This window comes from Dyella humicola, from assembly GCF_026283945.1.
GTDB classification, from domain to species: Bacteria; Pseudomonadota; Gammaproteobacteria; order Xanthomonadales; family Rhodanobacteraceae; genus Dyella; species Dyella humicola.
The window spans coordinates 1-47843 of the sequence record NZ_JAPDPC010000006.1; the positions used below are offsets into that span (position 1 = coordinate 1).

The following is a 47843-nucleotide window of genomic DNA, read 5'->3' on the forward strand; positions in this document are numbered from 1 at the left end:
CCTCAACCGGTCGATGCAACACACTAACGACTGCGCAAGCAGCAGGAGTGTTGCATCGACCGGTTGAGGCCGCCGTCGGAAGCGGACATTACCGCGAGTCCCCCACCTTGATTCAAGGTTCTGGCCTTTGTGACAACCAGAGCATGTCGCGCGCTTTGCGGCGCAGTACGTTCACGACAATCACACCCGTGGATGGACCGATGAGGAGCGGTAGCAGCTGCGCCCAATGAGGAGCATGCCAAATCAGCCCCATCGCAAGATACAGGGCGACGCTGACCGCAACACACACGAGATACACCAAAGCCAAGCCGATATTGCGAACGCCCATTTTCATCGCGTATTACCTCAAACCTGTTGGCATGATGTCCGCTTCGGATCGAATGCCGACATTCCAAGAATGTCCGCGCAATCAACCCGTCCGCAATGTTGCCTTGGGCAATTAGCGACCATACCGTTCTAGCGTACATAAAAGAGATAGAAGTGATCCCCTGTAGTTCGATGGCTATGGGTGCCGCTTCGGGCTCCACGCTTTGTGCACGAACTCAATACGGTTTCCATCGAAGTCGGCGACGTTGGCTGCGTAGTAGCCTCGGGCAAAGTAAGTACGATCGGCTGGTTTACCTTCGTCGGTGCCACCGGCTTCGATTGCAGCCGCGTAGGCGGCGTCGACCAATTCATTGGTATCGCAGACGATTCCGATGTAGAGCCCGGTCTCGCCGGGCTTGCGTTGCCGTAGCCAGACGCTTGATCCGACCGCCTTCCCGCTGAGATACGCATCATCAGCAATGCCGTAAAGATCCGGGACGCTCTCAGGACCTGAAGCAGCGTCGTAGTTGCCGAACAGGCGCCAGCCGAGCGGCTTCAGGGCTTCAGAGTAGAACGCCAGCGACTTGTCGATGTCGGTGACGGAGATGTAGACGTGGTCGATCATTTTTCCCTTTTCTTGTTGCTTCAAAGCCAATGCGGAAAACGTCTGCTTCGGGTCGGAAGCGGACGCTAGTGTAAGAAGAATTTATGCAGCCCTAAAGCGGCGGCTGCCGCAAGCGACAGCCAGCGCATGATGCCGAGCACAGGCTTGTAACCTTCGAATGCTTCTCGAAGTTGTTGCAGCGGAGCGCTGGGGCCTATCGGCGTGGCCGAAATGTGAAAACGACTGTTGTCGCCGAAAGGCTCCCAGAGTTCGAAATGCATGTCCCCGAGGGTGAATCTGCAGAAGACGTCTTCGCGACCGAACAAGGCCCAGCTAGGCCGCGACAGGATCGATGCACCTGGAAGGTGGGACACCACCTTGCAAGCAGCATGGCGCGACAGGAAAACGTTAGGAACTTCAAAGTAAACAAGTTCCCCTTCAGAGTTCAGTCCTTCATAGACCTTCACAACGTCTGGCTCCTCGATTGGAACGTCAGCGTCCGCTCTGGGTCGGAAGCGGACCTTACAGAATTTGGTTTGCTCTTGCTCGGGTGGCTTGCCCTCGCATCAGGGTAGACCTGGATATGCGTTAAGGGGTAAACCTCGCGCTGCCAGGCTGATTCCATCTTCCTTTGGGTCTTGCAGGCAGACTCCGGTCAGATTGTTGGCGATGATCACATCAACGAAGGACTGTGTTACGAAGACCAGAGAACTACCCCGTGTTTTGAATATGGGCGGTAGCGACTCTGGCAAATCATCTTTGAACACATGCGACCGGTAGTTGTAGCGGATGCCATCTTGGGTGATCGAGCTTACGGATCGCGCGTCATCGAGATAGTCCTCGACGCGCAGAACGTTCATGGCGTAGTAGGGCTTGCCACGCAAGTCATGAAAGCGAAGGAACTGCACGCCGCCATCTACCACAGGCTTAAGTAACTCCATGGCTCGCTGGGAAACCACGGGAACCCAAAACATCCATCCGACGAAGTCCGGGAGCTTTTTGCTCTTACCCAAGACTTTCAGGGGTGGAAGCGACCAGGGCTCGCTCATCGGCTGGCCAATAAAGTGGGATCTCCAGTATTCCGAACTGTCTCCTGCATAGCCGACTAGGCTCATGTACCTGTTACTTTGAGTTTGAAGTATCCAGATCCTTACCATCCGGGAAACTCCAACGCGTTTTCGAGATGCACTTGCAGTGCCTCCGACGTTGCCACGCAAGAAAGATCCAAAACTACCAAGTCCCGTCTTTGTTTTGACTCAGTCAACGTAGTGGCTCCTGTCGGTATCAGGCATGTCGAAAAAGGTCCGGTTCGGGTCGGAAGCGGACTCTACCCATCTGGCGAAGCCATGATGTCAATCATCGAATGACGAGCACAACCAGAGTCCGTTTTGACGCTCGGCCATAGACCCGCGACTCAGCCCCACAACGTCGTTTAGGCTGGGTTGTCGCCAAAGTAGATGTTCGAAACCGACAACCTCAAAGTCGTTGCAATCGGCAGGGTGATCCGTTTCACCGCAGACCAATTGCCAGGTCGAGTCCTTGTGATGAAGGACAAGACGAACCTCTCTCTCCGCAAGAAGGACGTGTCTGCAAACGATCGCGGTAGTTTCAGCCATAGGCCCTTGGCACCTTCCCCTCGATCAGTGAAGAACGTCCGCTCCGAGTCGAATGCGGACCTAAGAAAGTTATCTAAACTCCCTACTTAGGAGCCCCATTCTTGCCGCCTTTAAGGGGGATACCTCCCTGCAAGACGATCAACGCCACGATCCCCAGGGGCCAGTATGAGAACAGGCCATCCCACTGGGAGTACGCCTTAAAATCCTGCTCTGTATGCGACTGCCCTTGCTTACCGCAGTATCCGTGCTCGGGGCATGGACGTATTGGATTGTCTGGAAAACGAACCATCCCATACACGAAAAAGCCAGCCATGGCCGCTCCGAGTAACCAAGCAACTACAGTTCTAAGCGTTCTCATACATTCCTCAATTCGTGTCCGCTATGGGTCGGAAGCTGACCTTTCAGAAAATAGCCGGTAGCGGACCCTACCGCCGTCAAGCTGGATTCTTGCCGCCTAAGGCACAGGTGTTTTGAGACCGAGGCCTTGTTTGGTTCGATTAGAAAGATTCAGAGGTCGGGGCGGTAGCCATGGAAACCGGATGCCCTGTTATTGGTGGAGGGCCGTGTCTGGTTCGCTTTTGTGGGCATCTGCCACCCCAGCTCCAGCGATAACGAACGTCGTTACCGAATCTTCGGGAAGGCTGGCCGTCAGGATGCCATTCGATAGGACGAGGCCCGATACGGGAGCCAGACTCTCGGTGGCCGAAGTGCGAAAGGCCGTGACACTTGTTCCCGCGGGCGATAGGCGCGAAAGGTCGTAACGGACATGCCTGGTGTGACTGGAAGCGTTCGTGCTCACCACAATCAAGCGTCCGTCCTTGGCATTCAGCGCAGCCAAGCTCCGTTCGTCGTCGGTTTCGAGAAATATCGCGCCGGGCCGGATAAACCGACTGTAATTCGCCATGACCCAGTATTTTCTGCCCCGTTGCGGCGGCGAGGGTTTGCCGTCCATGGTGTTGGTGAGCAAACCCCATTCCGGTCCGTCGACCGCCTGCCAGTAGATCCATGCTGCGGGATGCATCTGCCGCAAGTCAGCCAGGATGGTCTCGGACAGCGTCATGCCCGTTGGGTCACCATCGCCATATTCGGATTGCCATAGCCGCTTGCCCGCCGCGGCGACGCTATCGGCCAGTGCCTTGCGCTTGCTGCCGTTGTAGCTGTGGGTGTTGACCTGGCTCAGGGAAGACCGCGCGTCGTGGTCAAAGCTGCGGAAAGTCGCAAGGGCTTCGTCGATGTCGTTTTCATCGGATGCGCTGACCGTGGTCGTGAGCCCCAGAGACGCCAGCGCCCGGCTCGTATCCAGCACGAGGCGGGACTGCGCTTGACGATCGACATGGCATCCCTCCTGGTTATGGCCATACCACCACCAGATCGAACTGGGTTCATTCAGCGGTTCCAGGGTTCGAAACACGATGCCGTCCTGCCGTTCGATGTGCGCCACGACGGTCGCCAGATACTGGGCGAAGTCATCCTCATGCGTGCGCGCAAGATTGTTCAATCGATCAGGCGCTATGACAGCCCATGCACACGAGCCCGCCACCCGCCAACTACATCTGGCACCGCTGACACTGCCACTGACCGTCATCCAATAGGGAGGAGAATTGGCGAACGCCTCGAAAAGCGTGGCGCCATGTGCCTTCGCCTGGCGTAACACCCAGCGCTGCCCCGCATCGGCGCTCCAGTTCCAGTGGCCGGGTGCGGGTTCGAACCCTTCCATGTCGGCGCGGAAGGGCAGCATGTGCAGAGTGGGATTTTCACCGCCACCGATGTTATAACGAACAACGGTAAGGCCGAGCCCCTTCTCCGGATCGAAGATCTTTTCGATGTAGTCGTTTCGATAGACGTCCGGAAAATTGCCTACGACCTTGGCCCACCAGGCCAGCGAGACTCCCCATCCTTCGAACGGAAGCGATCGCTGCGACGGATCGATCCGGACAAGATCATCCGCAGAGGCGCCAACACTGCCGACGATGAGCAAAGCGAAAACCAAAATACGCAGCATGACGCCCTGACCAAACTTCATGGCCGATTTACACCGCTCGTTGTCGGGCGCAGGTCAGCATGGACATTACCCATCCTCATCGGCTGGGTGCATCGGCGGCCGTCTTGAGATCCGCCGAATACTGTTTCAGCATCGACGCGCTCAGTCCGTTGGCATGGGCGATCTCGCCATAGAGCGCGGCGGAGGGGCGTGGGGTGCGGTGGAAGTCGTGCTCGTAATCCACCGCGAACAAACCGAATTTCGCGTCGAACGCCTCATTCCATTCGAAATTGTCCATCAGCGACCAGTGGACATAAGAGCGGATATCAACGCCGTCCCGGCGCGCGAGCCAGGCTTCGCGGATATGCGCGACCAGATAGCGTTGTCTTTCCTTATCGTCGGCGGCGCCATCGGCCGTCCCGTTCTCGAGGATCATCACCGGCTTTGCATAGCGCTTTCCGACCTTGGTCAGCATCGCGTAGAAGCCGTGCGGATAAGAGGGCCAGCCCAGGTCGTTGCGCTCCTCGCCAGGCAGGTCGGGCGCTACGTTGCCGACCTCGGGAGCGAAGGGATGTCGCCAATCGCCGCGCACATAGTTTCGGCTGTAGTAATTGACCCCGACATAGTCCTCGGTCCCGGCCAAGCCCTCGATCGGGCGGTCGATGCCGGTCGTGGTGATGCGCATGCGGCCGCTGGCAACCGCGTCCAGGAAATCCCAGTTCCAGCTCTTGTCGACAACCCAGGCGAGCGCCCGGTCGAGGGGCGAGTAGCGGTCATAGGGTTCGAAGACCTCGAGATTCTGGGTCAACCCGACTGAAACCGAGGTGCCGCGCGCGCTGGCGACGTGGTGCAGGACCCGATAAGCATCGACATGCGCCTGCAGCAGCGCGGCGTAGACGTCCTGGGCGGCGGCGAAGTCGCCGCGCTTCTCGCCCGGCGGGTAAGAGCCGAGGACATAGCCGTCATAGAGATAGACCATCGGTTCGTTGAGCGTGCACCAGATCCGCACCTCGGGAATGAAATTCTGCGCTACGGCTTCGACATAGGCATGCCAGAGCGTCATTGCATCGGCGCGCTCCCATCCGTGCTTGCCGTTCGCGTCCGCGTCGAAGAACCAAGCCGGCGAGACATAGTGGAACAGGGTCACCACCGGCTCGATGCCGCGGCTGCGCATCGCCGCGAAGAGCTTGTGGTAATACGCGATCGCCTCGGGGTCGGGCTGGGTCATGCCGGCGCGCGGAAACAGGCGGGCCCATTCGATCGAGACGCGGAACGCGTTGAGACCGAGATGCGCTGCGGCCTCGATGTCCTGGTCGTAAAGGAGGTCGAATCCCGCTTTGTGGATGCGTACCTGCTCGGGCCATCGGCCGAAATCGCGGAGATTGCCGGGCGAGGTGGCGCCGAGTTTGTCGCCGTCGGCAAACCGATGGTCGCGAAACACCTCGGCCTCGAATGCCGTCCAGTCGCTGGCCGGCACGCTTTCCGTCTGTTGTCCGGCGATCGCCACGCCCCACAGGAAGCCCTTGGGGAAATGCATCGCTTGCAAGGGAGCGGGAGTGTTGCGCGGCTCGCCGCGCCCCGGAAGGGCAAGGCTTAGCGCCATGCTGCCGAGAACGAGTAGCGCGACTACGCCGATGGCCACGCCCTTCCATGTGCGCCCGGTCATAAGCCGCCCCATGTCATCCCATCTCTCCCAGATGGAACGGAACACTCCACCGGAGCGGAGCCTTCCAAGCGAGAAAATCGCAAAGCAACCGTGATCAGCATTGACTCCCCCTGAGCCATCAAAGCTTGACCAAACTGTTATCGATTATGTCCGCTTCGAGTGGCGGGACGGACACTGCTTGCACGCGTTGCTCCCTCGCGTCCTCGAGGCGCTACTGCGAGGAGGTGACGTGGCGGCATTTCGATCATGCGTGGTGATTGTTATTTATTCAAGCAAATGATTTAGTATCACAAAGGCTGTCCCATCGACTCTCTCTGGCGAGGCGAGCATCGCGTGAGCACGGATCAGGAACTCCCCATCGGGCAGCGCGTTCAAGTGCTGTGGATTACCACGCATCGCGAACATGGCGGCCATGCCGTCCAGTGCTCGGCTAATGATTTCACGGCCCTGGACCAGCGGGCCTTTGACGGGACGGGCCGCTGAGATGCGCAAGGACTCCGTCTCCATTGGCGGCGCCAGCGGTTTCTGGGGTGACAGCGTCACCGGGCCGATGCAACTGGTCGCGTCGGGTCGTATCGACTTTCTGGTGTTCGATTACCTCGCCGAGCTGACCATGTCGCTGCTGGCCACGGCTCGCATGAAAGACCCGTCATTGGGCTACGCCACGGATTTCGTTGGTGTGGCGATGCGCGCCGTACTCAAGGATGCGTTGGCGCAGAACATTCGCATCATCGCCAATGCGGGCGGCGTCAATCCGCGCGGTTGCGCCGCGGCACTGCAGGCGCTGGCAGACGAATGGGGGCTGCAAGTGCGCATCGCCGTGGTGGAAGGCGACGATGTGATGTCGTTGCTGCCCGCGTTGCGCGACGAGGGCGTGCGCGAATGGCAGAGCGATAGCCCGCTAGCGGCCAAGGTGTTGAGCGCCAATGCCTACCTGGGCGCGTTGCCAATCAAGGCGGCCTTGGATGCAGGCGCGCAGGTGGTCATTACCGGCCGCTGCGTCGACAGCGCAGTCACGCTTGGCGCACTGATGCATGCCTTTGACTGGGCAAGCGATGACTACGCTCGCCTTGCGGCCGGTAGCCTCGCGGGACACATCATCGAATGTGGCTGCCAGGGCGTCGGTGGCCTGCACACCGATTGGGAGTCCGTACCCGACTGGGCATACAGCGGCTACCCCATCGTGGAATGCCGCGCCGACGGCAGCTTCACCGTCACCAAGCCCGAGGGCAGCGGTGGCTTGGTGACGCCGGCGACGGTGGGCGAGCAGCTGCTCTACGAGATTGGTGACCCTGCGCGCTATGTGCTGCCTGACGTGATATGCGATTTCACGCAGGCCACCATGACGCAGACCGGCGAGCATCGCGTGGACGTGAATGGTGCACGCGGTCGCGCGCCGACGTCGGATTACAAAGTGAGCGCCACCTATGCCGACGGTTACCGCGCGACGGGCCAGCTCACCGTGGTCGGCTTCGATGCGGACCGCAAGGCTCGGCGTACGGCCGACGCCATCCTGGAACGCACGCGTGAACTGTTCCGCAAGCTGGGTCTCCCGGATTACAGCGATACGCATGTCGAAACGCTGGGTTCTGCCTATCTGTTCGGGCCGCACCAGCCACAGGTGCCGCGTTTCGAATCGGTCATGTGGCTGGCAGTCGCCCACACGGAAAAGTCGGCGCTGGAATTGTTTGCGCGGGAAATCGCACCCGCTGCCACGTCATGGGCACCGGGCACGACGGGCGCCGGCGGGCGCCCCAGCGTGACGCCCGCGATCAAGCAATTCGCTTTCCTGCTCGACAAGGCGAGGGTTCGTCCGCAGGTGACGCTGCTGGGTGGCGAGAGTTTGGACGTGAGCGTGCCGACGGGCGGCGTCCGGCTTGAAGCACCACCCGTCGCTGCCGCTCGCACATCGCCTGCGCCACTCGTCAACCCTGGTCGAAAAGTTCCTCTTATCGAGCTCGCCTACGCACGCAGTGGCGACAAGGGTGACACCGTCAATATCGGCGTGATGGCGCGCCGCCCCGAGGACCTCCCGTTGCTGCGCGCGCAGTTGACCGAAGACGCCGTGGCCGCCTACCTCGCGCATGTGGTGAAGGGGCGCGTCACACGTTATGAGTTGCCGGGCATCCATGCGCTCAACTTCGTCTGCGAGCAGGCACTGGGTGGCGGCGGCATGGCCTCGTTGCGACATGACGCGCTGGGCAAGGGCATGGCACAGGTACTGCTGGCGATGCCGGTGCGTATTCCGGCCAATCATGCATGAGTAGCGAGATGATCATGTTGCTGGATGGGCTGCCGTTGTCCCGCGACGACGCCGAGCATCCTGACTTTGGCGGGGCTACGCGCCGCCTGACTAGCACGTGGCCAATGCCGCGCATGGAGGCCACCGATGCCCACGCTTGAGTCCCGCATCATTCCGCAGAGCGAAACCTTCCGGCAAAACCACGCCGCGCTCAGCCACCTCATCGCGCGATTGCGCGCCCTGGAAGCGCGCACGCGCGAAAAGTCCGAGGCATCGCGCGAACGTTTCGAGCGGCGCGGCCAATTGCTGCCAGGCGACCGGCTCGGCCGCCTGCTCGATGCCGGCGCACCCTTCCTTGAACTGTCCACACTGGCCGGCTTCTGTCTGGACCACGCCGATCCGGAACGTTCCGTTGCCGGTGGCGGCTTGATCGTGGGCATCGGCTGGGTGAGCGGCGTGCGCGCGATGATCGTGGTCGACGATGCAGGCATCGATGCGGGTGCGGTGCAGCCAATGGGCATCGAGAAATTCCAGCGCGCACAGCGCATCGCGCTCGAACAAAAACTGCCGTTCATCCACCTGGTCGAGTCGGCTGGTGCCAACCTGCTGGCGTATCGGGTGGAGACCTTTATTCATGGAGGTAGCGCGTTTTACTGGCTTGCGCGGCTCTCGGCGGCGGGCATACCGGTGATCAGCGTGGTGCACGGCTCCAGTACGGCAGGTGGCGCGTACATGCCTGGCCTGTCGGACTACGTGGTGATGGTGCGTGATCGCGCGCGCGCGTTCCTGGCCGGCCCTCCCCTGCTCAAGGCGGCCACCGGCGAAGTGGCCACGGAGGAAGAGCTGGGTGGCGCCGAGATGCACGCCAGCTTGTCGGGTCAGGCCGAATATCTCGCCGAAGACGATGCGGATGCGCTGCGCATCACGCGGGAGCTGCTCGCCGCACTGGACTGGAATCGCGACCTTCCGCCCATCGATCGGCCGTATCAGGCGCCGCGTTTCGATGCGGAAACCTTGCTAGGCATTGCGCTGACCGACCACCGCAAGCCCTTGGATATGCGCGAAGTGATTGCGCGCATCGTTGATGGTTCGGACTTCCTCGAATTCAAGCCGGACTACGGGCCGGCCACCGTCACCGGACACGCGGCTATCTGTGGCATGCGGCTCGGCATCATCACCAACAACGGGCCGCTCGATCCGGCGGGCGCCAACAAGGCCACGCATTTCATCCAGGCCTGCTGCCAGTCCGATCTGCCGCTGCTGTACCTGCAGAACACCACCGGCTTCATCGTCGGCAAGGCGTCCGAGCAGGGCGGCATGATCAAGCACGGCGCGAAGATGATCCAGGCCATGTCCAACGCAACGGTGCCGCGCATCACCGTGCATTGCGGCGCTTCGTTTGGCGCTGGCAACTACGGCATGTCCGGGCGCGGTTTCTTTCCGGACTTCTGCTTCAGCTGGCCCAATGCCAAGACCGCCGTGATGGGCGCCGAGCAAGCGGCCGACACCATGGCGACGGTCATGGCCGCCGGCATGCAGCGCAAGGCGCAGGCGGTCGATCACGCGGCCATCGAGTCGATGCGCGCCAAGGTCATGGATACCTTCGAGCGGCAATCGGATGCGTTCACCCTGTCGGGACGCCTGTTGGATGACGGCGTGATCGATCCCCGCGACACCCGCAAGGTGCTGGCCTGCGTGCTTGCCGTATGCGACGAGGCGCGCCGGCGCAAGCTGCATCCCATCCAGTTCGCCGTCGCTCGACCGTAGCCACGCCATCCATCTACCCGTCCAGGATCACCGGAGCGAGACAGCATGCAGTTCACCCATGAGCACCAGGAGCTGCAACGCAGCCTCAAGCGCTTCATCGACAGCGAGATCAACCCGCATGTCGACGACTGGGAGACGGCAGAGATGTTTCCCGCCAAGGAGCTGTTCAAGAAGATGGGCACGCTGGGCTTCCTCGGCATCGCCAAGCCCACCCAGTTTGGCGGCCTGGGCCTGGACTATTCCTACGCGATGGCGATGGCCGAAACGCTGGGCCACATCCACTGCGCCGGCGTGCCGATGGCGATCGGCGTGCAAACCGACATGGCGACGCCCGCGTTGGCACGTTTCGGCTCCGACGAACTACGCGCCCAGTTCCTGGCGCCCGCGATCAGCGGCGACGCGGTGGCATGCATCGGCGTGTCGGAGCAAGGCGCCGGTTCGGATGTGGCAGCCATCAAGACGTACGCGCGCAAGGATGGCGACGACTACGTCATCAACGGCAGCAAGATGTGGATCACCAACAGCCTGCAGGCCGACTGGATGTGCCTGCTGGCCAATACGTCCGATGACGCCGCGCACCGCAACAAGTCGCTGATCATCGTGCCAATGGATGCCAAGGGCGTGTCGGTTGGAAAGAAGATCCGCAAGATCGGCATGAACGCCTCGGATACCGGCCTGATCTACTTCGACGACGTGCGCGTGCCGCAGCGCTACCGCATTGGCGATGAGGGCAAAGGTTTTACCTACCAGATGCTGCAGTTCCAGGAAGAGCGCATGTGGGCAGCCGCCAGCAACCTGCAAATGTTGATGGCATGCATCGACAGCACGATCGACTACGCCCGCGAGCGCAAGCTGTTTGGCGCCAGCCTGCTCGATAACCAGTGGATCCATTTCAAGCTGGCGGAACTCAAGACCGAAGTGGAGGCACTGCGCGCGCTGACCCATCGAGCGTGCGAGCTGTACATCAACGGACAGGACGTGACGGAACTGGCTTCCATGGCCAAGCTCAAGGCGGGACGCCTCGCGCGTGCCGTGCCAGATACCTGCCTGCAGTTCTGGGGCGGCATGGGCTACACCTGGGAAAATCCGGTCTCGCGCTTCTACCGTGACGGACGCCTGGCGTCGATTGGTGGCGGCGCGGATGAGGTGATGCTCAGCATCATCTGCAAATACATGAACACCCTGCCCGACAGGAAAGCCTGATGCCCAACCAGCATGCAGGGTTCCGCTCGGTGCTGATCGCCAACCGCGGCGAGATCGCGCTACGCATCCAGCGCACCGCCCGGCGTCTTGGCATGCTCACCATTGCCGTGTATGCCGAAGCGGATCGCGATGCGCCGCACTGTCGGGCGGCGGACATGGCGCTGCCGATCGGGGCGTCAGAGCCACAAGCCTCGTACCTCAACATCACCGCCATCCTCGATGCAGCACGTCGGTCCGGCGCGGAGGCGGTGCATCCCGGTTATGGCTTCCTCGCCGAGAGTGCCGCATTTGCGCAAAGCTGCATCGACGCCGGCCTGGTCTTCGTCGGCCCGCCGGCAGCTGCCATTCGTGCCATGGGCAACAAGGCTGGCGCCAAGCATTTGATGGAGGCCGCTGGCGTGCCCTGCGTGCCGGGCTATCAAGGTGAGGATCAAACGGGCGAGCGCATGGCGCGGGAAACCGCCCGCATCGGCTACCCGGTGATGATCAAGGCGGCGGCGGGTGGCGGCGGGCGAGGCATGCGGCGCGTTGACCATCCGGAACAGTTTGCCGCCGCACTGCAGTCGGCACGTTCGGAGGCCGAGAACGCCTTCGCTTCCGGCGAGCTGATACTGGAAAGAGCCATCATCGAACCACGCCATATCGAGGTGCAGGTATTCGCCGATGCGCATGGCAACGTCGTCCACCTGGGCGAGCGTGACTGTTCGGTGCAGCGCCGCCACCAAAAGCTCATCGAGGAATCGCCATCGCCTGCGGTGTCGCCTCAGCTGCGCGAGCGCATGGGGGCGGTGTCGGTGGCCGCGACGCGGGCTATTGGCTACGTGGGTGCGGGCACGCTGGAATTCCTGCTCGCGCCAGACGGCAGCTTCTACTTCATGGAGATGAACACGCGTCTGCAAGTCGAGCACGCGGTGACCGAGGCGGTGCTCGGCATCGATCTCGTTGAATGGCAATTGCGCGTGGCGCTGGGCGAGGTGCTGCCGCTGGGTCAGGACGAGATCGATGCGCGCCGCGCAAACGGCGGCCATGCCATCGAAGTGCGTTTGTGCGCCGAAGATCCGCAGCAGGATTTTCTGCCGCAGAGCGGAACGATCACGCGTTGGCGCGCCCCACGCGAGGTGCGTACCGATCACGCGCTCGCCGATGGCGCTGTCGTCTCGCCGCATTACGATTCGATGCTTGCCAAGATCGTTGCGCACGGCAACGACCGTGCCGACGCCTGCCGGCGCCTCGCCAACGCGCTGGGGGATTGCCTGTTGCTCGGCCTGCCGAGCAATCGTGCGTTTCTGCAACAGTGTGTGACCCATCCTGCCTTCCTGGCCGGCGATGTGTCGACGGCTTTCATCGACCTGCACTTTCCCTTATCGACACGACAGCGGCAGGCACCGAGTGTGCTTGCATGCCAAGCGGCAGCCGTGTTGCTCACGCACCGGCGGCAGACCGCCGCGCGACGCTATCCTGCTGAACTACAGGGCTGGGCCAGCAGTCACGCGCACGCCACGTCATGCCGATTCACGCTGGATGGCGTGGACATCGAGGTTCGGCTTCGCGCACTGGCAGAGCGGCGCTGGGCACTGGCATGGAACGAAGGCTCAGCCGAGGTGGAGGTTGCATCCGACTCAGAGGGGCGCGTGACCTTGGCCATGGGCGACATGACCCACCAGCTGGACGTCGCCTTCACCGAGACGTGCTGCCAGTTCACGCTGGAGGGCGTCGAGCACAGCGCCGTCGATACCACCTACGCCAGGTCGGCTCGACAAGGTGCACAAGCGGGCAACGGCCGCATCAGCTCGCCGATGAACGGCCGCGTCGTTGCACTGCATGTTGCCGAAGGCGAGACCGTCGCCGCCGGCCAGGCCTTGCTGGTGGTCGAGGCGATGAAGATGGAACACAGCATCGCGGCGCCATTTGCCGGCGCGGTCAAGGGCTTGTTTATCGAGGTCGGGGCGCAAGTGGCGCCTGGGGGCGTGCTATTGGAAATCACCGCAGCCTGATCGGCGGCTCGCGCCATTGTGCCGCTGCTGCGTTGCGCTCACGGCACCGCACGCAAGATGAAACGCACCGCCTGATCGGCGAGCGCATCGATGCTGATGCCAGCGCCCGCCTGATACCACTGGGCCGTCCAGTTGAGCGCACCGAACATCAGCAGTCTGTCGACGGGTGTCGGTTGCGCCCACTCGCCCGATGCATGCAGGCGCTCGATGACACGCGTCCAGATGGACTCGTAGCGATCCTTGAGCGCAATGATGTGTTCCTGTGCGGAGGCATCCAGTGAGCGCCATTCGTACAGCATCACCGGAATGAAGTCCTGGTTCGGCGCGAGCAGCGTGTAAAGGTGCGCTCGCACCAGCTGTCGCATCGCTTCGCGGGGAGGCAGGCCATCCACGTCGATGGCTTCGATGTCGGCCAACGCCACCGTCAGCCCATGCTCGATCACGGCCTGCAGAATGTCCTGCTTGGTTTTGAAGTGATAAAACCAGCTTCCCGCATGCACGCCCGCCGCGGCGGAGATATCGCGTACCGTGGTATTGCCGTAGCCCTTCTCCCGAAACAACCGCGCAGACTGCTCGATAAGCTCCCTGCGCAAGCCTTCGTTGGCGTCCTGCGCCGGACGGCCGCGCTTGCGAGGCGGCGACGCATCAGCGCCAGGGGTAGATCTGGGTGAAGCGGATTGGGGGGATTTGGGCATGCCAAGACCGAAAGGAAAGGCTTCGACGCATCTTAGCGGCGCTGCAGTACCACGCGCACCTGTGCACGCCTTCCAGAGAAAGAATGACGTCGAAGGCGCGGTTGGGCTTACTTGATGCCTCCAACCCCTGGCAGAGTCGGTGTCGTCGAAGGCAGAACGGCATACCTACTATGGGTCGGAAGCAAACCATAAAGAACTACCGACATCTGCCAAAGGTTACCCTCAAGTCCCAGCCCCTCACGCAAGAGGACTTCACGAAGGCTAGGATTCCTGACGAGCTCTTGGACGACGACGGCTCTGTCACATGGACGGATAGGCCGCAACGGCATTCCCTGACAGGCGGCGAACCCGGCCTTTGCTACTTTCGGACTGTCACTCGCGGCGTTCTTTCGTATGGGGCTACGCGAGTGACCATGGCAGCAATGTCATGAGGCGCGGGCCGCAGGTGCTACTAACACCCACGACCCGCTAACCATCACCAACTACCTGAGAGTTGATCATGGCTGTCCACGATCATACGGCACCCGCACGCCTGTCTTTTCCCTCCTTGGGTGACCCGTTCGCCACCTCGCCCGCCGCCGATCCACTGGCGCACGGCCCACAGACACACTCGTCACGCTGCATGACCTTCGACGACGTTGCGCTAGCGCACTACGCGCTTTCGCGACTGTGGTTTGAGGACGAGCGGTATCGAAGGGCTACCGCAATTCACCCCAGCGCCAAGCCCTTGATAGGGCCACTCCCAACGCCTTTCAGGGACGGAGTGGCCATGGCGATCCAGTGCCTTGAGCAGTACGCCACGCAGCTCAGCGACGAGCGAGCGATGAACGGGTAAGCGCGTCCTTATGATCGTTTCCGCGGTGCATCGGCTGGTTGGGCGATGCACCGCACCTTGGTGACGACTTACCTTAAAAAAGGGCTTTGCCCTACACGGATAGCCGCCAGCGCTTATCCGTCGATCAGCCGTGTCCTACGCAGATGCGTCTGCAACCACCAGCATCCTCAACGGAGTTGATCATGGCTCAATCCAATCACCGTCCCAGTGCTCACGACGCCGAGCCCATGGACGACAAACACCTCAATCCTCTGGGCCGGGTTCACTGGATGATCACCGAAAGCCGCGGCGCCAGGGCACGCGCGGAGGCGACGCTGGCCATGCACTGCACCGGCATCCACGCACTGGCGCGCCTGCTCGCAAACAGCGAAGCGTTTCGCGATGTGCAGGCCAACAGCCAAAGCGTGGAGCCGGGCCATTGGCCGCTGAACGGCCACATCACCGACGGCCTGTTTACCGCTCTGCTGGCGCTGAGCGAACGTGCCGAACAGCTAAGCCAGTCTTTGCCGGGCGTACCGGGCGGAGGCCAATCGGGCAAAACGGGCGTCAACGTCGACATTTAACCATTGAGGAAAGTGCACTCTGACCCCTGTTGTTGCCCAGTCATGCCCCGGGACCGAGCGCATTCGGCATGAGGGCTATAGTGCGTGTTGACCCGGCTGTGATCTTGCCCATGACCGACACACCTTCCGCCATCAGCGCCGGTCTGAGCGCCGCTGATACGCCCTACATCGACGCCACCCTCCATTGGGTGGAGCGCGCCGTGGTCGGCCTCAATCTCTGTCCGTTCGCACGAGCGCCATTCATTCACGGGAAAATCCGCTATGCGGTCAGCCATGCCCGCGATACCGATACGTTGCTGAACGATCTCTGCGGCGAGCTGCAATGCCTCGCGGCCGTCGATGCGAACGAGTGTGAAACGACCTTGCTGATCCACCCGCATGTGCTGGGCGACTTCCTCGACTACAACGACTTCCTCGATGTCGCCGATACCGCTGTCGAGACACTCAAGCTCGACGGCGTGCTACAGGTCGCCAGCTTTCACCCGCACTACCAGTTCGCCGACACCGCGCCGGATGATATCGAGAACGCCACCAACCGATCACCGTGGCCCACGCTACATCTGCTGCGCGAAGCAAGCATCGAACGCGCCGCCGATGCGATGAGCGACCCGGACGAGATCTACCGCCGAAATATTGAGACGTTGCGAAAGCTGGGGCGCGCGGGCTGGGATGCGCTTGGCGTGCGTGTTCCCGGATGCAAGCAAGAGTGAGAGTCGAGTTTTAGGAAAAATGCACTCTGCCCCCTGTCTTCACCCTTTTGTTTCCAAGCAGGTAACGACAATGCGCGTGCGGAGCGGGGTCAACAGGGATATCGTGCCGTCCTGATCACGAGAAACACCATGACGAAAAGCTACGACCCACCCCTGACTACGAACCCGCATGGCCCCCTCTACCGCGTCGATAATGCGATCAAGGCAGCCCAGCAACGGCTGGATGCCGCTATCGATATGAAGCGGCATCACACCAACCAAAATCTGGCCCACGAAGTGATTAAAGAGGCTCGCGAAGGGCTCAGAAAGTCTGAACAGTTGCGTTTGCTCAAGATCAAAGAACTCGCGCAAAAGGCGGCGGAGACCTAGGCGGAATCCGGGCCAGCTCACTCCACCCCCTTTTTCAGATTCGACAGCGTTGCAAACGTTGCGCGGTCCATCTGCTTGGACACTCTGCAAGAACCGAATCAGCCCATCGAAATAACCCTGCTGGTCGTCATACATCGCCAGATGGCTCCCTTTCGGGCATAGCACCGGAAACGGGGGTGGTCCAACCTGGCCCCGTTTCTTGCCGACCCCGTTTCTTGCGACTCCATGACTTCGTCTGACCGACTTACCAGTCCGTCGGTCGATAATCCTTCAAGAACTGCCCCCACACGTGTTCGCCGGTGTTCATGCCGCTGATGATCGGATCGACGATGCGCGCGGCGCCGTCAACGATGTCCAGAGGTGGGTGGAAACGCTCTTCCAGTACCTTTTTCGCTGCCAGCTCGGCCGGATCCTCATCGGTCACCCAGCCGGTGTCGACGCTGTTCATGTGGATGCCGTCGTTGTGGTAGTCCGTGGCCGAGGTGCGCGTCATCATGTTGAGCGCGGCCTTTGCCATGTTGGTGTGTGGATGGCGCGTGGTCTTGAAGTTGCGGTAGAACTGGCCTTCCATCGCAGACACGTTGACGATGTGCTTGTCGCGTTCCGGTGTGCGCAGCATCAGCGGCTTCAGTCGTGCATTGATGATGAACGGCGCGATCGCATTGACCAGCTGCACTTCCAGCAATTCCACCGAGGGGACTTCGGCCATCAGCAAGCGCCACGAATTACGTTCGCGCAAATCGATCTGCTGCAGGTCCTGGTCGAGCCTGCCCTCGGGGAACAGATGGCTCTGCGCCAGCAGTTCTTCGGGCAGCAGCGGCACCTGGGATAGTTCGGCAGCGCGGGCCAGGCCAGGCAGATCCGCGGCGCGGCTGGCCAGCGGGGTCGCCGAAACGCCCGCATCGGGCAAGATGTTGGAGCCGCGCAGGCCCTCGTAATGACCGACCAGCTTGCGCACGTGTTCGGGCATGTCGTGCAGCGCAGCCCGCTCGCCGTCCATCATGTGCGCATAGAAGTCGGGTGGGCGACGCACGGTTTGGCAGGCGTTGTTGATGATGAAGTCCAGTCGCGGCCGCGTGGCGACCAGTTCCTGGCAGAACGCTTCGACACTGGGCGTGTGGCGCAGGTCCAGTCCGTAGACTTGCAGGCGATGGCCCCATTCGCCGAAGTCCGCTTCCTCGGCATAGCGTGCCGCCGAGTCGCGCGGGAAGCGCGTGGTAACAATCAGCTCCGCACCGGCGCGCAGCAATTTCAGGCCGGCTTGATAACCGATCTTCACGCGACCACCGGTCAGAAGTGCGACGCGACCGCTTAAATCGACCAGTTCGGTGCGCTTGACGTAGTTGAACGCAGCACAGGCAGGGCACAGCTGGTCATAGAAGAAATGGATGGCCGAATATTTCTGCTTGCACACATAGCAGTGCTTGGGCTCGATCGATTCGCGCGGTCGCGCGGCGTCGACATCGGGCGAAATGTCGTGCGCCTGGAAACCCTGCGGAGCAAACACATTCGGCGTGGTGAATACTGGCTTGCGGCGCAGTTCGCGGATGCCGGTCTGGTTGAGCACGCTGTCTTCGGCCTGGATCTTCGCCGCGTGCCGCGCCTTCTGGGCTGCCTTCAGCTTGATCCGGCGCTCGACCGGATCGGGGTGATAGACCTGCGCCACCGCCTGAGACAGGCGCTGGCGATCTTCCGTCGGCAGCGTGTCCAGCACGAGTCGATCGGCCGCCACCGATTCAAGCAGCTGCGCCGCTGCGCGTACGCGCTGCAGCAGGGCGGCATCGGCGCCGCCGGACGGTGGTGTGGTAGTGGTCACAAGCATTGATCCATATCGAGTAAGGCGGCACGAAGTGAGATGCCGGGAGCGGGCATCGCACGTAGCCAGCCGCCTATTTTGCCCGTTATGGCCGGGTTCGGGGCTAAGCCGTTCAGCTTGCCACGAGCACGCCGAACGAGTTGGGGGCGTAGGCTGAAACGGGGTCAGGTTGAGTTTCCTGCAACCACCGCGGCCAGCTGGCGAGAAATAACGCAACCTGACCCCGTTATTCCCGTTATTCCGATGCAATGGGGCGAAACCCTTAGTGTGTTTCGACAGTGCTAACCCCGTTGTCCTTACGCATCACAGGATTGGACGCGTGGTCGAGACACTTGAACGTTATTGAAGCTCCGCCGAAGCGAACTCCCGGAACATTCTGGTCCGTGTTTTCCGTAACAAGCTCGAACTGTTTGTTTTGAGCGGCACAGAACTGGTTTCCATCCGCCATAAGCTGGCCAGCGACTGCGGAGACATCTCCGAAGATGCCGGCCGTATTGGTCTTAGATGCGTAATACGTATCCGCGCCTATCTTGACGGGCGCTGTGCTGGCGCAACCTGCGAGTGCGGCAACGACTGATATCAATATGATCTTGGCTTTCACGACACTTCCCCCTGTTGCGCTGTGTCCGGATAACCTCTCGCCGTCAATTATGTCTGCTCGGGTCGCAAGCGGACGTAAGTCATCGACTAGTGAATTTCTGTCGCAGAGACGCCGTTATCCTTTCTCATTTGATGTTGCTCCAGGTAGCGCGGATCGTCACCAGCCACACAAAGAAAGGTGATCTCAGCCTCTCCGCAGCCACCATGCAAAGCGCATTCTTGCGAGTTCTCGGTTTGCAGAAGTACTTCCTTGCTCTGACCGGCGCAGAACCGATTGGCCTCTTTCAAGGCATCGCCCTTTGCACCGGCAGGCCCGGAGAGGGGAACACGCGTAGATATGCTGTAAGTGTCCTTGCCAATCTTTAGAGGGCCCGAATCTGCGCAAGCGGCAAGCATCAGCAGAAGCCCCGTGATGCCAGCAAATCTGGCGATTGTGCCGTTTAATATCAGTCCGTTCATCCCTTTCACCTCCCCATGAAAGTGTCTGCTCCGGGTGGGAGCGGACCTAAAAGCAATACAGAGCCACGCCAGTCAATGGATACCGACGCTGCTCAAGGACCACCCCTTTCCTCGCGTAGAAACTTGCCTGACCGCGTGTATATGAATAGATGTGCGCTGTCGACCGCGCAGCATCCAGTCTCTGGATTCCCGACATAGGGCCACGCGAAAACGATCCACTGGTCATCCATTAGAGTCGCGTCTAGTCGGCATCCGTCCGCGGAACCATTCTGCGGGTGACAGAACCTCGAAGAATCTTTTTCAGCCAACGCTACTATGTCCCGCTCGATTGGCGGGTTATGCATTGGAACGATGCTCTTTAAGCGGAGCGCTGCCGCCGCCTTATCAAGAAACTCGGCGCGCCTTCGCTCGGCCGTTCGCTCATAGAAGTGCATGGCACCCGCCAACAAGAGCGCTGCGGCGACATATATGGAAATCATCTTCCGGCTCATAGCCATCCAAGACCTTGCCTCGAGGCGCAGCGTACCCGTCCTTCTCCAGCGTCCGCGTCACGCCCTGAGGCGCTCCGTCAACTATCGGATGAAGCCAGGCCGGCAAGCAAGGGCGCGCCGCCGGCGCCTACCCCCGGCTTGTCGCTATGTAGGAACAAGGCGAAGGATTGGCCACATGCTTTCCATGCCTTCCCCATCTGCTGTTCTCGTCCACGCCCCCAAAAAACAACAAAGGGCGACATCGCTGCCGCCCTTTGGATGTTTCAGCACATGAGCCGTGCGATTAACCGCACTTGCTGTAACCGCAATTCAAGCAAGTCTGACACCCATCCATCAGCACCAGCGCCTGGGTGTTGCACTTGACGCAGAGGGTGGCGCCGGGCGGGAAGCCGTTGGTGGCTTCGGCGGGGGCGTCGGTGGTGGCGGGGGTGGCCTTCTTGCCGGCGGTGACGGCCTCGTAGGCGGCGCGCTTTTCGGCGACCAGCTTGCGGGTGGATTCGTCCATCTCCGGGTCGTGGATCAGGCCGATCATCTTCATGTGCTGCTCGATGACCGTGCCGATCTCGGCGACGATGGAGGGCATGTAGACGCCGCCGGCCTTGAAGTAGCCGCCGCGGGGGTCGAACACGGCCTTCATCTCTTCCACCAGGAAGGTGACGTCGCCGCCCTTGCGGAACACGGCCGAGGTGATGCGGGTGAGCGCCACGATCCACTGGAAGTGGTCCATGTTCTTCGAGTTGATGAAGATCTCGAAGGGGCGGCGCTGCTCGTACGGGGTGCCGGCGTTGAGCACGATGTCGTTGAGGGTGACGTACAACGCATGCTCGAACAGCGGCGACTTGATCTTGTAGGTGGAGCCGACCAGCGTCTCGGGACGCTCCAGGCTCTCGTGCATCTGGATGACTTCCGCCTTGGGCGCTTCTTTGGGCGCGGCGGGTGCTGCGGCGGGCGCCGCCTTGTCCTCGGGCTTGACGACGTTGTAGCCCTTGATCTTCTTTTCGATCTTGATCGCCATGGTGTGTGCTTCTTCTTGAGTCGTTGGGGGTCGCTAACAGAACCGTGGGTGGCCCGGAATGGACGGGGCTGCGGCCTTTAAGGCGCTGGATTCCCGCTTTCGCGGGAATGACGGGCCTTGGTTGGGGCCGGTGTTTCTGGGTTGTGGTAGCGACGCCTTGGCGGCGCGCGTCACGAGACGACCCGGCCCGGCGCTTGAGCGCCGGGCCGGACCGGTTTACGACTTACTTACGGCGGGCGGCTTTCTTGGCCGGCTTGCGCACGGCCTTCTTCACGCTCGCCTTCTTGCTGGCAGTGGACCTCTTGACCGCCTTGGCGGCGGTCTTCTTACCGGCGACTTTCCTAGCCACCTTCTTGACTGCGGCTTTCCGTGCCGTCTTTTTGCTGCTGACCTTCTTTGCAGCCTTCTTGGCAACCTTGCGGACCGCCTTCTTGACGGTCTTCTTGGCTACCTTGCGTGCCACCTTCTTGGCGACAGCCTTCTTGGCGGTCTTCTTCACGGCCTTCTTGGCCACCTTCTTGGCGACCTTCTTGCCGGCGACCTTCTTCACGGCTTTCTTGGCGACCTTCTTGGCGGCAGCCTTCTTCACCGCTTTCTTGGCGACCTTCTTGGCAGCGGCCTTCTTGGCCGGAGCCTTCTTGGCAGTTGCCTTCTTTGCAGCCTTCTTGGCGGTCTTCTTCACCGCCTTCTTCGCCGCCTTCTTGGCCGGAGCTGCCTTCTTGGCCGGCGACGACTTCTTCTTGGCGGCGCGGGCCTTCTTGGGTGCTGCCACCGGCGTCACTTCGACCGCGGCAACTTCCACCGGCGCGTCAACGACCACAACGGCTTCGTCTTTCACATCAAACTCAGTATCGATAGACATGCGTGTTATCCCCTCCGACGTGGATTTGGAACTTGTAATGAGCCTTGCCTCTGGGGCACTCGGAATGCTTTCGCCAGCGAGCCGGCACCTGGAAGCCAGGTACCGGCGACTAGTTTAGAACTTTCCGTAATACCCTTCCTTCAAGGCATCGAACAAATTGGCGGCGGTATGCATTTCGCCGTCATATTCCACTTCTTCGTTGCCTTTCAGTTCCACAACGCTACCGTCTTCCAATTCGAAACGATAGAGGGTGCTTTCAAGATCCGATTCTTTGACCAGCACGCCCTGGAACGCGGCGGGGTTGAAACGGAACGTGGTGCATCCCTTCAAGCCTTGTTTATAGGCATAGAAGTAGATGTCCTTGAAGTCTTCGTACGGGTAGTCGGTAGGTACGTTCGCCGTCTTGGAGATGGACGAATCCACCCACAATTGCGCGGCGGCCTGGATGTCGACGTGCTCTTTGGGCGAGATATCGTCGGCCGCCACGAAGTAATCGGGCAGCTTGGTCAGGCCTTCGGTGGCGAACGGCATGGCGTCGGCATTGATCAGAGCGCGGTAGGCGAGCAGCTCGTAGCTGAACACCTCGACCTTTTCCTTGGTCTTGCGGCCTTCGCGGATGACGTTGCGCGAGTAGTGGTGCGCAAAGCTCGGCTCGATGCCGTTGCTGGCGTTATTGGCCAGCGACAGCGAGATGGTGCCGGTGGGCGCGATCGAGCTGTGATGGGTGAAGCGCGCGCCGGTTTCGGCCAGCTGGCTGACAAGGTTGGGCGCGACCGAGGCGATGCGCTGCATGTAGCGGCTGTACTTGGCGTGCAGCAGGCGGCCCGGGATGGTGTCACCGATCTTGTAGCCGTCGGCGACCATTTCCGGACGCTTGCGCAGCATGTCGCCGGTGACGGTGAAGTCACGCAGCAGCACCGGGGCGGCGCCCTTTTCCTTGGCGAGGTCGAGCGCGACCTCCCAACCGGCCACGGCCATCTCGCGGGACACGTCCTCGGTGAAGGAGACGGACTCGGCGGTGCCGTAGCGCATCTTGAGCATGGTCAGCGTGGTGCCCAGGCCCAGGAAACCCATGCCGTGGCGACGCTTGGAGAGGATCTCGTCGCGCTGCTGCGGCAGCGGCAGGCCGTTGATCTCCACCACGTTGTCGAGCATGCGGGTGAACACCTTGACCACTTCGCGGTATTCGTCCCAGTCGAAACGGGCCTTGGGGCCGAACGGGTCGCGCACGAAGGTGGTGAGGTTGATCGAGCCGAGCAGGCACGAGCCGTACGGCGGCAGCGGCTGCTCGCCACACGGGTTGGTGGCGCGGATGTGCTCGCACCACCAGTTGTTGTTCATCTCGTTGACCTTGTCGATCAGGATGAAACCCGGCTCGGCATAGTCATACGTGGACACCATGATCATGTCCCACAGGTGGCGCGCACGGATGTGGCCGTAGATCTTGCAGGCCACCAGGCCATCGTCGCGCCCCACGTAGTTGTCGTGGGTAGGCCACTCGCGCCAGACCACCTTGGCGGCGTCGGTGAGGTCGATCTCGCCCTGTTCCTTGACGTGCACCGGGAACACCAGCGGCCAGTCCTGGTCGTGCTCCACCGCCTGCATGAAGCCGTCGGTGATCAACAGAGACAGGTTGAACTGGCGCAGGCGACCGTCTTCGCGCTTGGCGCGGATGAATTCCTTCACGTCGGGATGGCTGACGTCGAACGTGCCCATCTGCGCGCCACGGCGGCCACCGGCCGACGAGACGGTGAAGCACATCTTGTCGTAGATATCCATGAAGGACAGCGGGCCGCTGGTGTAGGCACCCGCGCCCGAGACGTACGCGCCGCGCGGACGCAGCGTGGAGAACTCGTAACCGATGCCGCAGCCGGCCTTCAGCGTAAGGCCCGCTTCGTGCACCTTCTCCAGGATGTCGTCCATCGAATCGCGGATGGTGCCGGACACGGTGCAGTTGATGGTGGAGGTTGCCGGCTTGTGCGCCAGCGCGCCGGCATTGGACGTGATGCGCCCAGCCGGAATCGCACCGCGACGCAGTGCCCACAGGAAACGCTCGAACCAGTGCTCACGCAGCTCTGGGGTGGCTTCCACATCGGACAGGGCGCGCGCGACGCGCTGATAGGTTTCGTCGACGCTGCCGTCGACCGGTTCGCCTGACTTGGCTTTCAGACGGTACTTCTTGTCCCAGATATCGTAAGACGCCGGTTGCAGCGGAATAGCTGCGGTGTCACGACCTACAACGGTTGCACGCATGGTGCTCATCGGCTTCCTGACCTCCAGGTACGGCCTCTCGGCCCCTTTGGTTTGTTCTTATCTATATCGGCTAAGCCGCTCACGCCAGGCCAGCACCGGAACCGCACAGCCGGTTTAGCTGCCCCACGCTTGCGTTCCCTGCCCGACCTTCGACCACATCCCCCCGAGGATGTCTTGTGACACCAGCGCTTGGGTTATTTCCCCGCTAGATTACACAAGATGTTGTGGTCGCGAACGGAATGGGAAGTTACCCCTGAGATAGGTCGATGTAAAGCATTTTCGTCAGTAACGACCGATGGAACCGCAGTCGCAACGACGAGTCGAAGGACGGCCCCTTACTTAGGAATGAAGCCTCCATGTTTGCCCGTCTCACCCGCCGACCGGTCGTGATTTCAATGACGCTGCTCGCGTCCGCGCTTGCTGTGATCACATTGACACCGGTAGCAAGCCAAGCCTCCCTGCCACCTTCCGTCGATGGCCAACCTCTGCCTTCGCTGGCGCCGATGCTGGAGAAGGTGACGCCTGCGGTGGTGAACATTTCCACCAAGACCCGCGTGCAGGTGCGCGACCCGTACTTCGACGATCCGATGTTCCGCCAGTTCTTTGGCATGCCCAACTCACCCCGCGAGCGGGTGGAGCAGAGCCTGGGTTCGGGCGTGATCGTGGATGCCGCCAAGGGCTATGTGCTGACCAACAACCATGTGGTGGGCGGCGCCGACGACATCACGGTGTCGCTGCAGGACGGGCGCAACTTCAAGGGCAAGCTGGTCGGCGCCGATCCGGATACCGATGTGGCGGTGGTGCAGATCGCGGCGACGAACCTGCAGGCGCTGACGATCGCCGATTCGTCCAAGCTGCGTGTGGGTGACTTCGTGGTGGCCGTGGGCGACCCGTTCGGCCTCAGCCAGACGGTGACCTCGGGCATCGTCTCCGCGCTCGGCCGCAGCGGCCTGGGTGGCAACGGCTACCAGAACTTCATCCAGACCGACGCCTCGATCAACCCCGGCAACTCCGGTGGCGCGCTGGTGAACCTGCGCGGCGAGCTGGTGGGCATCAACACCATGATCTTCTCGCCGTCGGGCGGCAACGTGGGCATCGGCTTTGCCATTCCGAGCAATCTGAGTGGCCAGGTGATGCGCCAGTTGATCGCCACCGGCAAGGTCAATCGCGGCAATCTCGGCGTGGAGACACAGGACATTACGCCGCGCATCGCCCAGATCCTTGGCCTCAAGGCCACCGATGGCGCCGTAGTGACGCGCGTGGCCTCGGGCTCGGCGGCCGAGCAGGCCGATATCCAGGCCGGCGATGTGCTTACCGCGATCGACGGCAAGCCGCTGCACAACGCCCAGGAGCTGCGCAATGCCGAAGGCCTGCTGCCGGTGGGCAGCGCGGTGAAGCTGAGCATCCAGCGCAATGGCAGCACGCACGACGTCACCGCCAGGCTGGTGGCCGAAAAGCTCGCCACGCTCGATGGCGGCAAGCTCGACCCGCGCCTGGCGGGCGTGACCTTCAACGAGCTCTCGCAGAACCAGCGCGGCCAGGGCGTGGCCGGCGTGGGCGTGAGTGCCATCAGCGCGGGCAGCCGCGCTGCACAAGCGGGCCTGCAGACCAACGACATCGTGGTCGGCGTGGGCAATCTGCGCGTGCCGAACCTGCGCACGCTGGAGCAACTTGCCGGCGTAAATCCGCGCCAGCTGGTGCTGGTGGTGTCGGGTGAGGAGGGGGTCCGGTATGTGGATGTTCGTTGAGTGAGTGAATGAGTGATGGGGGTGAGCAGCGCCCCTATTTCTGCGTTCGTCATTCCCTATGGACGTAGGCCCGGGTTCTCGTCGCCCCACACTATTCGTCACGGCGCATTTTCGTCATCCCCGCGTAAGCGGGATGACGGTGAGGTGGGATGACGGTCGAGTAAGGTGACGGACTCGCGGGGAACACGGAAAAATAGCGCACTCAGACGCGCACAGACCACGAATGAGTTAAAGCCTGCCGTCGCACCCCATGTGCGACCGTATGCACGTCTCTGAGACAACAACGTGCGATGAACAACTTTGCAGTGCGTGCGCAACATCGCGTTTTTCAGCGGTGCAAACGCATGAATTAGCTTGATGTTTGGACCTGAGCTGGATGAAATAGCCGGGTTACACGCTTTTTCTTGCACGCGTTCTGGTCAAGGCCGCACGCGAACACCACTATCAAAACCTCGGGGTTCCCCATCGCCATGTCCTCTCGCATTTCTCGCCTGCTCATCGTTGCGCTATTCAGTGCATGCGCCGCCACCGGCGCGCTTGCTGCTGCCACCGGCAAGACCAAGGCCAAGTCGCCCGCCAAGCCCGCCGCATCGACGGTACCCGCACTGGTGTGGCGTGGTGACTATGCCACCGCACGCGGCGTGGTTGAGGACGTGGGCAAGGCCTGGGAAAAGAGCGGCAAGGGCCGCATCGAAATGCAGCCGTTCAACACAGCATCGGGCCTGGATGCCGTCGCACACGGTACCGCCGACATCGCGGGCAGCGCGCGCGGCAGCGCCGGCGGCACGGAAAGCGATCTGGTGTTCCTGCCGGTTGCGTACGACGCGCTGGTGATGATCACCCATCCGTCGAACCAGGTGAGCAACCTCACCATTGCACAGCTGCATCAGATCTACTTCGGCAAGATCACCAACTGGAAGGAAGTCGGCGGCAAGGACGCGCCGATCAACCTGTATGCCGTGGCCAGCCCGGGTGACGGTGTCGAGTACAGCCTGCGCCGCCTGATCTTCGGTCGCGGCAACCAGCCGGTCGCCGCGCCGCGCCTGTACGTGAATACGGCGAAGCTGGAAGAAGCCGTCACGCTCGACCCCAATGCGCTGGGTGTCACCACCCTGTCCGGCGTGGCTAGCAACAGCAAGGTGAAGATGGTCAGCGTCGACGGCACGCGTCCGAGCGTGTCCACCGTGACCAGCGGCAGCTACCTGCTGTACACCCCGCTCTACCTGGTCACCAACAAGAACAACCCAAAGGCCGCGCAGATCGAAGCCTTCATGGAGTTCATCAAGACCGACGCGGTGAAGGCGCTCGCCCGCCAGCACCAGCTGGTGCCGTACACCGATGCACCGGCCCTGGCCGAGCAGGACAACGCACGTCGCGCCAAGATCCTGGCCGAGAACGGCATCAAGATGCCGGTCGAAGAGCCGACCCCTGCTTCGGGTGTCTTGCACCAGTGATCACCGAGGTCGAGCGCTACGTCCGCATTCGCGCCGTCACGCTCGACCTGGACGACACCTTGTGGCCGGTGCTGCCGGCCCTGGAGCGCGCAGACCGCGATCTCGACGCGTATCTGCGCCAGCACTATCCTGACGTCGCACGCGCGTGGCCGATCCCGGCCATGCGCGTGCTTCGTGCCGAGGTCGCGGCGGAACGCACCGATCTCGCCCACGATTTCACCGCACAGCGCTACATCACCATGCAGCGCGCGTTCTCGGCCTGCGGTATCGAGCAGGCACCGCTCGATACGTTGTGGGACATCTATTTCTCGGCGCGCAACAACGTCGATCTGTATCCCGACAGCCTCCCTGCCCTGCAACGCATTGCCGAACGCTGGCCGGTGGCCAGCCTGACCAACGGCAACGCCGATCTCGAGCGCATCGGCATCCGCGCACACTTCGCCCATCACGTCAGCGCACGCGACACCGGCGCCGCGAAACCCGACGCGCGCATCTTCATGGCCGCCGCCGAACGCCTGGGCGTGACGCCCGCCGAGATCCTGCACGTGGGTGATGACCCGGAACTGGACGTGGTCGGCGCCCGCGACGCCGGCCTGCGCACGGCATGGATCAACCGCGCGGGACATCCCTGGCCCGGCGCACTGGGTCGGGCACCCGACCTGGACCTGCGTGACATGGGCGCGCTGGCGGACTGGCTTGAGGCGCGGGGCTGAGCGAGTTCGCGGGGCCCGCAATCACCTAGGCAAGTTCCAATGGTAGAGAGTCGTCATCCCCGCGAAAGCGGGACAAGCGCGCAGCGCGCAGAACGCCCGTAGGGCGGCCCCGAAGGGGCGAGCGTAGCGAGTCATCCAGTGACTTTCGCCTTGTCGCCGCGCCTCCAAAGGCGCTGGATCCCAGCTTTCGCTGGGATGACGAGCCATGGGCGAGCGGGTGACCCAACCCCCAAAAGCGCGCATCATTAGCGCTTCGTACGCCGCCACTGCGGCCGGCTGCCCTACGCCGCGCAAGGAACTTCATGTCTGCTCTTATCGAACGCAAAACCGGCGACCGCCAAAGCATCGCCATCGAGACCACCGACGTTGCCCGTTTTGCCGCCAGTAAGCGCCGCCTCACCGCCGCGCAACGCCGCTGGCTCACCGATTGCGGCTTCGATGCCACAGCGGGCACGTTTGCCCTGATCGCCGATGAAGGCGGCAAGCTGGTACGCGTGCTGGTCGGCGTGGACACCAGCGAAGCGCTGAGTTCGCTGGGCGGCTTGCCGCGCATCCTGCCCGAGGCCACCTATCACCTGGCCGAGGAAGGCGTACTGAAAGACACCCAGCAGATCGCGCTGGGCTGGGCGCTGGGCGCCTACGAGTTCACCCGCTATCGCAAGGCCCGCCGCGCGCCCGCGCGGCTCGCCATCGCCGCCGCCGACCTGGACGTGCTGGCACCGCTGGTGGAAGCCACGGTGCACGTGCGCGACCTGGTCAATACACCGACCGAGGACATGGGCCCGAAGCACCTGGCCGACGCGGTCAAGCGGCTGGGCAAGGCGCACAAGGCCAAGGTGCGCGAATGGGTCGGCGACGAGCTGCTCGACGCCAACTTCCCCACCATCCATGCCGTGGGCCGCGCCAGCCATCGCGCGCCGCGCCTGATCGAACTGAGCTGGGGCAAGGCCAGCGATCCCAAGCTTGCGGTGATCGGCAAAGGCGTGTGCTTCGACACCGGCGGCCTCGATCTGAAGCCGGCCGATGGCATGCGCTGGATGAAGAAGGACATGGGCGGCGCGGCGCACGCGATCGCCCTGGCTGGCCTGATCATGCAGGCCAAGCTGCCGGTGCGTCTGACCCTGCTGATTCCTGCCGTGGAAAACGCCGTGTCCGGCGCGGCGATGCGTCCGGGTGAAGTGATCACCACGCGTGCCGGCATCACCGTCGAAGTGGACAACACGGACGCCGAAGGCCGCCTGGTCCTTTGCGATGCGCTCACCTACGCGAGCGAACAGAATCCCGATCTGATTATCGACTTCGCCACGCTCACCGGCGCTGCACGCATTGCGCTTGGCCCCGACCTGCCCGCCTTGTTCGGCAACCAGGACGATCTCGCCGAGCGCGTGCTCGCCGCCGGCCGTTCGGTGAACGACCCGTTGTGGCGACTGCCGCTGTGGCGCCCGTACCGCAAGATGCTCGAATCGTATCTGGCCGACATGGCCAACTCAGGCGCGTCCCGCCATGCCGGTGCGATCACCGCGGCGCTGTACCTCGAGCGCTTCGTGCCCGAGACCACGCCGTGGCTGCATCTGGATACGTACGCATGGAACGATGCTGATCGCCCGGGTCGGCCGCGTGGTGGCGAGGCGTTGGGGTTGCGCGCGTTCTTCGCGTTTCTGCAGCAGCGCTACGGCTGAGCGTTCTAGCTCCTTCTCCCCGCCGGGGAGAAGGCTGGGATGAGGGGTGGGTGCTCGCCATAGCGCGACAACTGGGGGTTATCGCCAGCTTGCCGCTTACGCAGCGGGCGTTCCGAACCGCTGCCGCGGTCCGGGTCACTTTTCTTTTGCTGGCCCAAAAGAAAAGTAACCCAAAGAAAATGGCCTAAAGAGCTCATAGCATGGCGTGGGATACGAGCCTGACGGGCGTGGCCAGCCGAATGAGTGGCGGCCCATGGCCTACACACAGCGGCTACACCGCAACGCGCCATAGCGCAGAGGGCTTAAAGCGTGGGTCGTGTGGCGGCCATCTGGCACTTGGATGCGACAAACATCACGACCTTCGGCCGAGCCTGCTTTAAGTCCTCTGCGCTATGGCGCGTTGCGGTGTAGCCGCTGTGTCTCGCCTTGGGCAGCAAACTATCTGATTGCGCAAACCTTCCAACGCTTCTATCTCACGCAATGCTGCCAGCTCTTAAGGCCGTTTTCTTTGGGTTACTTTTCTTTTGGGCCAGCAAAAGAAAAGTGACTCGAGCGCCGGCAGGCGATCGAAACGCCCGCTGCGTAAGCGGCACGCTGGCGATGGTGCTCATAGATACGCTATCGCGAGCACCCGCCCCTCATCCCAACCTTCTCCCCGGAGGGGAGAAGGAGCCGCGGCGCGCTACGCATGAAAAAGGGCGGTGCTTGCGCACCGCCCTCTTGGGTTTTCCTGACGAACCGATCAGTGCGTGGTCGAGGCCGGCGTGACCGGAGCCGGTGTTTGCGACACCGCCGCCGTCGAGCTGGTATCGAACTTGCCGCCGTACGGCAGCACCTGCGCCGCCAGCTTGGAGTCCGACTTGATCAGGCCCACCGCGTCGAACAGGATGTGCGCGGTTTCATCCAACTGCGGATCGGCCGCCTTTTTGGCATCCGTCTCCTGCTTCAGCTCGCTCTTCAGGCTGCGCTCGTTGGCGTTGAGGCCATCGTCGAGCGATGCCTCGTCCTCAGCGGCCGTATTGCCATCGATCGCCTTGTGGCGCGCGCGGTAGTCGGCCTGGAGGGCGTCGAGATCCTTGCGCTCCTGCTCACGCTGGGCAAAGTTGAGCGAGATCGTGGTGCGGTCGCGCATCTTGCGGTACTGCGCCAGCTCGTCAAGCATCAGCTTCCAAGCGGGTGCCTGGGCCACGCGGGCGTCATGCTTGGTCTGCAGCGGGCTCAGGTAGGCCTTGAGGTCCGCCACCGGCTTGTAATCCGCCGGCGCGATCTGCGTCCACTGCAGGGCGTTGTCGTAGGTCGACTCGCCGAAATCCTTCTCGTCGCCGTTCTTCGGGAACTGGATATCCGGCGTCACGCCCTTGAGTTGGGTGGAACCACCGTTGATGCGGAAGAACTCCGCAATCGTCATCTTGAGTTCGCCGAACTGCGGCTTTTCCTGGCCCGTGCGCGTGAAGCGGTCGAGGTCGACCAGGTTCTGCACGGTGCCCTTGCCGAAGGTGGGCTGGCCGATGATCAGGCCGCGGCCGTAGTCCTGGATGGCGGCAGCGAAGATCTCCGACGCCGAGGCCGAACCACGATTGACCAGCACCGCCAGCGGGCCGCTCCAGGACATGCCCGGATCGTCGTCACCCTGCACTTCGACCTGGCCGCGCGCATCGCGCACCTGCACCACCGGACCCTTGTCGATGAACAAGCCGGTGAGTTCGTTGGCCTCGGCCAGCGAACCACCACCGTTGTTGCGCAGGTCGACCACCACGCCTTCGACGCCGGCAGCCTTCAGCTCGCCGAGCAGCTTGGCCACGTCGCGCGTCGCGCTCTTGAAGTTCTTGTCGCCTTCACGGCGTGCACCGAAATCGGAGTAGAAGGTCGGCAGGTCGATCACGCCGATCTTGCGGCTGACGTTGCCGTCCTTGACCTCGATGATCTTCTTCTTGGCGGCCTGCTCTTCGATGCTCACCTTCTGGCGCACCAGGGTGATCAGCTCGTGCTTGCCGTCCACGCCGGAGTCAGACGGCAGGATCTCCAGCCGCACGGTGGTGTCCTTCTTGCCGCGGATGTGCTTGACCACATCGTCCAGGCGCCAGCCAATCACGTCGACCATCGGGCCACTGGTGCCTTCGCCGATCGCCACGATGCGGTCGCCCACGTGCACCTTGCCGGACTTGGACGCCGGACCGGCGGGCACGACTTCACGGATCGCCGTGTACTCGTCGCGCGCCTGCAGCACCGCGCCGATGCCTTCCAGCGACAGCTTCATGGAGATATCGAAATTCTCCGCCGCACGGGGGCCGAGGTAATCGGTGTGCGGATCGGTGGATTCGGCGTAGGCGTTCATGAAGGACTGGAACGCATCTTCACCGTCGAGCTGCTTCACGCGATCGATGTAGCCGGCATAGCGCTTGTCCAGCGTCTTGCGGATGTCATCGTCGGTCTTGCCGGCGAGCTTCAAACGCAGCCAGTCGTTCATGGTGCGCTGACGCCACAGCGTATCCAGCTCGGCCTGGTCCTTCGGCCAGTCAGCCTTCTTGCGGTCGTAGTTGTAGCTTTCGTTCGCGGTGAAATCGAAACCCTGCTTGAGCAGGCCGCGCGCGTAGGTCATGCGCTCGATCGCGCGCTGCACGTACAGGTTGAAGATCGAGAACGGACCGGACAGGTCCTGGTTCCAGATCGATCCATCCAGCTGCGTCTTCAGCGGCGCGAACTTGGCCATGTCCGCCTGGGTGAAGAACACCTTCTCGCCGTCCAGGCTATCCAGGTAGGCCTTGAAGATCTTCTGCGACATCGCCGCGTCGAGCGGCTGCGCGTCGTAGTGGAAGCGCGTAAGGAAGCGCGCCGACAACTGCGCGGCCTGCGCCTCGGTGAGCGTCGGCTTCAGCGGCAAGGTGGAGAACTTGCGCGGCGCGCTGTCGTTGGTCAGATCAGCAGCGGACTGCGCATGGACGCCGACGCCGGTGACGGCAAGGGCGAGCAACAGGGCGAGCGATGGGCGCAGTTTCATAAAGTCTCTTTAGGCGTGCTCAGTGACGCCCGCGGCGTGAGCCTGCAGGTCAGCGTGATAGGACGAACGCACCAGCGGGCCGGAAGCGACATGATGGAAACCCATCGCCTCACCGGCTTCGCGCAGTGCCTCGAACTCTTCCGGCGTCCAGTAACGGATCACCGGGTGATGATGCGGCGTGGGCTGCAGATACTGCCCAATCGTGATCATCTCGACGTCATGCGCACGCAGATCGCGCATGGTTTCCAACACCTGATCCATGGTCTCGCCCAGGCCCAGCATGATGCCGGACTTGGTCGGTACATCCGCATGCTGCGCCTTGAAGCGCTTGAGCAGGTCCAGCGACCACTGGTAATCGGCGCCCGGACGCACTTCGCGATAAAGGTGCGGCACGGTTTCGAGGTTGTGGTTGAACACGTCCGGCGGGAAGTCCTTGAGCACTTCCAGCGCGCGCTCCATACGACCCTTGCCGCGGAAGTCGGGCGTGAGGATTTCGATGCGGATGGTCGGGCTGGCGTGGCGCACCGCGCGGATGCACGCGGCGAAATGCTCGGCGCCGCCGTCGCGCAGGTCGTCGCGATCCACCGAAGTGATCACCACGTACTTCAGGCGCATATCGCGGATGGTTTCGGCCAGGCGCGCCGGCTCCAGCGGATCGGGCGCGGCCGGACGGCCATGCGCCACATCGCAGAACGAGCAACGACGCGTGCAGACCTCACCGAGGATCATGAACGTGGCCGTGCCCTTGCTGAAGCACTCGTGGATGTTCGGGCAGCTGGCCTCTTCGCACACCGTGACCAGCGCGTTCTCGCGCAGGCGCGCCTTCAGCTGCTGCACGGCATTGCCCTGCGGCAGGCGCACGCGGATCCAGCTCGGCTTGCGCAGCGTGGGTACAGCCGTGTCGAAGCCTGCGCGGTTAAGCGCAATCTTGTCGTTACCCAGCTGCTTATCGGCGGCAGACGTGCCAGCGACGACGCTGATCGGAATAACCTTGGGGGAGGAAGAGGACATTTCGCTCATGTAGGCAAGCTCAGACCGCTGCACGAGCGGGGAGTTCAGGGAGAACGGGAGCAGCTTGTTCAGCGTCGAATCCGAACTGGCGGCAGAACTCTTCCACCAGCGCGTCTTCGACGTCGGCCAGGCGCGACGGACCACCCAAGTCTAGCACCTGGGTAACGGCCAAACCCTTGTAACCGCAAGGGTTGATGCGGTGGTAGGGCTCCAGGTCCATGGATACATTGAAGGCCAGGCCGTGGAAGCTGCAGCCGCGCCGCACGCGCAGGCCCAGAGCGGCGACCTTGGCGCCGGCCACGTAGACACCGGGCGCGCCTTCCAGCCGTTCAGCGCCGATATTCCAATGCGCCAGCGTATCGATGATGGACTGCTCGAGCTTGTTGACCAGCTCGCGCACGCTGACGCCGGCGCGGCGCAGGTCAATCAGTGGATAACCCACGATCTGGCCCGGCCCGTGATAGGTCACCTGGCCGCCACGATCCACCTGCACGACCGGGATATCGCCCGGCGCCAGCACGTGTTCGGCCTTGCCGGCCTGGCCCTGGGTGAACACCGGGTCATGTTCGAGCAGCCACAGCTCGTCGGGCGTGTCGGGCCCCCGGTTATTGGTGAAGTGGCTCATCGCCTCCCACGTCGCCGCGTAGGGCTGACGACCGAGACGACGAACTTTGAGCGGCAGGGACATGGGGGACCTGGTGCGGCGAAAGACCTTGGGGAAGGTGCGGCCGGTTGACGAGAAGCCAAGAGGGGGACGCGGCGCGGGGGCGCGAAGACTGGCTGTGCGCTATCCCAAGGGCTGCGGGTGGCCGAGACGTCTTCGTTTGACGCCCCCACTACCCGCCCCCATGCCTGCTCTTACAGCGTGTAACGGATATCCGGATCGGCCCGCAGCGCGGCATGCGCCGCGTCGTACTGCTCGCGCGTGTCGCAGCGGAAGCTCACCGTGACCGACAGGAAGTTGCCCTCCCGCGATGGGCGCTGCTTCACCGTCTCATGCAGCACGTGCAAGCCGATGCCTTCCAGGATCTGCGGCACGCGGGCCTGCAGCTCCGCGCTGGCATTGCCCATGGCCGTGATTTCGAACTCGCCCGGAAACTGGAAACCCTGGCCATCCTGGCGGGCCTCGATCGATTCGATATCGCGCATCACCGTAGCCTCCGTTACTTGGTCTCAGGCTTTTTGTCGCTGTGGAACCACAACATCATGCTGTCCCACAGGCGGGCGAAGAAACCGCCCTGCGGGGCATCGGCCAGGGCGATCAGCGGCACGTTCTGCACCGCCTGGCCGTCCAGCGTCAGACGCAACGTACCCACCTGCTGGCCCTTGGTGAACGGGGCGATCAGCGTGGCCGGAATATCCATGGTGGCCTTGAGCTTGTCGTAGTCGCCGCGCTTGACCGTGATCAGCACGTTGTCGGCCACACCCAGCGGCAATGCGTTGGACTGGCCCTTCCACAGACGCGGCGTGGCCAGCGGCTTGCTGGCGTCGTACAGCTTGTGGGTTTCGTAGAAGCGGAAGCCGTAGTTCATCAGCGCGAGGGCGGAGTCGGCGCGAGCCTTCTCGTTGCTGGCGCCCATCACGATCGCGATCATGCGCGAATCGCCCTGCTTGGCCGAAGCGGCCAGGCAGTAGCCGGCAGCGGCGGTATGACCGGTCTTGATGCCGTCGACGGTCTGGTCACGCCACAGCAGCAGGTTGCGGTTGTGCTGCTTGATGCCGTTCCACTCGAAATCCTTGACCGCCGAGATCGCGTAGTCCTCGGGGAAATCGTGGATCAGCGCGCGCGAGAGGATCGCGATGTCGCGAGCGGTGGTGTAGTGGTTGGCGATCGGGTAACCCGACGCATTCTGGAAGTTGGAGTTCACCATGCCCAGCTGCTTGGCATAGGCATTCATCAGGTTGGCGAACGCGGGCTCCGAGCCGGCGGTGTGCTCGGCCAGCGCGATGGCGGCGTCGTTACCCGACTGGATGATCATGCCGTACAGCAGGTCCTTCAGCGGCACCTGGCTGTCGAGCTTGAGGAAGCTGGTGGAGCCGTCGGTGGCCGCGCCACCGCCACGCCAGGCGTTTTCGCTGATGGTGACCGGATCCGCCATGTGGATCTTGCCATTGGCGATTTCCGCCGACACCACGTAGTCGGTCATCACCTTGGTGATCGAGGCCGGCTCCAGGCGCACGTCCGGGTCCTTGGACGCCAGCACCTGGCCGGTGGCGTAATCCATCAGTACCCAGCTCTTGCCGTCCACGTCCGGCGGCGGCGGCACCGGCGCTTCCGGCACCACCGGGCGCGGCACCGGCGCGGGTTTGGGCGGGGTCTGTTGGGCGAAGGCGGTACCGACAACCAGGGCGGCGACGGCAAACGAGGTCAGGGTACGGCGAATCAGGCTCATCGTTCAGTTCAATCCAAGTGCTATATGGCAGCGGCTGAGACGCCGCAAACAATCAAAAATTCAATGCGTCAGTCTACCGCGACCTGCGGCCTGGGCAGACCCATGCCCTCGATGCGTGAGGTCACATCATCGGCCTGGTCCACGCTGGCAATCGGTCCCACCCGCACGCGACGGATGCTGCGACCGTTGATTTGGGCATCCACGACCTGTACCGGCGCAAAATTGGCCACACGCAACTGCTGCGCCACGCGCTCGGCGTTAGTCACATCGGAGAATGCACCCACTTGCAGGTAAATGCCTGGCCCCGGGCTGGCAGGCTTGGGCGCAGGCGGTGGCGGCGGCAGCGCCTGCGCCGTGAGCGGCTGCGCGGGATCGATCGCGCGCACTTCCACCAGGCCGGTGCCCTTGGGCCACACGCCGATCTTCACGGCGGCGGCAAACGACAGGTCGATCAGGCGGTTTTCGTGGAACGGGCCGCGATCGTTGATGCGCACGATCACGCTCTTGCCGTTTTCCAGATTGGTCACGCGCGCGTAGCTTGGCAGCGGCAAGGTCTTGTGCGCGGCGGTGAACTGGTACATGTCGTAGTCCTCAAGGCTAGAGGTCTTGTAGCCGTGGAACTTGTTGCCGTAGAACGACGCAATGCCGCGCTCCACGTAGCCGCCGGGGCCAGGCAGCACCTGATAGGTCTGGCCCAGCACGGTGTACGGCGTCTTGTTTCCGTACAGGGCGCGCGGCTCGACCTTGGGCACCGGCTCGGGCAATTTGCTGACATCGGGCGGCGGGCCATCCGGCACGCTGTCGCTGCCGTCACGATAGCGGCTGCTCTGCGGACGGCTGGTGTCGTCCTGGAAGCCGCCGCTCGACACGCCGCCTCCCGACGACGACGCGCCACGCGCGTGCGATCCACCCGAACTCGCCGGGGGGCGGGTTTTGCTCCCACTGCAGCCGGCCAGCAGAACGATCAGTAGAAGTAGCAGCGCATGCCGCCACCTCATGGGCGGGCATCCGCCATGCGCACGCCCTCGGCGATCTCCTGTGCCAGCTCATGCACGGCCAGCGCGTACAACGGACTGCGGTTGTACTTGGTGATCACATAGAAATTCTGGAAGGTGAACCAGTACTCCATGCCATTGGCGCCTTCCAGCGATTGCAGGCTGGTCGGTGCGCCAGGATTGAGCGACTGCGAGGGTGCGTAACCCCAAGCTTCAAGCTGCTCCAGCGGCCACTGCGGCGAGGAGTCGCCCACTGTGATCGGCCGCGCGGCCGCATCGGCCTGGGCCGGCAAGGCCACCGGGCCACCGGTCTGCCACCCGTGCTTGGCGAAGTAGTTAGCCACGCTGGCAAAGATGTCGGGCAACGAATTCTTCAGGTCGATATGGCCGTCGCCATCGGCATCCACGCCGAAGTCGCGGATGCTGGACGGCATGAACTGGCCCCAGCCCTGCGCACCGGCATACGAGCCGGTCAAGCTGTCGATGGGGCCGCCAAGCTGGCTGTCCGGCAGTTCGAGCAAGGTCTTCAGCTGGTCGCGGAAGAACGTGGCGCGTGGCGGGTAATACAGGCCCAGCGTCACCAGTGCATCGAGCACCTTGTACTTGCCGGTGTTGCGACCATACGAGGTTTCCACACCGATGATCGCCACGATGTATTCGGCCGGCACGCCGTACTTCTTGGCGGTGCGCTCGAGCAGGTCGCGATGTTCACGATAGAACGCCACGCCGTCGTTGATGCGCTTGTCGGTGAGGAAGATCGGCCGGTATTCCTTCCACGGCTTGCCTTCCGCGGGGCGGCTGATCGCATCGAGGATGCTTTGCTGCTTCTGCGCGCGATCCAGCAGCGCGTTCAGCGCCTTGGGACTCTTGCCGGTGTCCTTGGACACTTCGCTTACCAGTTGCGCCTGACCCGGGTGGATCTGCGCGCGAACCGGCATGCATACAGCGACGAGTAACAGGCCCAGCGAGGCAACGAGGCGACGAGTCGGGAGCGACGCGGGAATCGAGGGCATGAAGGACTTCGCTGTCGTGAACGGCTTCGCGCAAAGCCTAGCACGCGAACGGCCTCAAACCAGGCATAAGCAGCGCTTTTTTGCGGCGATCAGTCGTGCATCTTGCGATTGGCGAAGATCGACATCACCACGCCGAAGCCGGTCAGCAACGAGACCGCCGAGGTGCCGCCATAACTCACCAGCGGCATCGGCACGCCCACCACCGGCAGCATGCCGGCGACCATGCCGCCATTGACGAACACATAGACGAAAAAGCTCATGCCGATGGCACCGGCAAGCAGGCGCGAATAGGTGTCGCGCGCTTCCATCGCAATCCACAGGCAGCGGCCGATGATGAAGGCGTACAACAGCATGAGGCCGATCACGCCGACCAGGCCGAACTCTTCGGAGAACACCGCGAAGATGAAGTCGGTGGTGTGTTCGGGCAGGAAGTCCAGGCGCGACTGCGTACTGTGCTGCCAGCCCTTGCCGAACACGCCGCCCGAGCCGACCGCGATCTGCGATTGGATGATGTGCCAGCCATTGCCCAGCGGGTCGGATTCCGGATCCAGCAAGGTGCGCACGCGGTTGCGCTGGTATTCGTGCAGGAAATGCCAGGCCACCGGGACCATGCCACCCACCGCAGCGAGCAGGCTACCGATCTTCCACCACGCCATGCCGGAGAGGAACAACGCGAACGCGCCGGCCGCCGACACCAGCAAGGCCGTGCCCAGGTCAGGCTGTTCCGCGATCAGGCCGGCAGGAATGGCGATCAGGATGCCGACCACGATGATGTCTTTCCAACGCGGTGGCAGCTGGCGGGAATGCAGATACCAGGCCACCATCATCGGCATGGTGAGCTTGAGCAGCTCGGACGGCTGGAACGACATCACGCCCAGATCGAGCCATCGCTTGGAGCCGCTGCGCACCTGGCCCAGCGCCGCCACCACCAGCAGCAAAGCGACGCTGGCCGCATAGAGCCATGGCGTCCAGCTGCGCAGCACGGTTGGCGGGATACGCGAGATCAACACGACGAGCAGGCCACCCATCACAAAGCGCGCGGCCTGACCGGTGACCATGGTCATGCTGCCGCCACTGGCGCTGTACAAGGTCATCAGGCCGACGATGGCAAGCACGAACAAGCCGAAAGCCAGCGGCAGGTCGATGCGCGGACGCGTCATCATGCGGCGCAGGAAGCGCACCAGGCGTGCCTGAAGAGCGTCGATCATCGGTTGCCTCCGTCTTCCGGAGAAGCCGTGCTTGAAGGGTCGGCCGGCACACCGGCGGGCATATCGGCCGGCGTCGCCACCGGCACGTCTTCAGGCTCTTCCGGTGCGCTGGAGGCGGATGCCACGCCGGTTTCCGGCGTCTTGCTCGGCGGCACAGCACCACCCTGCGCCGCGATCCAAGCTTCCATCACCTTGCGCACGATGGGACCGGCATCCGACGCACCCCAGGCGCCCGCTTCCAACATCGCCGCCACAGCGATGCGTGGCGCCTCGGTAGGCGTATAGGCGATGAACCAGGCACGGTGGCGTGCAGCCAGGTGAGCGCTGTTCTTGTTCGTATCCCAATCGTTGGTACGGCGCGAGAAGCGCTCGGCGGTACCGCTCTTGCCGGCAACGACGTAAGGGAAGCCAATGAAAATCGCCTTGCCGGTACCGCCGGTGACCACCGCTTCCATGCCCTGGTTCACCACATTCCAGTGGCTCGGTTTGGTGATCAGCGAGGGACCGGAGGGCGGATTGGCCAGCGGTATCGGGCGCTCCTTCACATTGGCCGTCGCCATGACCAGTCGCGGCGCGTACGGCGTGCCATGACCGGCGAAGGTCGCCGTGGCATGGGCCAACTGCAGCGGCGTGACGTTCCAGTAGCCCTGGCCGATACCCGCGATCACGGTTTCGCCGGGGAACCAACCAAACTTGCTGCGCGTGGCCTTCCATTCCCGCGAAGGCAGGATGCCCTCGGCCTCGCCCAACAGATCAACGCCCGTCTTGTGCCCGAAGCCGAGACTGCCCATCCAGCTACTCAGCCGGTCGATGCCCATGTCCAGCGCGAGTTTGTAAAAGTAGGTATTGGTGGAGAGCTCGATCGCGCGCACCATGTTGACGACGCCATTGCCGCCGCGCTCGTCATCGCGATAACAGCGCTGCTGGCCGGGCATGCAGAATTCGCCGGTCGACAACACGGTGTCTTCCGGTCGGCGTATGCCGTATTCGAGGCCACCAAGGGCAAGGAAAGGCTTGACCGTAGAGCCTGGCGGATAAGCGCTCTTCATTGCGCGATTGAGCAACGGCTTGTCTTCGGCGGTCATGTAGGCGGTGTAGTCGGCGCGACCAATGCCGTTGACGAACAGGTTCGGATCGAAGCTGGGCACGCTGACCATCGCCAGCACCTGGCCATTGCGCGGATCGATAGCCACGGCCGCGCCAGGCCTGTCCGCGAATGCTTCGGTCGCGGCCTTTTGCACACGCACGTCGATGCTGAGATACAGATTCTTGCCGGGAGTCGGCGGATGCGTCTCGAGCACACGCTGGGTGCGTCCGTCGGCATTCACCTCAACGAGTTCATAGCCAGGCGTGCCGTGCAGCATGTCCTCGTAGGAACGTTCCAGGCCGCTGCGCCCCACATGACTGGTGCCCTTGTAGCGATCCGGATCGAGGCGGTTCACGTCGTCCGCATCGATCCGGCCGACATAGCCGACGACATGCGCGAACAGCGGACCGTAGGGGTAACGGCGCGTGAGATAGGGCACGACGTCCACGCCCGGGAATCGCCAGCGATTGATGGCGAAACGCGCAATATCGTCCTCGGTCAGATGCATCTTGAGCGGCACGCTGTCGAAGCGGCGGTTCTGCCTGAGCTGCTTCTTGAAGGTGTCCAGGTCATCGTCACCGAGCGGCACCACCTCGCCGATCTGCGCCAGCATCGCCTTCATGTCGGGGACCTGCTCAGGCACGACTTCCAGGCGGAAGGCCGGCACGTTATCGGCCAGCAGCACGCCATTGCGATCAAAGATCAAGCCACGTGCCGGCGGAATCGCCCTGGGCTTGACCCGGTTGTTCTCCGAGCGCAGGGCAAATTCATCGTGACGATGCACCTGCAAATAGTGATAGCGCACGATCAGTGTGCACAGACCGAGCAGAATCAACGCGAACCCCGCCAGCGCGCGCCGCTGGAACAGCGCGCTCTCGCCGCGGGCATCCTTGATGGAGCGTCGCTTCAAGGCCATGGCCGCTACTGGATGCGCAAGCGCATGCGCAGATCGTCCATGAGCACGAACAGGAACGGCCACAACGCCGCGCCGACAAACGGCGAAATCCACCAGGTCGCCGGCGGCAGCGCCTCACCGGCAAAGGTGCGCACGATCAGCAGCAGGATGCGATCGTTGAGCAGCAAGGCAAGCACGGCCAGCGTCTGCTGCCACATGGGGAAGAAGCGCAGGCGCGAACGGAAGCGCAGCGCGATGAACACCAGCGCACACAGGCGCATGGCCTGCTCGCCGAGCAGCACACCGTCCAACAGGTCAGCACAAAGACCGACGCAGAACGCCAGCCCGAGGTTGACGCGATCCGCCGATTCCAGCGACCAATACAGCAGGAACAGCGCCGGCCAGTACGGCTTGAACGGCTGCAACGGCGCAGGCAGCGGGATCAGCATCGATATCAACGCAAACACCAGCGTGCCGACGAACCAGAGCAAATTGATCCGATGCTTGTTCATGGTTGCACCGGTGCGGCGCTGGCAGCAGGAGCCGGTGACACGCGCGCCTCGGCCGCACGCGGCGGCGGCGCACTGGTCGTCGTAACGGCGGGCGTCGCGGGTGCCAGATCGGCGGGCGGCCCAGCCGGCGCTACCGGTGCGGGTGGGCCCGCGGGTTCGGCCTGGTCATGCAGCAACAGCACGTCTTCACTGCGATCCAGGTCCGCGGTGGGGCGCGCACGCGCCTCCAGGAACATGCCGGACGGCGACTGGTCGACGCTAAGAATTTCGCCCACCGGGAACCCTGGCGGGAAACGCCCGCCCAGGCCTGAGGTCAGCAGCTTGTCGCCGGCATGCACATCAGACGCCATGGAGATATTCGGCAGGCTCAGCAAATCGCCTTCGCGCAGGCCATAGGCAACGGTACGCAGTCCGGTACGCTCGATCACCACGGGTATCGCGTGATCGGGGTCCGTGACCAACATCACCAGCGAGGTCCTCGGCATGACCTCCACCACCTGGCCCATCACGCCGTGCGCATCGATCACCACCTGCCCTGACTTCACGCCGTCACGCGCGCCCAGATTGAGCAGCATGCGGTGGCGGCTCGCGCCAAGGTCGACGTCGATCACGCGTGCCAGCTGCACGTTGAGTTCCAGGCTGTGCTGCGTATCGAGCAGTTCCTTGAGGCGCTGGTTCTGCTGAGCCACCGCCGCCATGCGATTGAGCTTGGCATTGGCCAGCAGCAGATCTTCGCGCAGGCGCTGATTCTGTTCGGTCAACATCTTGCGATCGGCAAAAGCAACGCTGACCGTGCGCATGCCGGCGGCCGGCAGGCCAGCCAGTCGATACACCGGTTCGACCACCACCGAGGTGGCATAACGCAAACGCCAGATCCAGCCATTGCGATGGTCGAGCACCATCAGCACCATGGCCAGCGCTAAATACAGCATGAGCCTGAGCGTCCCGGCGACCGTGCCGGCGAACAGGGGCGAGGATTCCTCGCGCGCAAGCGCCATGGACTACCCCCTACCCGTGTCGATGGCTTATTCGGGAGCGAAGAAGTCGCTGCCGTGCTGGTCGATCAGCTCCAGCGCCTTGCCACCACCACGCGCCACGCAGGTTAGCGGTTCATCGGCCACCTGCACGTGCAGGCCGGTTTCCTCGGAAATCAGGCGATCCAGGTCGCGCAACAAGGCGCCACCACCAGTCAACACGATGCCACGCTCGGCCACGTCCGAGCACAGCTCGGGCGGGGTCTGCTCCAACGCGGACTTCACCGCTGCCACGATGCCCGACAGCGGCTCATGCAGCGCTTCCAGCACTTCGTTGGAGTTGATGGTGAACATGCGCGGCACGCCCTCGGCGAGGTTGCGGCCGGAAATCTGGATTTCCTTGACCTCGCTCTGCGGGAACGCGCAGCCGATCTCCATCTTGATGCGCTCGGCGGTCGATTCACCGATCAGGGTGCCGTGGTTGCGGCGCACGTAGTTGATGATGGCCTCGTCGAAACGGTCGCCGCCGACGCGCACGGACTGCGAGTAGACGATGCCGTTGAGCGAGATCACGGCCACTTCCGAGGTACCGCCACCAATATCCAGCACCATCGAACCGCGCGCCTCGTGCACCGGGATACCGGCGCCGATCGCAGCAGCCATGGGCTCTTCGATCAGGAACACATCACGCGCACCGGCGCCTTCGGCCGATTCCTTGATGGCGCGACGTTCCACCTGGGTGGAGCCGCACGGCACGCACACCAGCACGCGCGGACTCGGACGCAGCATGCGCGACTTGTGCACCTGCTTGATGAAATGCTGCAGCATCGCCTCGGTCATCGAGAAGTTGGCGATCACGCCATCCTTCATCGGACGCACGGTGGCAATGTTGCCTGGCGTACGACCGAGCATCTTTTTGGCGTCGCTGCCGACGGCGGCAACGGCGCGCGGACCACCCGGGCCACGATCCTGACGGATCGCCACCACCGACGGTTCATTCAGGACGATGCCCTGACCACGCACATAAATGAGCGTATTGGCCGTGCCAAGGTCGATGGAAATGTCGTTGGAAAAGAACCCGCGAAACTTCTTGAACATGTGTCCGCCGCGTGTTGGGCTGGTTAAAAAGTAAGCGGGCCAGTCTAGTCAGCAAACCCCCGTTTCGCAAGGACAATCTCGTTAAGAAAGCCTTTGTCTACGCGATGATATGCACGTTTTGAAGCCGCCGGACTCGCGCGGCCTGGTGCGAGAAAGTCGCGGTCCGAGCGCGATCTCGGTATCATCGAGCGCTTTGGGCAAGGTCGGGCGATAAGCGTCCCAGCCTCCACTCCATCTGCCAGGGACATCCTCGCATCATGTCTGCCGTCATCTGCGGATCGCTCGCCTACGACACCATCATGGTGTTCCAGGACCAGTTCAAGAATCACATCCTGCCCGATCAGGTTCACATCCTGAACGTGTCGTTCCTGGTGCCGGCCATGCGCCGCGAGTTCGGCGGCTGCGCCGGCAATATCGCGTACAACCTCAAGCTGCTCGGTGGCGACCCCTTGCCGGTGGCCACCGTGGGCCAGGATTTCGCCCCGTACCGCGCGCACATGCAGAAATACGGCATCCGCCTCGACTATGTGCGTGCGTTCGACGACCAGTTCACGCCGCAGTGCTTCATCACCACCGACCTGGACAACAACCAGATCACCGCCTTCCATCCGGGTGCGATGCTCAGCGCCCATGAGAACCACGTGCGCGACATCCCGGAGATCAGCTTCGGCATCGTGGCGCCGGATGGCCGCGACGCCATGCTGCAGCACGTGAACGAGTTTGCTGCCCGCGGCGTGCCGTTCATCTTCGACCCGGGCCAGGCGATGCCGCTGTTCAATGGCGAGGAATTCCGCGCCATGATCGAAAAGGCGACCTACGTCATCGTCAATGACTACGAGTCGCAGCTGCTGCAGCAGCGCACGGGCTGGAGCGCGCAGGAAATCGCCTCGCGCGTGCAGGCCTATATCGTTACCCAGGGCCCGCGCGGTTCGCTGATCCACGCAGGCGGCATCACGCACGAGATTCCGCCGGCCCGCGAGCGCCAGGTGATCGATCCGACCGGCTGCGGTGATGCTTATCGCGCCGGCCTCATCTTCGGCATCATGGGCGGCAAGGACTGGCCGACCGCCGGCCGCATGGCCTCGCTGATGGGCGCGCTGAAGGTCGAGCACCCGGGCACGCAGAACCAGCACTTCGACTACGCCCAGTTCGCGGCCGAATTCAAGGAACAGTTCGGCTACGCGATCGACTGAGTAGCGTCGAAAGCAATCCACAACGAGGCCTCCATCACGGAGGCCTCGTTCGTTTCAGCCCACGCGAAATCCCATCGTTGCGTTCACCGCGTCCTGCCAGCCGCGATACAGACGATCACGTTCCGCCGCGGGCATGTTTGGCGTAAAGCGCCGATCGACTTGCCAAAGGCTTGCGATCTCCTCGCAATCGCGCCAGAAACCCACGGCAAGGCCCGCGAGATAGGCCGCACCTAGCGCCGTGGTCTCCTGCACGCGCGGACGCAACACCGGCACGCCGAGCATGTCGCTCTGAAACTGCACCATGAAGTCATTGGCCATGGCACCGCCATCCGCGCGCAGCTCCTTCAACGCGATACCCGCATCGGCTTCCATCGCCGTCAACACATCGCGCGACTGATACGCCATGGATTCGAGCGCAGCACGCACAAAGTGCTCCTTGCTGGTACCGCGACTGAGACCGAACACCGCACCACGCACATCGCTGCGCCAATACGGCGCGCCAAGACCCACAAACGCCGGCACCACATAGACGCCCTCACTCGACGCCACCCGCTCGGCATAGGCCTGCGAGTCACTCGCCTTTCCCAGCATGCGCAAACCGTCGCGCAGCCACTGGATCACCGAGCCGGCGACGAAGATGCTGCCCTCGAGCGCGTACTCGGTGCGATCGCCCAGTTGCCAGGCGATGGTAGTGAGCAGGCCGTGTTTCGACGGCACCGCCTGCTCGCCGGTGTTCATCAACATGAAGCAGCCGGTGCCATAAGTATTCTTGGCCATGCCCGGTGTGAAGCATGCTTGCCCAAACAGCGCGGCTTGCTGGTCACCCGCGACACCGGCGATGGGAATGCTGGCCCCGAAGAACTGCGAAGGCGCCGTGCGCGCATAGCATTCGCTGCTTGAACGCACCTCGGGCAGCATGGCGCGCGGAACATCCAGCATGTGCAGCAGGTCGTCGTCCCAGCAGCGTCGATGGATGTCGTACAGCAGGGTGCGAGCGGCATTGCTCGCGTCGGTGACGTGCGCCGCGCCGCCGCTCAGGTTCCAGATCAGCCAGGTATCGATGGTGCCGAACAACAGCTCGCCGCGCCCAGCACGCTCGCGAGCCCCTTGCACATGATCGAGAATCCAACGCAGCTTGGTCCCCGAGAAGTAGGCATCAATCAATAAGCCGGTGCGCTCGCGCACAAGCGGTTCGTAACCCTCGCCCTGCAGCCGCTCACAGATCGCCGCACTCTGCCGCGATTGCCACACGATCGCGTTGTGGATCGGCTGGCCGGTGGTGCGGTCCCACACCACCGTGGTTTCCCGCTGGTTGGTGATGCCGATGGCGGCAATCTCCGCCAGGTCGACCTGGGTGTTGGCGAGCAGTTCGGTCACCGTCACGAGTACGCTGGTGAGGATGTCCCGCGGATTGTGTTCGACCCAGCCCGGCTCAGGGAAAATCTGCGGAAACTCGCGCTGCGCCGAGCCCACGACCGAGCCCGCGCGATCAAACAGAATCGCGCGGGAACTGGTCGTGCCTTGATCTAGGGCGAGGATGTAACGCTGTTCCACTGAGGGACCGCTCCTTCGCTTGCATGCCGATACGGCAAGCGTAGCAACAACCGAATGCGCTTATCGCGCGTCAGTGGCTCCCGGCCTTGGCGTTGGGCTGCATGATGCGGTCGATGTAGGCCAGCGAGAGCGCCGAGGCCACAAACGTCAGGTGCAGCAGGATCTGCCACATGATGGTCTGGTTGCTGAGCGAGCCCGCCTTGATAAAGGTGGCCAGCAGGTGGATCGACGAGATGCCGATGATGGCCATCGCCAGTTTCACCTTGAGCACCGTGGCATTCACGTGCGAAAGCCATTCCGGCTGGTCCGGATGCCCTTCCAGCCGCAGGCGCGATACGAAGGTCTCGTAGCCACCGACGATCACCATCACCAGCAGGTTGGAGATCATCACCACATCGATCAGGCCCAGCACCGTCAGCATGATGGTGGTTTCGGCGTTATCGGCCACGGAGGCGTCGATGCCGCCGTTGAACAACGTAGTCGTGACCAGGTGCCACAGCTCACGCACAAACTGCACGACATAGATCGCCTGCGCGACGATCAGGCCGAGATAAAGCGGCAACTGCAGCCAACGCGAGGAGAAAATCAGATAGGGAAGCGGACCGAGGCGGCTCTGGGTGGGAGTCGTCATGAAATCATCGAAGCTCTGTAGGGGCTGATGATCTTCGCAAATTATTGCGACCACTAACACCTGGAGGGCTGTGGGCGTTCAGCGCAAGGCAAGCACTCGGTGACCTGGGTCCGTCCTTGCGGTCATTCCTTCGTCACCATCGCCCCTCGCTCACCGTCATACGCCCCTCACCGTCATCCCCGCGAAAGCGGGGATCCAGTGACTGTGCACGGGATCGACAACGCAACGGTTGTCGCGTGAGGTCGCTCACGCCAAAGGCGCTGGATGACCAGCCATTCGGCTGTGGAGAGGCGCCTCCCGCGTTCGCGGGGATGACGGTGAAGATTTGTTGGGCCGTTCGGCATCGCCCGACGTTGTCGAAAGCCCAAACGAAAAACCCCCGCAGCGTGAGCTACGAGGGCTGTGTATCGAGCGACGCGTAAAGCGCGAAACGCCCAAAGACAAACGCCTTCCCAAATGGGAAGGCGTTTGAGGATGAAGCCCCTGGCGGTGACCTACTCTTGCATGGGCAATGCCACACTACCATCGGCGCAGCTGCGTTTCACTTCCGAGTTCGGGATGGGATCGGGTGGGACCACAGCGCTATAGCCGCCAGGGAAAAGGTGCGGACAGCGCTTTGAGAGCGCCAGTCCGGCGTAAG

At 62.8% G+C, this 47843-nt stretch carries 40 protein-coding genes and 1 rRNA gene; 12 read left to right on the forward strand and 29 right to left on the reverse strand.

The genetic code is table 11. The features are described 5' to 3' along the window. Positions 1-112: 112 nt before the first annotated feature. The 7 genes from OUZ30_RS20020 to OUZ30_RS20050 all read right to left on the reverse strand — a co-directional run bounded on the left by OUZ30_RS20020 (position 113) and on the right by OUZ30_RS20050 (position 6665). Positions 113-334, reverse strand: a complete 222-nt coding sequence (locus OUZ30_RS20020; RefSeq protein ID WP_266184233.1) for a hypothetical protein — start codon at positions 332-334, stop codon at positions 113-115. Positions 335-502: 168 nt separating this feature from the next. Continuing rightward, on the reverse strand, positions 503-931 hold the full coding sequence (locus OUZ30_RS20025) for a VOC family protein (protein WP_266184234.1): 429 nt from the start codon (positions 929-931) through the stop codon (positions 503-505). Between the two features lie 65 nt (positions 932-996). Then, on the reverse strand, positions 997-1377 hold the full coding sequence (locus OUZ30_RS20030) for a hypothetical protein (RefSeq protein WP_266184235.1): 381 nt from the start codon (positions 1375-1377) through the stop codon (positions 997-999). Positions 1378-1476: 99 nt separating this feature from the next. Beyond that, positions 1477-2025, reverse strand: coding sequence for an imm11 family protein (locus tag OUZ30_RS20035; RefSeq protein WP_266184236.1), 549 nt, complete (start codon positions 2023-2025; stop codon positions 1477-1479). Between the two features lie 1048 nt (positions 2026-3073). After that, entirely contained in the window at positions 3074-4549 is a 1476-nt protein-coding gene (locus tag OUZ30_RS20040) for a glycoside hydrolase family 30 protein (RefSeq protein ID WP_266184237.1), read from the reverse strand. Between the two features lie 55 nt (positions 4550-4604). Then, the gene (locus OUZ30_RS20045) at positions 4605-6149 is read right to left on the reverse strand and encodes a glycoside hydrolase family 1 protein (RefSeq protein WP_266184238.1); all 1545 of its coding nucleotides are present in this window, start codon (positions 6147-6149) and stop codon (positions 4605-4607) included. Positions 6150-6437: 288 nt separating this feature from the next. Further along, positions 6438-6665, reverse strand: coding sequence for a hypothetical protein (locus OUZ30_RS20050; protein ID WP_266184239.1), 228 nt, complete (start codon positions 6663-6665; stop codon positions 6438-6440). Between OUZ30_RS20050 and OUZ30_RS20055 the strand changes: the two genes are divergently transcribed. The 4 genes from OUZ30_RS20055 (at position 6658) to OUZ30_RS20070 (ending at position 13379) form a co-directional block, all read left to right on the forward strand. Further along, complete coding sequence (locus OUZ30_RS20055) at positions 6658-8436, forward strand: acyclic terpene utilization AtuA family protein (protein WP_266184241.1); 1779 nt, start codon at positions 6658-6660, stop codon at positions 8434-8436. The genes OUZ30_RS20050 and OUZ30_RS20055 overlap by 8 nt on opposite strands. 126 nt (positions 8437-8562) lie before the next feature. Then, positions 8563-10182, forward strand: a complete 1620-nt coding sequence (locus tag OUZ30_RS20060) for an acyl-CoA carboxylase subunit beta (protein WP_266184242.1) — start codon at positions 8563-8565, stop codon at positions 10180-10182. Between the two features lie 45 nt (positions 10183-10227). Continuing rightward, entirely contained in the window at positions 10228-11385 is a 1158-nt protein-coding gene (locus tag OUZ30_RS20065; protein WP_266184243.1) for an acyl-CoA dehydrogenase family protein, read from the forward strand. After that, positions 11385-13379 (forward strand): ATP-binding protein, encoded by a 1995-nt coding sequence (locus OUZ30_RS20070; protein ID WP_266184244.1) that lies wholly within the window; start codon positions 11385-11387, stop codon positions 13377-13379. Before OUZ30_RS20065 ends, OUZ30_RS20070 begins: the two co-directional genes overlap by 1 nt. A 38-nt stretch (positions 13380-13417) precedes the next feature. Here OUZ30_RS20070 and OUZ30_RS20075 read toward each other — a convergent pair whose 3' ends face one another. Next, on the reverse strand, positions 13418-14074 hold the full coding sequence (locus OUZ30_RS20075; RefSeq protein ID WP_266184245.1) for a TetR/AcrR family transcriptional regulator: 657 nt from the start codon (positions 14072-14074) through the stop codon (positions 13418-13420). 1017 nt (positions 14075-15091) lie between these two features. On the opposite strand from OUZ30_RS20075, the gene OUZ30_RS20080 reads away from it, so the two are divergent. From OUZ30_RS20080 to OUZ30_RS20090, 3 genes are all read left to right on the forward strand, one after another. Continuing rightward, positions 15092-15472 (forward strand): hypothetical protein, encoded by a 381-nt coding sequence (locus OUZ30_RS20080; protein ID WP_266184246.1) that lies wholly within the window; start codon positions 15092-15094, stop codon positions 15470-15472. 110 nt (positions 15473-15582) lie between these two features. After that, a complete protein-coding gene (locus tag OUZ30_RS20085) occupies positions 15583-16182 on the forward strand; it encodes a DUF1415 domain-containing protein (protein ID WP_266184247.1) in 600 nt (199 codons plus the stop codon). 129 nt (positions 16183-16311) lie between these two features. Further along, on the forward strand, positions 16312-16551 hold the full coding sequence (locus tag OUZ30_RS20090) for a hypothetical protein (RefSeq protein WP_266184248.1): 240 nt from the start codon (positions 16312-16314) through the stop codon (positions 16549-16551). A gap of 244 nt (positions 16552-16795) precedes the next feature. On the opposite strand, the gene OUZ30_RS20095 is transcribed toward OUZ30_RS20090, so the two are convergent. The 6 genes from OUZ30_RS20095 to OUZ30_RS20120 form a co-directional block, all read right to left on the reverse strand. Continuing rightward, a complete protein-coding gene (locus OUZ30_RS20095) occupies positions 16796-18373 on the reverse strand; it encodes an SDR family NAD(P)-dependent oxidoreductase (protein WP_266184249.1) in 1578 nt (525 codons plus the stop codon). Positions 18374-18629: 256 nt separating this feature from the next. Next, a complete protein-coding gene (locus OUZ30_RS20100) occupies positions 18630-18968 on the reverse strand; it encodes a hypothetical protein (RefSeq protein WP_266184250.1) in 339 nt (112 codons plus the stop codon). A gap of 86 nt (positions 18969-19054) precedes the next feature. After that, complete coding sequence (locus OUZ30_RS20105) at positions 19055-19426, reverse strand: hypothetical protein (protein WP_266184251.1); 372 nt, start codon at positions 19424-19426, stop codon at positions 19055-19057. A 774-nt stretch (positions 19427-20200) separates the two neighbouring features. Next, the gene (locus tag OUZ30_RS20110) at positions 20201-20932 is read right to left on the reverse strand and encodes a TSCPD domain-containing protein (RefSeq protein WP_266184252.1); all 732 of its coding nucleotides are present in this window, start codon (positions 20930-20932) and stop codon (positions 20201-20203) included. 223 nt (positions 20933-21155) lie between these two features. Then, complete coding sequence (locus OUZ30_RS20115) at positions 21156-21770, reverse strand: histidine biosynthesis protein HisIE (RefSeq protein WP_266184253.1); 615 nt, start codon at positions 21768-21770, stop codon at positions 21156-21158. 138 nt (positions 21771-21908) lie between these two features. Next, on the reverse strand, positions 21909-24056 hold the full coding sequence (locus OUZ30_RS20120) for an adenosylcobalamin-dependent ribonucleoside-diphosphate reductase (RefSeq protein ID WP_266184254.1): 2148 nt from the start codon (positions 24054-24056) through the stop codon (positions 21909-21911). 347 nt (positions 24057-24403) lie between these two features. On the opposite strand from OUZ30_RS20120, the gene OUZ30_RS20125 reads away from it, so the two are divergent. The 4 genes from OUZ30_RS20125 (at position 24404) to OUZ30_RS20140 (ending at position 29641) form a co-directional block, all read left to right on the forward strand. Next, a complete protein-coding gene (locus tag OUZ30_RS20125) occupies positions 24404-25795 on the forward strand; it encodes a Do family serine endopeptidase (RefSeq protein ID WP_266184255.1) in 1392 nt (463 codons plus the stop codon). A gap of 470 nt (positions 25796-26265) precedes the next feature. Further along, complete coding sequence (locus OUZ30_RS20130) at positions 26266-27249, forward strand: substrate-binding domain-containing protein (RefSeq protein ID WP_266184256.1); 984 nt, start codon at positions 26266-26268, stop codon at positions 27247-27249. Further along, positions 27246-27962, forward strand: a complete 717-nt coding sequence (locus tag OUZ30_RS20135) for an HAD family hydrolase (RefSeq protein WP_266184257.1) — start codon at positions 27246-27248, stop codon at positions 27960-27962. Before OUZ30_RS20130 ends, OUZ30_RS20135 begins: the two co-directional genes overlap by 4 nt. A 302-nt stretch (positions 27963-28264) precedes the next feature. Then, positions 28265-29641, forward strand: a complete 1377-nt coding sequence (locus OUZ30_RS20140) for a leucyl aminopeptidase family protein (protein WP_266184258.1) — start codon at positions 28265-28267, stop codon at positions 29639-29641. Positions 29642-30383: 742 nt separating this feature from the next. On the opposite strand, the gene OUZ30_RS20145 is transcribed toward OUZ30_RS20140, so the two are convergent. The 12 genes from OUZ30_RS20145 to OUZ30_RS20200 all read right to left on the reverse strand — a co-directional run bounded on the left by OUZ30_RS20145 (position 30384) and on the right by OUZ30_RS20200 (position 43825). Continuing rightward, the gene (locus tag OUZ30_RS20145; RefSeq protein ID WP_266184259.1) at positions 30384-32639 is read right to left on the reverse strand and encodes a carboxy terminal-processing peptidase; all 2256 of its coding nucleotides are present in this window, start codon (positions 32637-32639) and stop codon (positions 30384-30386) included. A 9-nt stretch (positions 32640-32648) separates the two neighbouring features. Continuing rightward, on the reverse strand, positions 32649-33659 hold the full coding sequence (gene lipA, locus OUZ30_RS20150) for a lipoyl synthase (RefSeq protein WP_266184260.1): 1011 nt from the start codon (positions 33657-33659) through the stop codon (positions 32649-32651). A 10-nt stretch (positions 33660-33669) separates the two neighbouring features. Further along, on the reverse strand, positions 33670-34338 hold the full coding sequence (lipB, locus tag OUZ30_RS20155; RefSeq protein ID WP_266184261.1) for a lipoyl(octanoyl) transferase LipB: 669 nt from the start codon (positions 34336-34338) through the stop codon (positions 33670-33672). A gap of 170 nt (positions 34339-34508) precedes the next feature. Continuing rightward, the gene (locus tag OUZ30_RS20160; protein ID WP_266184262.1) at positions 34509-34799 is read right to left on the reverse strand and encodes a YbeD family protein; all 291 of its coding nucleotides are present in this window, start codon (positions 34797-34799) and stop codon (positions 34509-34511) included. A 14-nt stretch (positions 34800-34813) separates the two neighbouring features. Beyond that, a complete protein-coding gene (locus OUZ30_RS20165) occupies positions 34814-36043 on the reverse strand; it encodes a D-alanyl-D-alanine carboxypeptidase family protein (RefSeq protein ID WP_266184263.1) in 1230 nt (409 codons plus the stop codon). A 68-nt stretch (positions 36044-36111) separates the two neighbouring features. Further along, a complete protein-coding gene (locus OUZ30_RS20170) occupies positions 36112-37041 on the reverse strand; it encodes a septal ring lytic transglycosylase RlpA family protein (protein WP_266184264.1) in 930 nt (309 codons plus the stop codon). Then, a complete protein-coding gene (gene mltB, locus OUZ30_RS20175; RefSeq protein WP_266184265.1) occupies positions 37038-38051 on the reverse strand; it encodes a lytic murein transglycosylase B in 1014 nt (337 codons plus the stop codon). The genes OUZ30_RS20170 and mltB overlap by 4 nt, the downstream gene beginning before the upstream one ends. An 89-nt stretch (positions 38052-38140) precedes the next feature. Then, a complete protein-coding gene (rodA, locus tag OUZ30_RS20180; protein ID WP_266184267.1) occupies positions 38141-39259 on the reverse strand; it encodes a rod shape-determining protein RodA in 1119 nt (372 codons plus the stop codon). Next, positions 39256-41262, reverse strand: a complete 2007-nt coding sequence (gene mrdA / locus OUZ30_RS20185) for a penicillin-binding protein 2 (RefSeq protein ID WP_266184268.1) — start codon at positions 41260-41262, stop codon at positions 39256-39258. Before mrdA ends, rodA begins: the two co-directional genes overlap by 4 nt. A gap of 5 nt (positions 41263-41267) precedes the next feature. Next, positions 41268-41753 (reverse strand): rod shape-determining protein MreD, encoded by a 486-nt coding sequence (gene mreD / locus OUZ30_RS20190; protein WP_266184269.1) that lies wholly within the window; start codon positions 41751-41753, stop codon positions 41268-41270. Next, complete coding sequence (mreC, locus tag OUZ30_RS20195; protein WP_266184271.1) at positions 41750-42751, reverse strand: rod shape-determining protein MreC; 1002 nt, start codon at positions 42749-42751, stop codon at positions 41750-41752. The genes mreD and mreC overlap by 4 nt, the downstream gene beginning before the upstream one ends. A 27-nt stretch (positions 42752-42778) precedes the next feature. Further along, a complete protein-coding gene (locus OUZ30_RS20200; RefSeq protein WP_266150025.1) occupies positions 42779-43825 on the reverse strand; it encodes a rod shape-determining protein in 1047 nt (348 codons plus the stop codon). 257 nt (positions 43826-44082) lie between these two features. Here OUZ30_RS20200 and OUZ30_RS20205 point away from each other — a divergent pair, with 257 nt between their 5' ends. Next, the gene (locus OUZ30_RS20205; RefSeq protein WP_266184272.1) at positions 44083-45018 is read left to right on the forward strand and encodes a carbohydrate kinase family protein; all 936 of its coding nucleotides are present in this window, start codon (positions 44083-44085) and stop codon (positions 45016-45018) included. Between the two features lie 54 nt (positions 45019-45072). Here OUZ30_RS20205 and glpK read toward each other — a convergent pair whose 3' ends face one another. The 3 genes from glpK to rrf form a co-directional block, all read right to left on the reverse strand. Continuing rightward, positions 45073-46572 (reverse strand): glycerol kinase GlpK, encoded by a 1500-nt coding sequence (gene glpK, locus OUZ30_RS20210; protein WP_266184273.1) that lies wholly within the window; start codon positions 46570-46572, stop codon positions 45073-45075. 70 nt (positions 46573-46642) lie between these two features. Next, on the reverse strand, positions 46643-47203 hold the full coding sequence (locus OUZ30_RS20215) for a TIGR00645 family protein (protein ID WP_266184275.1): 561 nt from the start codon (positions 47201-47203) through the stop codon (positions 46643-46645). A gap of 481 nt (positions 47204-47684) precedes the next feature. Beyond that, positions 47685-47799: ribosomal RNA gene (gene rrf / locus OUZ30_RS20220) — 5S ribosomal RNA — on the reverse strand. Positions 47800-47843 lie beyond the last annotated feature (44 nt).

Coding starts and splice junctions, on each gene's coding strand:
- mltB (WP_266184265.1), bottom strand. CDS start 38,051: ATGCCCTCGATTCCCGCGTCGCTCCCGACTCGTCGCCTCGTTGCCTCG.
- mreD (WP_266184269.1), bottom strand. CDS start 41,753: ATGAACAAGCATCGGATCAATTTGCTCTGGTTCGTCGGCACGCTGGTG.
- lipA (WP_266184260.1), bottom strand. CDS start 33,659: ATGAGCGAAATGTCCTCTTCCTCCCCCAAGGTTATTCCGATCAGCGTC.
- OUZ30_RS20215 (WP_266184275.1), bottom strand. CDS start 47,203: ATGACGACTCCCACCCAGAGCCGCCTCGGTCCGCTTCCCTATCTGATT.
- OUZ30_RS20130 (WP_266184256.1), top strand. CDS start 26,266: ATGTCCTCTCGCATTTCTCGCCTGCTCATCGTTGCGCTATTCAGTGCA.
- OUZ30_RS20125 (WP_266184255.1), top strand. CDS start 24,404: ATGTTTGCCCGTCTCACCCGCCGACCGGTCGTGATTTCAATGACGCTG.
- OUZ30_RS20120 (WP_266184254.1), bottom strand. CDS start 24,056: ATGAGCACCATGCGTGCAACCGTTGTAGGTCGTGACACCGCAGCTATT.
- OUZ30_RS20020 (WP_266184233.1), bottom strand. CDS start 334: ATGAAAATGGGCGTTCGCAATATCGGCTTGGCTTTGGTGTATCTCGTG.
- OUZ30_RS20035 (WP_266184236.1), bottom strand. CDS start 2,025: ATGAGCCTAGTCGGCTATGCAGGAGACAGTTCGGAATACTGGAGATCC.
- OUZ30_RS20205 (WP_266184272.1), top strand. CDS start 44,083: ATGTCTGCCGTCATCTGCGGATCGCTCGCCTACGACACCATCATGGTG.
- OUZ30_RS20055 (WP_266184241.1), top strand. CDS start 6,658: ATGCGCAAGGACTCCGTCTCCATTGGCGGCGCCAGCGGTTTCTGGGGT.
- OUZ30_RS20080 (WP_266184246.1), top strand. CDS start 15,092: ATGGCTCAATCCAATCACCGTCCCAGTGCTCACGACGCCGAGCCCATG.
- OUZ30_RS20085 (WP_266184247.1), top strand. CDS start 15,583: ATGACCGACACACCTTCCGCCATCAGCGCCGGTCTGAGCGCCGCTGAT.
- OUZ30_RS20040 (WP_266184237.1), bottom strand. CDS start 4,549: ATGAAGTTTGGTCAGGGCGTCATGCTGCGTATTTTGGTTTTCGCTTTG.
- OUZ30_RS20145 (WP_266184259.1), bottom strand. CDS start 32,639: ATGAAACTGCGCCCATCGCTCGCCCTGTTGCTCGCCCTTGCCGTCACC.
- mreC (WP_266184271.1), bottom strand. CDS start 42,751: ATGGCGCTTGCGCGCGAGGAATCCTCGCCCCTGTTCGCCGGCACGGTC.
- OUZ30_RS20075 (WP_266184245.1), bottom strand. CDS start 14,074: ATGCCCAAATCCCCCCAATCCGCTTCACCCAGATCTACCCCTGGCGCT.
- OUZ30_RS20165 (WP_266184263.1), bottom strand. CDS start 36,043: ATGAGCCTGATTCGCCGTACCCTGACCTCGTTTGCCGTCGCCGCCCTG.
- OUZ30_RS20160 (WP_266184262.1), bottom strand. CDS start 34,799: ATGCGCGATATCGAATCGATCGAGGCCCGCCAGGATGGCCAGGGTTTC.
- OUZ30_RS20200 (WP_266150025.1), bottom strand. CDS start 43,825: ATGTTCAAGAAGTTTCGCGGGTTCTTTTCCAACGACATTTCCATCGAC.
- OUZ30_RS20060 (WP_266184242.1), top strand. CDS start 8,563: ATGCCCACGCTTGAGTCCCGCATCATTCCGCAGAGCGAAACCTTCCGG.
- OUZ30_RS20110 (WP_266184252.1), bottom strand. CDS start 20,932: ATGGCGATCAAGATCGAAAAGAAGATCAAGGGCTACAACGTCGTCAAG.
- rodA (WP_266184267.1), bottom strand. CDS start 39,259: ATGATCGACGCTCTTCAGGCACGCCTGGTGCGCTTCCTGCGCCGCATG.
- OUZ30_RS20105 (WP_266184251.1), bottom strand. CDS start 19,426: ATGAACGGACTGATATTAAACGGCACAATCGCCAGATTTGCTGGCATC.
- OUZ30_RS20070 (WP_266184244.1), top strand. CDS start 11,385: ATGCCCAACCAGCATGCAGGGTTCCGCTCGGTGCTGATCGCCAACCGC.
- OUZ30_RS20025 (WP_266184234.1), bottom strand. CDS start 931: ATGATCGACCACGTCTACATCTCCGTCACCGACATCGACAAGTCGCTG.
- OUZ30_RS20140 (WP_266184258.1), top strand. CDS start 28,265: ATGTCTGCTCTTATCGAACGCAAAACCGGCGACCGCCAAAGCATCGCC.
- OUZ30_RS20065 (WP_266184243.1), top strand. CDS start 10,228: ATGCAGTTCACCCATGAGCACCAGGAGCTGCAACGCAGCCTCAAGCGC.
- OUZ30_RS20170 (WP_266184264.1), bottom strand. CDS start 37,041: ATGAGGTGGCGGCATGCGCTGCTACTTCTACTGATCGTTCTGCTGGCC.
- mrdA (WP_266184268.1), bottom strand. CDS start 41,262: ATGGCCTTGAAGCGACGCTCCATCAAGGATGCCCGCGGCGAGAGCGCG.
- OUZ30_RS20090 (WP_266184248.1), top strand. CDS start 16,312: ATGACGAAAAGCTACGACCCACCCCTGACTACGAACCCGCATGGCCCC.
- lipB (WP_266184261.1), bottom strand. CDS start 34,338: ATGTCCCTGCCGCTCAAAGTTCGTCGTCTCGGTCGTCAGCCCTACGCG.
- OUZ30_RS20095 (WP_266184249.1), bottom strand. CDS start 18,373: ATGCTTGTGACCACTACCACACCACCGTCCGGCGGCGCCGATGCCGCC.